The sequence below is a fragment of the Kitasatospora sp. NPDC097643 genome (assembly GCF_040302625.1).
GTDB lineage: Bacteria > Actinomycetota > Actinomycetes > Streptomycetales > Streptomycetaceae > Kitasatospora.
In genome coordinates this window covers 1-53,131 of sequence record NZ_JBEOSA010000068.1, presented here as the reverse complement: position 1 = coordinate 53,131, position 53,131 = coordinate 1, and the positions used below count along the sequence as shown (strand labels likewise).

Below are 53,131 nucleotides of genomic sequence, written 5' to 3'. Positions count from 1 at the left end.
AGGACCTTCCGGCCTTGAGCCACCGTCCGGTTCTCCCGGATCTTGAACATTGCACCCCTTGAACTGGGGTGTTGCAACGACCACTAGAACTCAAGGGGATCCCGTCCGGGGGCCTCACGAAAAACGGATCAGCACTCGATGACGTTGACGGCGAGGCCGCCGCGCGAGGTCTCCTTGTACTTGATCTTCATGTCGGCGCCGGTCTCCTTCATGGTCTTGATCGCCTTGTCGAGCGACACGTGGTGCCGCCCGTCGCCGCGCAGCGCCATCCGGGCGGCGGTGACGGCCTTGACCGAGGCCATGCCGTTGCGCTCGATGCAGGGGATCTGGACCAGGCCGCCGACCGGGTCGCAGGTGAGGCCGAGGTTGTGCTCGATGCCGATCTCGGCGGCGTTCTCGACCTGCTCGGGGCTGCCGCCGAGGACCTCGGCGAGGCCGCCGGCGGCCATCGAGCAGGCGGAGCCGACCTCGCCCTGGCAGCCGACCTCGGCGCCGGAGATGGACGCGTTCTCCTTGAAGAGCATGCCGATGGCGCCGGCCGCGAGCAGGAAGCGGACGATGCCGTCCTCGTCGGCGCCCGGGATGAAGTTCAGGTAGTAGTGCAGGACGGCCGGGATGATGCCCGCCGCGCCGTTGGTGGGCGCGGTGACCACCCGGCGGCCGGAGGCGTTCTCCTCGTTGACCGCCATCGCGTAGAGGGTCACCCACTCCATCGCGTTGGCCGGGCCGATGCCCTCGGCTCGCAGCGCCCGCGCGCCGGACGCGGCCCGCCGGCGGACCTTGAGGCCGCCCGGCAGGATGCCCTCGCGGGACATGCCGGCCCGCACGCACTCCTGCATCACGGCCCAGATCTCCAGCAGCCCGGCCCGGATCTCCTCCTCGGAGCGCCAGGCCTTCTCGTTCTCCAGCATCAGGCCGGAGATCGACAGCCCGGTCTCGCGGGTGAGCCGCAGCAGCTCCTCGCCGGTGCGGAAGGGGTACTTGAGCGCGGTGTCGTCGGGCTTGACCCGGTCCGCGCCGATCGCGTCCTCGTCGACGACGAAGCCGCCGCCGACCGAGTAGTACGTCTTCTCCAGCAGGGTCGAGCCGTCGGCCGCGTACGCCCAGAGGGTCATGCCGTTGGCGTGGTACGGCAGCGAGCGGCGGCGGTGCAGGACCAGGTGGCTGTCCGGGTCGAAGTCGATCTCGCGCTCGCCCAGCAGCCGCAGCCGCTTCTCGGCGGTGATCCGCTCGACGTCCCGGTCCGCCTGGTCGACGTCGACGGTGCGGGGGGAGTTGTTCTCCAGGCCCAGCAGCACGGCCTTCGGGGTGCCGTGGCCGTGGCCGGTGGCGCCCAGTGAGCCGTACAGCTCGGCGCGGACGCTCGTCACGTCGGCCAGCAGGTTCTCGGACCGCAGGCGGCGGGCGAACATCCGGGCCGCACGCATCGGGCCGACGGTGTGGGAGCTCGACGGGCCGATGCCGATGGAGAAGAGGTCGAAGACGCTGATGGCCACGGGGGACGTCCTTGTCTGGTCTCGTGGAGGAACGGGCGGGCGGGGGGCCGACACGGGTCGGGGCACCGCGCGCACTACCAAGTGTGCGCGGTGCCCCGGATTCCCAGGTGCCGCGGCGGGGTGAGGCCGGTCACTCCGCCCGGACGACCACCGAAGTGATCAGGCGATCACCGAAGTGATCACGCGACCACCGCGGTGATCAGAGGTTGGGGTAGAGCGGGTACTTCTCGGCCAGCGCGGTGACGCGGGCCTTCAGCGCGGTCGCGGTGGCCTCGTCGAAGGCCGGCTTGAGCGCCTCGGCGATGATGTCGGCGACCTCGCGGAAGTCCTCGGCCTGGAAGCCGCGGGTGGCGAGCGCCGGGGTGCCGATCCGCAGGCCCGAGGTGACCATCGGCGGGCGCGGGTCGTTCGGGATGGCGTTGCGGTTGACCGTGATGCCGACCTCGTGCAGCCGGTCCTCGGCCTGCTGGCCGTCGAGCTGGCTGTTGCGCAGGTCGACCAGGACCAGGTGCACGTCGGTGCCGCCGGACAGCACCGAGGCGCCGGCCTCGGCGACGTCGGCCTGGAGCAGGCGGTCGGCGAGGATCTTGGCGCCGTCCAGGGTGCGCTGCTGGCGCTCCTTGAACTCCTCCGAGGCGGCGACCTTGAAGGCGACCGCCTTGCCGGCGATCACGTGCTCCAGCGGACCGCCCTGCTGGCCGGGGAAGACCGCGGAGTTGATCTTCTTGGCCCACTCGGCCTTGGACAGGATGACACCGCCGCGCGGGCCGCCCAGGGTCTTGTGGGTGGTGGTGGTGACCACGTCCGCGTACGGCACCGGGTTGGGGTGCAGACCGGCGGCGACCAGACCGGCGAAGTGCGCCATGTCGACCATCAGCAGCGCGCCGACCTCGTCGGCGATGCGGCGGAACTCGGCGAAGTCCAGCTGGCGCGGGTAGGCGGACCAGCCGGCGATGATCAGCTTCGGCTGGTGCTCCTTGGCGAGGCGCTCGACCTCGGCCATGTCGACCTGGCCGGTCTTCTCGTCCACGTGGTACGCGGCCACGTTGTAGAGCTTGCCGGAGAAGTTGATCTTCATGCCGTGGGTCAGGTGACCACCGTGGGCCAGGCTCAGGCCCAGGATGGTGTCGCCCGGCTGGATCAGCGCGAACATCGCGGCGGCGTTGGCCTGCGCGCCGGAGTGCGGCTGGACGTTGGCGTGCTCGGCGCCGAACAGGGCCTTGATGCGGTCGATCGCGATCTGCTCGACGACGTCGACGTGCTCGCAGCCACCGTAGTAGCGGCGACCGGGGTAGCCCTCGGCGTACTTGTTGGTGAGCACCGAGCCCTGGGCCTCCATGACCGCCACCGGGGCGAAGTTCTCGGAGGCGATCATCTCCAGGGTGGTCTGCTGGCGGTGCAGCTCGGCGTCGACCGCGGCGGCGATCTCCGGGTCGAGGGAGTGCAGGGACTGGTTCAGAACCGTCATGGTGTGGTCTTCCCGGGAGGAGAGAGGAAAGAGGACCCGGCCGGGGGCGGCCACCGCGCTGCGGCCGCCCCGGCGCAGGGGATCAGCCCTGGGGGTTGGTGAGGGCGTCGTACTCGTCGGCGCTGAGCAGCTCGTCCGTGGACTCGACCCGGACCTTGAACAGCCAGCCGCCCTCGAAGGGGGCGCTGTTGACCAGGCTGTTGTCGTCCAGGACGTCCTGGTTGACCTCGACGACCTCGCCGGTGACCGGGGAGTACAGGTCGCTGACCGACTTGGTCGACTCCAGCTCGCCACAGGTCTCGCCGGCGGTCACCGCGTCGCCGACCTCGGGCAGCTGCACGTAGACGATGTCACCGAGGGCGTCGGCGGCGTGCTTGGTGATGCCGACCGTCGAGACACCGGCCTCGGCGGCGGTCAGCCACTCGTGCTCCTTGGTGTACTGCAGGTGCTGGGGGTTGCTCATGGCGTCATTCTCCAGGATGGGAAGCGGGTACGACGAAGCGGCCCGGGGCGGACACACCTCGGGAACGGGTGACGGGGGTCAGCGGGCGCGCTTGTAGAACGGCAGCGCCACGACCTGGACCGGCTCGTGCTTGCCGCGCACGTCCACCGCGACGGTGGTGCCCGGGGCGGCGTGCGCCGCGTCCACGTAGGCGATCGCGATCGGCTTGCCCAGGGTCGGGGACGGCGCACCCGAGGTGATCCGGCCGATCGGGGCACCGTCGGTGGAGACCACGGTGTACTCGGCGCGCGGGACGCGCTTGCCCTCGGACACCAGGCCGACCAGCACGCGCGGCGGGTTGGCCTCGGCCTCGGCAGCGGCCTTCTCCAGGGCCTTGCGGCCGACGAAGGCGCCGTCGTTGGTGGTCTTGTCGAAGCGGACGACCCGGCCCAGCCCGGCGTCGAACGGGGTCAGGTCGGTGGAGAGCTCGTGCCCGTACAGCGGCATGCCGGCCTCCAGGCGCAGCGTGTCGCGGCAGGACAGGCCGCACGGCACCAGGCCGTGGCCCTCGCCGGCCCCGGTCAGCGCCTGCCAGATCGCCTCGGCGTCGCCCGGGTTGCAGAAGATCTCGAAGCCGTCCTCGCCGGTGTAGCCGGTCCGGGCGAGCAGCACGTCGCGGCCGGCCACCTGGGCCGGGAGGATCGCGTAGTACTTGAGGCCGGGCAGGTCCGCCTCGGTGGTCTTGGCCAGGATCGCGGTGGACTCCGGGCCCTGGACGGCGATCAGCGCGTAGGTGTCGCGGTCGTCGGTGACGACGGCGTCGAAGCCCTTGGCGCGGGCGATCAGCTCGTCCAGCACCAGCTGGGCGTTGGAGGCGTTGGCGACGACCAGGAAGGCGTCCTCGCGCAGGCGGTAGACGATCAGGTCGTCCAGGATGCCGCCGTCCTCGGCGCAGATCATGGTGTAGCGGGCGCGCAGCACGCCCAGCGCGGAGACGAAGCCGACCAGCGCGTGGTCCAGCATCTCGCCGGCCTGCGGGCCGGTGACGGTGATCTCGCCCATGTGGGAGAGGTCGAACAGACCGGCCTGGGTGCGGACGGCGAGGTGCTCCTCGCGCTCGCTGCCGTAACGCAGCGGCATGTCCCAGCCGGCGAAGTCGGTCATGGTCGCGCCGAGGGCGCGGTGCAGCGCGTCGAGCGCGGTGAGGCGGAGGGACGACATGGCCTGGAACTCCTCGGTCTGGGCACTCAGGGGTGCACGCGCCGGACCGGGCCCGCTCGGGGGCCGACCCTGCGCGCGGGCATGCGGCGGCGTGGGTCTCCCCATCTGTCGTCGAACCTGAGAGCTTCACCGCACACGCGCCGGCAGCTGTTTCCAGCTAACAGGACAGCATGGCGGCTTGCACCGTGGGTGGGCGCGCGACAAGCCGTGCGCCGCTTTCCAGATGTGCCTAACCCGTGCGGTAGGGGTGCCTGAGAGATTCCGGGGAGGACTTGCTCCTTCGGCGCCGGCTGTGCCGCCTGAGGGGGCACTCCGGGCTCTCCCGCGCGGGTTCGAGCGGCCGGTATGGAGTTGGCGACTCCGCGGGGAACACCGCCGGAGACGCGCACATCATGGCACGTCCGGCGGCCGCGCGGGAGAGGGGCCCCCGGGGACGGCCCCTCGGGGCCACCCCGGCCCGCTAGGCTGCACGCGTCGACGAGGCGGCAGGACGGTCAGGCAGGTGGAGTTCCCGGTGGAGCAGCAGCAGGGGTGGGGCGGGCCGCAGGCGGCGCCGCCGGGCGGCGCGTGGCCGGCGAACGAGCTGGAGCAGGTGCTGACCGCCGCGCTGGGCGACCCGGGCGCGACCCCGCGGGTGATCGAGGTGCTGGCCCGCAGCCAGGTGTGGATCCCGCTGCCGTCCGGCGGCGACCCGCAGGGGCAGTCGCTGGACCTGCCGACCATCGAGCTGGCCGGCGACCCGTACGTGCCGGTGTTCTCCTCGCAGGAGGTGTTCCTCCAGCAGGCGCCGGGGATGGCCTTCGCCGTCGCGCCGGTCTGGGAGTTCGCCCGCGGACTGCCGCTGGGCGTGGGCATCGCGGTCAACCCGGAGGCGGCGGTGGGCATCCCGGTGCCGCCGCAGGGCGTGGCCGAGCTGCGCCGGGGGCCGCGCGCCGACCGCTGGGACGAGGACCCGGCGGCGCCGACCGGTGGCCGGGTGGCGCTGCGCGAGCCGGTGCCGGGCGAGGACCCGGAGCACTTCCTGGCCGCCTGCCGGGCGGAACTGTCCGCGCTGCCGGGGGTGTTGACCGCACGCCGGGCGCTCGCCAGCATCGAGGGCGAGCCGACCGTGATGTTCCTCGGCATCCAGCTGGACCCGGCCGCCCCGGCCGACCCGGGCGCGGTGAACGAGGCGCTCGGCCGGGCGCTGGGAACCGCGCCGCTGCCCGGCGGCGTCCACCTCGTACTGCTCGACCTCGCCGACGACCCGGTGGTCGAGTGGCTGCTCACCCGGGTACTGCCCTTCTACACCCGGACGTGAGCGGGGTTCACAGGCACGTCGCCGTGGCGGTGGCCGGTGCCGCGCCATAGGGTGCGTGCTGACGGCCGACGGGCCGGCGGGGTTTGAGGAAAGAGGCGCGGCGAGGTGGGCGCATGAGTGCGGGAGCGGTAGCGGGAGGTGCACCGGGGTCCTGGGGCCAGGCGTCCGCAGGGCGCCCCGGGGCGGATCCGGGCGTGCTGGAGCGCGCCCTGCGCGAGGTCGCGCCGGAGCGCTACGACGCGTACGAGCAACTGCTGCACGCGCTGGCCGAGGGTCAGGTCTGGATGCTGCTGTGGCACGGCACGCCGGGCAGCCCGGACGCCCAGTACGGGAACATGGAGATCGGCGGCCACGGCTACGCGCCGGCCGTCACCTCGCCCGAGCAGCTGGCGGCGTCCGGCTGGGCGCGGGCGCACGAGGTGATCTCCGGACGGGAGATCGCCGCCTCGCTGTACCGGACCCGTTGGGGCCTGTGGCTCAACCCGCACGCCCCCGGCGGCGGCGTCGGCGTGCCCTGGGCGGACCTGCGGCGGATCGCCGCCGGGCTGGACCGGCTGCCGGCCGGGCCGCTGAAGCTGAGCGAGCCGCAGCTGAACGCCCCGCAGTTCTTCGCGCTGCTGGAGCGCCAGGCCGGTGAGGTGCGCGCGGTCCGGGCGCTGCGCCGGGCCTGGGTGCAACCGGCCGTGGGCGAACCGTACCTGGCCATCGGCCTCGACCTGTACGAGAGTTCGCCGCCGGCCGTGGAGGCGGTCCGGGCGCTGATGCAGCGGGCGATCGCGGTGGCCCCGGAGGGGCTGGCGGTGTCCACGGTGGCGATGGCGGACGAGTACGACCCGGTGGCGCTGTGGATGCGGGCCAACACCCGCCCGTTCTTCGACCGGGAGGCCGGTCGCGGCGGGCCGCAGACCGGCCCCTACCCGCCGGTGCCGCCACCGGGCTACCCCTCGCAGGCCGGGTACGGCTACGGCACCCATCCGCCCTCCCAGGGCTGGCACGGGCAGCCCCAGCCGCCGCAGCGTCCGTGGCCCGGATACCCGGGGCGCTGAATTCCAAAACGCTCCTCCGGAAGCCGACCTGATTTCGCCTCAGGTCGGCTTCGGCATTTTCCGGACGAATTCCCGGACGACCCTGGCAGGCATGTTGACATGCCTGTTACAGCCATGTGAAGAGGTATATGCCGGAGGCGAGGAGGTGCAGACTCGCAGATCACAGTTGGGCATCTGTCGGTTGTCAGGGCTGGCGCAAGCCAGTTCGGATGGCAGAGAGTTCTGCGCAACGCACCGCGCGTACTAGGAACCCCACGAAGGTGAACGCGCACGCCGACCGCTCGATCCACGCGACGCCCATCCCGCGTGGTGGCAGTACCCGTGCACGTTCGTACTGCCGCGCACACCCGCTCCTAGCACCTCCGCACGTCCGCAGCCGTACCGCCGAACCGGTGACCGGCACCCGTGGGCCGGCCACCGTCGGCGAGGGGACCAACTGACCATGACCGCACCCATCACAACCGCCGGGAACGAGCCGGAGGCACCCGCCCCCGCGAGCCCGGCCAAGAAGATCGAGGGCCGCTCCCTCGGCCAGATCGCCTGGACCCGTTTCAAGCGGGACAAGGCCGCCGTCGCCGGCGGCATCGTGGTGATCCTGCTGATCCTGCTCGCCGTGCTGGCGAAGCCGATCGAGTCGGCGTTCGGGCTCGACCCCGACGGCCTCAACCAGGACCTGCTGGACGCCGACCTCGGCGGCCTGCCGTTCGGGGACTGGGGCGGCATGAGCTGGGACCACCCGCTCGGCGTCGACCCCCTCCAGGGCCGCGACCTGCTCTCCCGCGTCATCGAGGGCTCCTGGGTCTCCCTGCTGGTCGCCTTCGGCGCGACCGTGCTGTCCAACACCATCGGCACCGTCCTCGGCGTGATGGCGGGCTACTACGGCGGCTGGGTGGACACCCTGATCAGCCGGATCATGGACGTCTTCCTGGCGTTCCCGCTGCTGCTCTTCGCCATCGCGATCTCGACCTCGCTCCAGGGCGGCGCGTTCGGCCTGCACGGCCTCCCGCTGCACATCATGGTGCTGATCTTCGTGATCGGCTTCTTCAACTGGCCCTACATGGGCCGGATCGTGCGCGGACAGACGCTCTCGCTGCGCGAGCGGGAGTTCGTCCACGCGGCCCGCAGCCTCGGCGCCCGCGGCCCGTTCATCCTGTTCAAGGAACTGCTGCCGAACCTGGTCGGTCCGATCCTGGTCTACTCGACCCTGCTGATCCCGACCAACATCCTGTTCGAGGCGGGCCTGAGCTTCCTCGGCGTCGGCATCCAGCCCCCGCAGGCCTCCTGGGGCGGCATGCTCCAGGACGCGATCAAGTACTACCAGGTGGACCCCCAGTACATGGTGGTCCCCGGTCTGGCGATCTTCCTCACCGTGCTCGCCTTCAACCTGCTCGGCGACGGGCTGCGTGACGCCCTCGATCCCAAGAGCAACTGACCCCACGTCAGGACCTTTCACCCTCCACACCTCAAGGGGTTGATCTCACCCATGCGCAGGTCCCGTACCGTCGCCCTGACCGCGGCGGCCGCCGCCGCGGTCCTGGTCGTCACCGGCTGCTCCAGCTCGTCGAAGAGCGGCGACTCGTCCTCCTCGGCCACCAACGCGGCCGGCGGTGGCGCCAACGCGGCCACCAAGAACATCGTCAACGCCTCGGACAAGAAGGGCGGGACGGTCACCTTCGAGATGAAGGGCACCCCGGACTCGCTCGACCCGGGCAACACGTACTACGCGTACATCTACAACTTCTCGCGCCTGTACGCCCGTCCGCTGACGACCTTCAACCCGGCCGCCGGCGAGGAGGGCAACAAGCTCGTCCCGGACCTCGCCGAGTCCCTGGGCCAGCCCAGCGCGGACGGCCTGACCTGGACGTACAAGCTGCGCAAGGGCCTGAAGTACGACGACGGCACGCCGATCACGTCGAAGGACGTCAAGTACGCCGTCGAGCGCTCCAACTGGGCGCCGGACGTGAACTCCAACGGCCCGACCTACTTCCACGACCTGCTGGTCGACAACCCGACGCCGTACGAGGGCCCGTACAAGGACAAGTCCGGCGACCTGAAGTCGATCGAGACGCCGGACGACACCACGATCGTCTTCCACCTCCAGCACGCCTTCGCCGACTTCGACTACCTGGTCAGCGCCCCGCAGACCGCGCCGGTCCCGCAGGCCAAGGACACCGGTGCCGACTACGTGAAGCACGTCGTCTCCTCGGGCTCCTTCAAGTTCGAGTCCTACGAGGACGGCAAGCAGGCCGTCCTGGTGCCGAACACCAACTGGGACAAGAGCACCGACCCGATCCGGAAGCAGCTGCCGGACAAGATCGTGCTCAAGATGAACATCGACCAGGCCACCATCGACAAGGACCTGCTGGCCGGCAACGCCCAGGTCGACCTGGTGGGCGGCGGCGTCGACCCGCAGACCCAGGCGCAGATCCTGCGCGACGAGAAGCTCAAGGCCAAGACCGACAACGCCTACGGCGGCCGCCTGGTCTACCTGGCGATCAACACCAAGGTCGCGCCGTTCGACAACGTCGAGTGCCGCAAGGCCGTCCAGTACGCGATCGACAAGGTCTCGGTGCAGACCGCCGAGGGCGGCCCGATCCGCGGCGCCATCGCCAACACCATGCTCCCGCCGGACATCCCGGGTCACCAGGACTTCAACGCCTTCGAGACCAAGGACAACAAGGGCGACGAGGGCAAGGCCAAGGACGCCCTGAAGGCCTGCAACCAGCCCAACGGCTTCAGCACCGTCATCTCGGCCCGCACCGAGCGCGCCACCGAGGTCGCCGCGGCCACCTCGATCCAGGCCGCGCTGAAGAAGGTCGGCATCAACGCCGAGATCCAGCAGTACCCGCAGGGCAAGTACCTGACCGACAACGCCGGTTCGCCGCAGTTCACCGAGGACCACAAGATCGGTCTGATGATGATGCAGTGGGGCGCCGACTGGCCGACCGGCTACGGCTTCCTCCAGCAGATCGTCGACGGCCGTGCGATCAAGCCCTCGGGCAACAGCAACCTCGGCCAGCTGAACGACCCGGCGGTCAACAAGATGATCGACGACGCCGCGGTCAACCCCGACAAGGCGGCCCGCGAGAAGATCTACGGCGACATCGACAAGAAGGTCATGGAGAGCGCGGTCAACGTCCCGCTGACCTACTTCAAGGTCTTCCTGTACCGCCCGGACAACGCCACCAACATCGGCTCCACGCCGGCCTTCTCGGGTGAGTACGACTACCTGAACATCGGCACCACCAAGTAAGAGCCTGGCTCCGCAATCCCTGAAGGCAGGTGAAGGCAGCGGCGCCCGCCGCCGTCCGGAAGATCCCGGACGGCGGCGGGCCGCCGGAGCCGCCCAACTGTGTTTGCCTACATCATCCGCAGGATCTTCGCGGCCCTGGTGCTGCTAGTGGTCGTCAGCGCGGTCACCTTCGCGATCTTCTTCCTGCTCCCGCGCTTCGCCGGTGAGACGACCGACCAGCTGGCCGCGCAGTACATCGGGAAGAACCCCTCGCCCGAGGCGATCGCGGCGGTCAAGCAGAACCTCGGCCTCGACCAGCCGCTGTACACCCAGTACTGGAGCTTCCTGAAGGCGCTGGTCAGCGGCGCCGAGTACAAGTTCGGGCCGGAACCGGCCACCTGCCACGTACCGTGCTTCGGCTACTCCTTCAAGAACCACCTGGAGGTCTGGCCCGAGCTCTCCAGCCGCATCCCGGTGACCATCTCGCTCGCCATCGGCGCCGCGGTGCTCTGGCTGCTCTCCGGCGTCGCCACCGGCGTCGTCTCCGCCCTCAAGCCGCGGTCGATCTTCGACCGGCTCTCCATGGGCGTCGCCCTCGCGGGCGTCTCGCTGCCGGTCTTCTTCACCGGCGCGCTGCTGCTCACGCTGTTCAGCTACGAGTGGCCGATCCTCGACAACCTGCACTACGTCGAGTTCGCCGAGAACCCGCTGATGTGGGCCCGCAACCTGATCCTGCCGTGGGTCTCGCTCGCCTTCCTCTACTCCGCGCTCTACGCCCGGCTCACCCGCGCCGGAATGCTGGAGACCATGAGCGAGGACTACATCCGCACCGCCCGGGCCAAGGGCCTGGTCGAGCGCAAGGTCGTCGTCAAGCACGGGCTGCGCTCCGCGCTCACCCCCGTGGTCACCATCTTCGGCATGGACCTCGGCCTGCTGCTCGGCGGTGCGCTGATCACCGAGCAGGTCTTCTCGCTCCAGGGCGTCGGCTTCTTCGCGGTCTCCGCGATCAGCGACAACGACCTGCCGAAGATCCTCGGCGTCACGCTGCTCGCCGCCTTCTTCATCGTCGCCTGCAACCTCGTGGTCGACCTCCTGTACGCCCTCGTCGACCCCCGGGTGAGGCTCTCGTGACCGACCTCCAGAAGACCCCGGCGGCCGCCGCTCCCGCGCCGGCCCCCACCGGCGACCCGTTCCTCTCCGTGCGCGACCTGCGGATCCACTTCGACACCGACGACGGCCTGGTCCGCTCGGTGGACGGGGTCAGCTTCGACCTGCACAAGGGCCGCACCCTCGGCATCGTCGGCGAGTCCGGCTCCGGCAAGTCCGTCACCTCGCTGGGCATCATGGGCCTGCACCGCTCCAAGCGGGCCCGGATCAGCGGCGAGATCCTGCTGAACGGCGAGGACCTGATCGCGGCCGGCCCGGACCGGGTCCGCCAGCTGCGCGGTCGCGAACTGGCGATGATCTTCCAGGACCCGCTGACCGCGATGCACCCCTACTACACGGTCGGGGCGCAGATCGTCGAGGCGTACCGGGTTCACCACCCGCAGGCGACCAAGAGGCAGGCCCGCACCCGCGCCATCGAGATGCTCGACCGGGTCGGCATCCCGCAGCCGGACCGCCGGGTGGACGACTACCCGCACCAGTTCTCCGGCGGCATGCGCCAGCGCGCGATGATCGCCATGGCGCTGGTCAACGACCCCTCGCTGCTGATCGCCGACGAGCCCACCACCGCCCTGGACGTCACCGTCCAGGCGCAGATCCTGGACCTCATCCGCGACCTCCAGGACGAGTTCGGCTCGGCCGTCATCATCATCACCCACGACCTCGGGGTGGTCGCCGAACTCGCCGACGACATCCTGGTCATGTACGGCGGCAAGTGCGTCGAGCGCGGCCCCGCCGACACCCTCTTCGACGCGCCCGAACACCCCTACACCTGGGGCCTGCTGGGCTCGATGCCGCGCCTCGACCGGGAGCTCCAGGACCGGCTCGTCCCGGTCAAGGGCACCCCGCCCAGCCTGATCAACGTGCCGTCCGGCTGCGCCTTCCACCCGCGCTGCCCGTACGCCGGACTGACCGGCGGACGCTCCACCACCGAGCTCCCGGTGCTGGCCGAGGCCGCCCCCGGGCACCACGCGGCCTGCCACCTGGCGGCCGCCGAACGGCACCGCATCTTCGCCGAAGAGATCGCGCCCCGGCTGTGAGCCCGGCCTCGTACCACCTTTCTGGAGAGAACCGATGACGGACACTCAGGCGACCCAGGCGGCGGCGATCCCGTCTCCCGCGCCCGCCTCCGACCGCGAGCCGCTGCTCACGGTGACCGGTCTGACCCGGCACTTCCCGATCCGCAGCGGACTGCTGCGGCGCCAGACCGGCGCGGTGCGGGCCGTCGACGGCATCGACTTCACGGTCAACGCCGGTGAGACGCTGGGCGTCGTCGGCGAGTCCGGCTGCGGCAAGTCGACGATGGGCCGGCTGGTCACCCGGCTCGACGAACCGACCGGCGGGAAGATCGAGTTCGAGGGCACCGACATCACCCACCTGGGCGTCGGCAAGATGCGGCCGCTGCGCCGCGACATCCAGATGATCTTCCAGGACCCGTACTCCTCGCTCAACCCGCGGCACACCGTGGGCACCATCGTCGGCGCGCCGTTCCGGCTGCAGAAGGTGCAGACCGAGGGCGGGGTCAAGAAGGCCGTCCAGGAGCTGCTGGAGCTGTGCGGGCTCAGCCCCGAGCACTACAACCGCTACCCGCACGAGTTCTCCGGCGGCCAGCGCCAGCGCATCGGCATCGCCCGGGCGCTCGCCCTCAAGCCCAAGATGATCGTCGCGGACGAGCCGGTCTCCGCGCTGGACGTCTCCATCCAGGCGCAGGTGGTCAACCTGCTGGACGACCTCCAGAAGGAGCTCGGCCTGACCTACCTGATCATCGCGCACGACCTCTCGGTGGTCCGCCACGTCTCGGACCGGGTCGCCGTGATGTACCTGGGCAAGGTCGTCGAGATCGCCGACCGGGACTCCCTCTACGGCAGCCCGATGCACCCGTACACCAACGCGCTGATGTCCGCGGTGCCGGTGCCCGACCCGCGCCGGCGCCAGCGGGACGGCCGCGAGCGGATCCTGCTCAAGGGCGACGTCCCCTCGCCGATCAACCCGCCCAGCGGCTGCCGCTTCCGCACCCGCTGCTGGAAGGCGCAGGAGATCTGCGCCACCCAGGAGCCGCCGCTGGCGGCGCTCAAGACCGGGCACCAAGTGGCCTGCCACTTCCCGGAGAACGCTCCGGGTGCTGTGGTGGCGGACGCCGCCTCCTGACGCCGCTGGTTCGGAGGGGGAGGTCCGCGCAGGTCATAGTGGTGCGGTGACCTCGCAGATCTTCCCCTCCGACGTGCAGCAGTCGCTGGACCTCGTCGGCATCTTCGTCTTCGCCCTCTCCGGAGGGCTGCTCGCCGTCCGCAAGAACATGGACATCTTCGGCATCTGTGTGCTGGCCGAGGTCACGGCCCTCGGCGGCGGGGTGATGCGGGACCTCGTGATCGGCGCCACCCCGGTCGCCGCCTTCAGCAACCTCGGCTACTTCCTCACCCCGCTGGTGGCCGGGCTCGTCGTCTTCTTCCTGCACCCCGAGGTCGAGCGGATCAACCGGGCCGTGCAGACCCTGGACGCGCTCGGCCTCGGCCTGTTCTGCGTCACCGGCACCGCCAAGGCCCACGACTACGGGCTCGGCGCGGTCGCCGCCGTCGCGCTCGGCATGGTGACCGCCGCCGGCGGCGGCGTGGTCCGCGACGTGCTGGCCGGGGAGATCCCCTCGCTGCTCCGCTGGGACCGCGAGATCTACGCCGTCCCGGCCCTGGTCGGCGCCGCCCTGGTCGCGGTGCTGATCGGCGCCGACTCGCTCACCGGGGCCACCGGCACCGCCGCCGCGCTCACCGCCTTCGGCCTGCGGATGCTCGCCCTGAAGTACGGCTGGCGTGCCCCGCGGGCCTGGCACCGCAACGGTTCTCGCACCAGCGAGGACTAGGCGAACCGCCGTACGCGAGCGAGATCGCCTCCGCCGTGCAGAGCAGCTCCGGCACCATCCGGGCCAGCTCGGCCGGCGGCACCCGGCTCGCCGGGGCGCTCAGCGCACAGGCCGCGACCGTCCGCCCGCCACTGCCGGCCACCGGCGCGGCCACGCAGGTCACCGGCTCCCGGTGCTCGGACGACTCCGCCGCCCAACCCCGGCGCCGCACCGCCGCCAGCTCGGCCGGCAACTCCTCCTCCGGCGTGCCGTCCTCGGGCAGCCCGGCCAGCAGCACCCGGCCGATCGCCGTCCCGGCCGCCGGGGCCCGCCGCCCGATCCGGCTCGGCTGCCCGGCCCAGCGCCCGGCCAGCTCGTCCACGTACAGCACCTCGCCGTCGTGCAGTACGGCGAGTTGGACGGTGTAGCCGCAGCGCGCACTGAGCGCCGCCAGGTACGGCGCGGCCACCTGCCGGACGTCGATCTCCTCCAACGCGCGGTGCGCCAGCGACAGCAGCCGGCCGCCCAGGCGGTAGCGCAGATCGGGCTGGCGCTGGGCGAAGCCGTGCGCCTCCAGGGTGCGCAACAGCCGTAGTGCGGTGGACTTGTGGACGCCGATGCTGGTCGCGGCCTGTTCCAGGGTGACCGGCCCGTCGCCGAGCGACCCGAGCAGGGTCAGTGCACGGTCGACCGACTGCGACATGGCGCCCCCGAGATCCGATCGCTCCGACGAGAAGTGTTCGTCAGGCTAACCGCTGGCCGGCGCAGTGGTACAAACCACTCCCGGACACCGCCGTCCGGTCGCGCTGGCCGGAACGCTGCGCACGGCGGGACCGGTGCGGGGGAAAGCCCTCTACAATCGGATGGTTATGCCATACCTGGACCATGCGGCCACCACGCCGATGCTGCCCGAGGCGATCGCCGCGATGACGGCGCACCTGGGGGTGGTCGGCAACGCCTCGTCCCTGCACGCGGCCGGCCGCCGGGCCCGCCGGGTGGTCGAGGAGGCCCGCGAGTCGCTGGCCGAGTCGCTGGGCGCCCGCCCCAGCGAGATCGTGCTCACCGGCGGCGGCACCGAGTCCGACAACCTCGCCGTCAAGGGCCTGTACTGGGCCCGCCGGGACGCCGACCCGGCCCGAACCCGGGTGCTGTGCAGCCCGGTCGAGCACCACGCGGTGCTGGACGCGGTGCACTGGCTCTCCGAGCACGAGGGCGCCACCGTCGAGTACCTGCCGGTCGACGCGCTCGGCCGGGTGCACCCGGCGGCGCTGCGCGCGTCGATCGAGCGTGACCCGGCGTCGGTCGCGCTGGTCACCGTGATGTGGGCCAACAACGAGGTCGGCACCGTCCAGCCGGTGCGCGAACTCGCCGCCGTGGCCGCCGAGTACGGCATCCCGATGCACGCCGACGCGGTGCAGGCGCTCGGTCAGGTCCCGGTCTCCTTCGCCGAGTCGGGGCTCACCGCGCTCACCGTCACCGGGCACAAGATCGGCGGCCCCTTCGGCATCGGCGCCCTGCTGCTCTCGCGCGGCGCCGCCCCCGTCCCGCTGCTGCACGGCGGCGGCCAGGAGCGCGACGTCCGCTCCGGCACCCTGGACGCACCCGCCGCCGCGGGCTTCGCGGCCGCCGCCGCGCTGGCCGTCGAACGGCGGGCCGAGCACGCGGTCGCCCTCGGCGCGCTGCGCGACGAACTGATCGCCGAGGTGCTGGCCGCCGTCCCCGACGCGGTGCTCAACGGCGACCCGGCGGCCGAGGGGCGGCTGCCCGCCAACGCGCACTTCTCCTTCCCCGGCTGCGAGGGCGACGCCCTGCTGATGCTGCTCGACGCGGCGGGCATCGAGTGCTCCACCGGCTCGGCCTGCTCGGCCGGCGTGCCGCAGCCCAGCCACGTGCTGCTCGCGATGGGCGTCGACCCGCTGCTGGCGCGTGCGTCGCTGCGGTTCTCGCTCGGGCACACCTCGGTCCGCGAGGACGTGGCGGCGCTCGCCGGGGCCATCGGCCCGGCGGTGCAGCGGGCCCGGAACGCGGGCCTGGCGGCGCTGCGGCGGTGATATCGGCTTTCGGGGAACAGCCGGTGCACCCGTAGGCTTATGGGCATCATGACTGACTTCCCGGGTGCCCCGACCACTCCGTCCACCGGCCGGCTGCGCGTGCTCGCGGCGATGTCCGGCGGCGTCGACTCCGCCGTCGCCGCCGCGCGGGCCGTCGAAGCGGGGCACGAGGTGACCGGCGTCCACCTGGCGCTCTCCTCGAACCCGCAGTCCTTCCGCACCGGCGCGCGCGGCTGCTGCACCATCGAGGACTCCCGGGACGCGTGGCGAGCAGCCGATGTGATCGGTATCCCGTTCTACGTCTGGGACCTCGCCGAGCGCTTCCGCGAGGACGTCATCGACGACTTCGTCGCCGAGTACGCGGCCGGCCGCACGCCCAACCCGTGCCTGCGCTGCAACGAGAAGATCAAGTTCGCCGCGCTGCTGGACAAGGCGCTGGCGCTGGGCTTCGACGCCGTCTGCACCGGCCACTACGCCCGGATCGTCGACCTGCCGGACGGCTCGCGCGAGCTGCACCGCGCCGTCGACGCCGCCAAGGACCAGTCGTACGTGTTGGGCGTCCTCGACGCCGACCAGCTCGCCCACTCCCTCTTCCCGCTCGGCGACACCACCAAGGACGTCATCCGCGAGGAGGCCGAGCGCCGGGGCCTCGCGGTCGCCAAGAAGCCCGACAGCCACGACATCTGCTTCATCGCGGACGGCGACACCCAGGGCTTCCTCGCCAAGCACCTCGGCACGGCGACGGGCGACATCCTCGACGTCGACGGCACCAAGCTCGGCGAGCACGACGGCGCCTACGGCTTCACCATCGGCCAGCGCAAGGGCCTGCGGATCGGCCGCCCCGCCCCGGACGGCAAGCCGCGGTACGTGCTGGACATCTCCCCGGTGAACAACACCGTGACGGTCGGCCCGGTCGAGGGCCTGGACGTCACCGGCCTGACCGCCATCCGCCCCCGGTGGTGCGGCACCGAGCCCCTCGCCGACGGCCGCTACACCGCCCAGCTCCGCGCCCACGGCGAGGAGGTCCCGGTGTCCGCGTCCGTTGTCGACGGCGAGCTCCGGGTCCAGCTGGACACCCCGGCCCGCGGCATCGCCCCCGGCCAGGCGGTGGTGCTGTACGACGGCACCCGCGTCGTCGGCTCCGCCACCATCGCCACGACGGAGCGCCCGGCCGTCCCTGCGGTCGAGCGCTGACCGGATCGGTTCGAACAAGGGCGTAAAGCCGGTGAGCGGGGCTGGCCGGGCGTGATAAACCGGACAGCACTATGAACATCACTGTCTTCTGCTCCGCGTACTCGCTCGATGACCGCTACACCGGCCCCGCCGCCGAGTTCGCCCGGCTGCTGGGTGAGGGCGGGCACACCCTGGTGTGGGGTGGGTCCAATGCCGGGCTGATGGGGCTGCTGGCCGATGAGGTCAAGGCGGCCGGCGGGCAGCTGGTCGGCGTCATGGTCGAGCTGCTCAAGCACAAGGGGTACGCCGGGGCCGACGAGCTGGTCATGACGCGCGACCTCGCGGAGCGGAAGGCGGAGCTGGCCGCCCGGGCGGATGCGATCGTGGTGCTGGTCGGTGGGCTCGGGACGATGGACGAGGTCACCGAGGTGCTGGAGCTCAAGAAGCACGGCATCTTCGACAAGCCGGTGGTCGTCCTGGACACCGAGGGCTTCTACGGCGGCCTGCGCACCCAGCTGGAGCGGATGGACGCCGAGGGCTTCCTGCCCCGCCCGCTGGGGGACTTGATCACCTTCGCCGACACCCCGGCGCAGGTCTTCGAGCAGCTCAAGGCCTGAGAGGATCGGCGGCATGGCTGCACATCTGATCACCGGCGCGGGCTCCGGCATCGGCGCCGTTCTGGCGGAGAAGCTCGCGGAGCGCGGGGACGAACTCTGGCTGCTGGCCCGGGACGCCCGGCGCGCCGCCGAGCTGCGGGAGCGCTTCCCCGGGGCGAAGACCCTGGTCGGCGACCTGAAGGATCCCGCGAAGCTGTCCTGGGCCTTCGGTCACCAGGCGCTGCCGGTCGAGCTGGACTCCCTTCTGCACGTCGCGGGCGTCGTCGAGCTGGGCACCGTGGCCGACCTGCCGGTCAAGGCGTGGCAGGAGATGCTGAACGTCAACCTGGTCGCGCCGGCCGAGCTCACCAGGCTGCTCCTGCCCTCCCTCCGCCTGGCCAAGGGCCATGTGGTGTACGTCAACTCCGGCGCCGGCCTCACCGCCCACGCGGAGTGGTCGGGGTACGCGGCGAGCAAGCACGGGCTGAAGGCGCTGGCCGACTCCCTCCGCCAGGAGGAGCACGGCAACGGCGTCCGGGTCACCTCGGTCTACCCGGGCCGCACCGCCACGGCGATGCAGGTCAAGGTGCACCAGCAGGAGGGCAAGGAGTACGACGCCGACCGCTGGATCGCGCCGGAGTCGGTGGCGAAGGCGATCGTGGCCGCGCTCGACGCCTCCCGCGACGCGGAGATCACCGAGATCACCGTCCGCCCGGGGCACTGACCGCAGAAGCGGCAGGCGCCGCGCACTAGGCTCGGACGGGTGAGCACCCCACACCCCTTCCCCGACCTGCGCGGCGCCGCCACCGGCGTCGGCTCGCTGCCCGGCACCGACGCCCGGGAGGCCGCCAAGACCTCCACCGGGGCGCTGGAGCACCTGCCGTTCCTGCCCGAGCTGCCCGCCCGCGGCCCGGGCGCCGACATGATCGGCCGCTCCGCCGGCCTCCTGGTCGAGCTGTTCGCGCAGACCGAGCCGTCCGGCTGGCGGTTCACCGACCGGCCCGGCCGGGACACCCGCCGCGCGCACTCCTGGCTCGGCGAGGACCTGGACGCCCTGGAGGAGTTCACCCAGGGCTACCGGGGCGCGCTGAAGGTCCAGGCCGTCGGCCCGTGGACGCTGGCGGCGAACATCGAGCTCAAGTACGGCGAGAAGGCGCTCTCCGACCACGGCGCCTGCCGCGACATCGCCGGCTCGCTGACCGAGGGCCTGCGCCGCCACCTCGCCGAGGTCCGCAAGCGCGTCCCCGGCGCCGAGGTCGTGCTCCAGCTGGACGAGCCCTCGCTGCCCGCCGTGCTGGCCGGTTCGGTGAAGACCGCCAGCGGCTTCCAGCGGCTGCGCTCGGTGGACCGGCAGGTCGCCGAGGAGGTGCTGCGGGAGACCATCCGCGGCCTGGACGCCCCCGTGCTGGTGCACTGCTGCGCGCCCGACGTCCCGATCCCGCTGCTGCGCCGGGCCGGGGTGGCCGGCGTCTCGCTGGACTTCTCGCTGCTGACCGAGCGGCAGGACGACGACCTGGGCGAGGCGGTCGAGGCGGGCACGATGATCCTCGCCGGTGTCGTCCCCGCCACTGACCAGGGAGTGTCGGACCCGGCCGGTAGTGTCCAGGGTGTCAGGACCTTGTGGCGCAGGCTGGGGTTCGCCCCGGAGCTGCTGGGCCGCCGTGTGCTGGTGACGCCGACCTGCGGGCTGGCCGGGGCCTCCCCGGCGTACGCGCGCAAGGCGCTGTCGCTCGCCGCGCGGGCGGCGCAGAGCCTGGTGGACAACCCGGAATGAGAACGTAGGAGGGCTTGCGGTGGTGGCTGTCGAGGGCTGGGAGGACGTCCCGGCGGAGGTGCGCAGGCGGCACGCCGAGCTGGCGGCGGAGATCACCGACCACCGCGCCCGGTACTACGAGCAGGACGCGCCGGTCGTCTCGGACGCCGAGTTCGACACCCTGATGCGCGAGTTGGAGGCGCTGGAGGCCGAGCACCCGGCCCTGGTGACCCCGGACTCGCCGACCCAGAAGGTCGGCGGCGCGCCCACCGAGCTGTTCGCCGAGGTCGAGCACCGCGAGCGGCTGCTCAGCCTCGACAACGCCATGGACGACGAGGAGCTCGCCGCCTGGGCCGAGCGGGTCGCCACCGAGCTGGACGGCATCGACTACCACTACCTGTGCGAGCTCAAGGTGGACGGCCTGGCCGTCAACCTCACCTACGAGAACGGCCAGTTGGTGCAGGCGGCGACGCGCGGCGACGGCCGGGTCGGCGAGGACATCACGGCCAACGTCCGCACCATCAAGGAGATCCCGCACCAGCTCAAGGGCGACAACGTCCCCGAGCTGGTGGAGATCCGCGGCGAGGTCTACTTCCCGACCGAGGCCTTCGACGCGCTCAACGCCTCGTTCGCGGAGGAGAACGAGCGCCGCCGGCAGGAGAACGAGGAGCGCGCCAAGGAGGGCAAGCGGCCCCGGGCGATGATCCGGCTGTTCATGAACCCCCGCAACGCCGCCGCCGGTTCGCTGCGCCAGAAGGACCCGCACGTCACCGCCTCGCGCCCGCTGCACATGGTGGTGCACGGCATCGGCGCCCGGGTCGGCTTCGCCATCGACAACCAGTCGCACGCCTACCAGCTGCTGCACGACTGGGGCCTGCCGACCGCCCGGCACAACAAGGTGGTGAAGTCCCTCGACGAGGTGCGGGCGTTCATCAAGCACTTCGGCGAGCAGCGGCACTCGGTGGAGCACGAGATCGACGGCGTCGTCGTCAAGGTCGACGAGATCGCCCTCCAGGGCCGGCTCGGCGCCACCTCCAAGTCGCCGCGCTGGGCGATCGCCTGGAAGTACCCGCCGGAGGAGGTCACCGGGACGCTGGCCGAGATCAAGGTCGGCATCGGCCGCACCGGCCGGGCCACCCCGTACGCGGTGCTGGCCGAGCCGGTGAAGGTGGCCGGCTCGATGGTGCAGTACGCGACGCTGCACAACCAGCAGATCGTCAAGGCCAAGGACGTGCTGCTCGGCGACACCGTGGTGCTGCGCAAGGCCGGTGACGTCATCCCGGAGATCCTCGGCCCGGTCTACGACCTGCGGGACGGCACCGAGCAGGCGTTCGTGATGCCCTCGCACTGTCCGGAGTGCGGCAGTGAGCTGCGCCCGATGGCCGAGGGGGACATCGATCTGCGCTGTCCGAACGCGCAGTTCTGCCCGGCGCAGATCCGTGAGCGGATCGCCTTCCTGGGCGGGCGGTCGTGCCTGGACATCGAGGGGCTCGGCTACGTTGCCGCCACCGCGCTGACCCAGCCGCTGGAGCCGGTCGAGGCGCCGGTGCGGAACGAGGGCGACATCTTCGGGCTGACCGAGGAGCAGCTGCTGCCGATCAAGGTGCTGGTGCGCGACCAGAAGACGGGCATGCCCAAGCTGGACGACGTCACCGGGGAGGAGAAGGAGGTGTTCTTCTTCGCCACTACGGCCGGCGCGGCGAAGAAGACCACCGGGCTGTTGCTGGACAACCTCGGCAAGGCCAAGGACCGCCCGCTCTGGCGCTATCTCAACGGGCTGTCCATCCGTCACGTCGGCCCGGTGGCCGCCCAGGCGCTGGCACGCGAGTTCCGCGACCTGGACGCGATCTTCGCGGCCGACGAGGAGCGGTTGGCCGCCACCGAGGGTGTCGGGTCCGGTACGGCCCGTTCGATCATCGAGTGGTACCAGGTCGACTGGCACCGGGAGATCCTGGAGAAGTGGCGCGCCGCCGGCGTCCGCTTCACCGAGGAGTTCGCCGACGAGGAGGGGGCGGAGCGCCCGCTGGAGGGGCTGACCGTGGTGGTCACCGGCACGCTGGCCGGGCACACCCGGGACGGCGCCAAGGAGGCGCTGACCTCGCGCGGTGCGAAGGTGACCGGTTCGGTCTCGAAGAAGACCGATTTCGTCGTGGCCGGTGACAATCCGGGATCGAAGTACGACAAGGCCGTCCAGCTCGGTCTGCCGGTCCTGGACGACGCCGGCTTCGCCGTGCTGCTCGCCGACGGCCCGGCCGCGGCCCGCGCCCACCTGGGGATTCCCGAGGCGGAGGAGGCGGCGGCCGACGCCTGACCCGAGCGCCGGGCCGCCGAATCCGTCTTGTTATCGTCCTGATGCAACGTCACCGGGTGCCGCGCCGTTGAAGCGGGCATCGTGTCACTGTGTGGCACCCGGGCGCGGTGGCGCGTTTCCGGTTGTCCGAAAGTCTGCCCACCGGGGGGACCCCGGCATACCCTGGAGCGCAACAGAGTGTCAGCAGGGGTGGGGGCACCGGCTGAGCCGGTACTCCGCGGGGTCGCTCCATGCCCGGCAGCTGTCGGTACCGGCACGGTGCCTCACCGTAAGGCGGCCTGACGGGGCGGGCCCGACGGAGGACAGGGCTTATGGATCGTACGACCGGCGGTGCGCCCACACGCCCGCCGCAGGGGGTGGCGGGTGCGGTCCTGCTGCTCGGCGTGCTGCTGGCCGGTGCCGCGCCGCTCATCCCGCTGGCCGTCCTGGTCTACCGCTACGAACCCGAACTGCTGCCGCTGTTCGCGGTTCCACTGGCCGTCCTGGTCGCCGCCTGGCGGATCGCCCGGGACCGCGCCCGCGATCAGCTGACCGACCCGCTGACCGATCTGCCCAACCGTCAGGCCTTACTCCTGGCCGCCCAGGAGGCGATCGCCGGACGCGAGGAGGGCTACAGCGTCGGTCTCATCCTGCTCGATCTCGATCGTTTCCGAACGCTCAACGACACCCTCGGTCACACCGCCGGCGACCGGCTGCTGGTGCACATCGCCCGCCGGCTGCACCGCGCGCTGCGCTCCGGCGGCCCGGCCGGCAGCCCCACCCGGGAGTCCATCGACGACGTCTTCGCCGGCCTGCCCCGGCACTACCGGCGCGGCCGCCCGATGGTGGCCCGGATGGGCGGCGACGAGTTCGCCGTGCTGCTGCCCGGCATCAACTGCCCGGACAGCCTGGAGCGGGTCGCCAAGGCGCTGATCACCGAGCTCGCCGCCCCGATCCGGCTGGACGGGCTGCTGCTCGTCCTGGAGGCCACCGCGGGCGTATGCGTCTACCCGCAGCACGCCCAGGACGCCGAGTCGCTGCTGCGCCGCGCCGACGTGGCGATGGGGCACGCCCAGCGCGGTTGCAGCGGCGTCGCCCAGTACGACGAGACCCAGGACGCCGACACGCCGTACCGGATCGGCCTGCTGGGGGACCTGCGGCGGGCCCTGGAGACCGGCGAGGTGCAGCTGCACTACCAGCCGAAGGTGGCCTTCGACGGCCGGGTGGTCGGCCTGGAGGCGCTGCTGCGCTGGGAGCGGCCCGGTCAGGGCCGGGTCTCGCCGGACGAGTTCGTCGGCCTCGCCGAGTCCAGCGGTCTGATGCCGCGGCTCACCGACTACGTGCTGGAGGCGGCGGTCGGCCAGCTCGCGTACTGGCGCGACCAGGGCCTCCAGGTGCAGGTCGCGGTCAACGTCTCGCCGCGCGACGTGCTCAATCCCGGCTTCGCCCAGCGGGTCGCCGGACACCTGGTCCGCCACCAGGTGCCGGCCCACGCGCTCCAGCTGGAGATCACCGAGCGGCTGCTGCTGGACGACTCCCGCCGGGCCGCCGACACCCTGGCCGAACTGCGGGGCTACGGCGTCGGGATGTCGCTGGACGACTTCGGCACCGGGCACTCCTCGCTGGTGCGGCTGCGCAGCCTGCCGGTCGGCGAGCTGAAGATCGACCGCTCCTTCGTCTCCCGGATGGTCGCCGACGACCACGACGCGGCGGTGGTCCGCTGCTCGGTCGAGCTCGCCCACTCGCTGGGCCTGACCGTGGTCGCCGAGGGCGTGGAGGACGACGAGACCTGGGAGCGGCTGCACTGCATGGGGGTGGACGCCGTCCAGGGCTGGCTGGTGTCCGCGGCGCTGCCGCCCGAGCAGGCCACCGCCTGGCTGCGGGTGCACCGCACCGGCGCCCCGCCGGTGGAGCGGCTGGCCGCGCCGCCGGCCCAGCTGCCGCCGGCCCTCCAGGCGATGCAGGGGGGCCAGTCCGTCATCCCGTCGGTGGGCCAGCCGGTCATCCCGCCGGTGCTGCCGCCGACCCTGCCCCCCGTCCTGCCCCCGGTGCTGCCGCCGGCCCTCCCACCGGTGCTGCCGCCCGCCGCCCGGGCGGTGCAGGCGGGCCAGCCGGTGCCGGCCGCGCAGATGGAGATCCAGGCGCCGGGGACGCAGAGTTGGGCCCGGACCAGGCCGCAGTGACGGACGTGCCCGGGCCGCGGTGAAGGACGTGCCCGGGCGGCGGTGAAGGACGTGCCCGGGCCGCGGTGACGGGCGCGCGGGCTCACTCGTTGGCCGGTGGCCGGGCCGGGCCCCATAGGATGGGGTCCAAAGACCACGAGGACGGAGCGCCGAACCCGGCTGCTCCTGCCCGGGCCCGGCACCGCCTGAGCGCGGTGCCGGGTCTCACCAGAACTCACCCTGAGGATCGCTGCATGCCTGGCATCACGCGCGAGGAGGTCGCCCACCTCGCCCGGCTGTCGCGTCTTGAGCTGAAGCCCGAAGAGCTGGACCACTTCGCCGAGCAGCTCGACGTGATCATCGGCGCGGTCGCCCGCGTTTCCGAGGTCGCCGGACAGGACGTCCCGCCGACCTCCCACCCGCTGCCGCTGACCAACGTCATGCGCGCCGACGAGGTGCGGCCGTCGCTCACCCCGGACCAGGCGCTCTCCGGCGCCCCGGCCGCCGAGGAGCAGCGTTTCCGTGTGCCGCAGATCCTCGGGGAGGACTGACCGAGATGACCGAGCTGATCAAGTACACCGCCGCCGAGACGGCCGCCGCCATCTCGAAGGGCGAGGTCTCCGCCGTCGAGGTCGCGCAGGCGCACCTGGACCGCATCGAGGCCGTCGACAAGAAGGTCAACGCCTTCCTGCACGTCGACACCGAAGGCGCGCTGAAGGCCGCCCGGGCCGTCGACGAGAAGCGCGCCAAGGGCGAGGAGCTGGGCCCGCTGGCCGGCGTCCCGCTCGCGCTGAAGGACGTCTTCACCACCAAGGGCGTGCCGACCACCTGCGGCTCCAAGATCCTCGAAGGCTGGATCCCGCCGTACGACGCCACCCTGACGACCCGTCTCAAGGACGCCGGCGTCGTCATCCTCGGCAAGACCAACATGGACGAGTTCGCGATGGGCTCCTCCACCGAGAACTCCGCCTACGGCCCGACCGGCAACCCGTGGGACCTCACCCGCATCCCCGGCGGCTCCGGCGGCGGCTCGGCCGCCGCGCTGGCCGCCTACGAGGCCCCGCTGGCGATCGGCACCGACACCGGCGGTTCGATCCGCCAGCCGGGCGCCGTCACCGGCACCGTCGGCGTCAAGCCGACCTACGGCGCGGTCTCCCGCTACGGCCTGGTCGCCTTCTCCAGCAGCCTGGACCAGGGCGGCCCGTGCGCCCGTACCGTGCTGGACGCGGCGCTGCTGCACGAGGCCATCGCCGGGCACGACCCGCTGGACTCCACCTCGATCGACGCGCCGGTCCCGGCCGTGGTCGAGGCGGCGAAGATGCGCGACGTCCGCGGCATGCGGATCGGCGTGGTCAAGGAGTTCGCCGGCGAGGGCTACCAGGCCGGCGTGATGCAGCGCTTCAACGAGTCGGTGGAGCTGCTGCGCGAGCTGGGCGCCGAGGTCGTCGAGGTCTCCTGCCCGTCGTTCACCCTGGCGCTGCCGGCGTACTACCTGATCGCGCCCAGCGAGTGCTCCTCCAACCTGGCCCGCTTCGACGCGATGCGCTACGGCCTGCGGGTCGGCGACGACGGCTCCCGCTCGGCCGAGGAGGTCACCGCGCTGACCCGCGAGGCCGGCTTCGGCGACGAGGTCAAGCGCCGCATCATCCTGGGCACCTACGCCCTCTCCTCGGGCTACTACGACGCCTACTACGGCTCGGCCCAGAAGGTCCGCACGCTCATCTCGCGGGACTTCGACGCGGCCTTCGCCGGTGTGGATGTCCTGGTCTCGCCGACCACGCCGACCACCGCCTTCCCGATCGGCGAGCGCGCCGACGACCCGATGGCGATGTACCTGGCCGACCTGTGCACGATTCCGTCCAACCTGGCGGGCAACGCGGCCATGTCGCTGCCGGTCGGCCTCGCCCCGGAGGACAATCTCCCGGTCGGCCTGCAGATCATCGCACCCGCGATGGCGGACGACCGCCTGTACCGCGTGGGCGGCGCCGTCGAGGCCGCACTCAACGACAAGTGGGGGCACACCCTGCTGGAGGAGGCACCGGCACTGTGAGCAAGATCGAGAAGGCCAAGGGCTTCAGGCATTCGAAGCCCGGTCTCTGGCTGTCCATCGGCACCAGCGCCTTCGGCGCGATCTCCGTGGTCAAGGACGTCCGGAAGGCCCGCGAGGAGAGCGACACCCTCAAGCTGGTCAACGCCCTGGTCGGCGCCGCCGCGCTGATCACCGGCACCGCCCTGCTGGTGCGCGAGCTGCGTCAGCTGGGCTCCGACGACGTGCTGCTGGGCTGAGCTGAGCGCCCAGGGCGTGCCCTGGGGGTTTTGTCGGATCAGGCCGCGGCGTTGGGGTGCGTGCATCGCAAGGCGGAGGAGGGAGCCACTGCGGAGCATTGGCGACCGACGACAACGCGGCGAGGTGCGTGCCCCGGCGTCGCGGACCCGGCAAGGACCCGCAGGACACGCCCTAAGCCCGGCCGCCGCTTCGCGTGCGGCCGGGCCCGTACCTCCCAAGTCTTATGAGTGAAGGGACGCTGTGAGCGTCATGAACCTGGTCTCCTACGAGGACGCTCTCGCGTCGTACGACCCGGTGATGGGCCTTGAGGTCCACGTCGAGCTGGGCACCAAGACCAAGATGTTCTGCGGTTGCTCGACCGAGCTGGGTGCCGAGCCGAACAGCCAGACCTGCCCCACCTGCCTGGGCCTGCCGGGCTCGCTGCCGGTGGTCAACGCGACCGGCGTGGAGTCGGCCGTCAAGATCGGCCTGGCGCTGAACTGCGAGATCGCCGAGTGGTGCCGGTTCGCGCGGAAGAACTACTTCTACCCGGACATGCCCAAGAACTTCCAGACCTCGCAGTACGACGAGCCGATCGCCTTCAACGGCTACCTCGACGTGCAGCTGGAGGACGGCTCGACCTTCCGGGTGGAGATCGAGCGCGCCCACATGGAGGAGGACACCGGCAAGTCCAGCCACGTCGGTGGCGCCACGGGCCGCATCCACGGCGCCACCCACTCGCTGCTCGACTACAACCGGGCCGGCATCCCGCTGATCGAGATCGTCACCAAGCCGATCGTCGGCGCCGGTGAGCGCGCTCCCGAGGTCGCCAAGGCGTACGTCGCCGAGCTGCGCGAGGTCATCCGCTCGCTGGGTGTCTCCGAGGCCCGGATGGACAAGGGCCAGATGCGCTGCGACGTCAACCTGTCGCTGCGCCCGAACGGCACCGAGACCTTCGGCACCCGTTCGGAGACCAAGAACGTCAACTCGCTGCGCAGCGTGGAGCGGGCCGCCCGGTTCGAGATCCAGCGGCACGCGACCGTGCTGACCGACGGCGGCACCATCGTCCAGGAGACCCGCCACTTCCACGAGGACAACGGCAGCACCACCTCGGGCCGGATCAAGGACAACGCCGAGGACTACCGCTACTTCCCGGAGCCGGACCTGGTGCCGATCGCCCCCGCCCGCGCGTGGGTCGAGGAGCTGCGTGCCGCGCTGCCCGAGCTGCCGCGGGTGCGCCGGGCCCGCCTCCAGGCCGAGTGGGGCCTGTCCGACAAGGACATGCAGTCCGTCCTCAACGCCGGTGCGGTGGAGCCGATCCAGGAGACCATCGCCGCCGGTGCCCCGGCCGACCAGGCCCGCAAGTGGTGGATGGGCGAGCTGGCCCGCCGGGCCAACGAGACCGGCACCGAGCTGAGCGAGCAGCCGATCACCCCGGTGCAGGTCGCCCGGGTCGCCGCGCTGGTCGCCGAGGGCAAGCTGAACGACAAGCTGGCCCGTCAGGTCATCGAGGCCGTGCTGGCCGGCGAGGGCGAGCCGGACGAGGTCGTCGAGAAGCGCGGCCTGGCCGTCGTCTCGGACGACTCCGCGCTCGGTGCCGCCGTCGACCAGGCCATCGCCGAGAACGAGGCGGTCGCCGCCAAGATCCGCGACGGCAAGGTTGCGGCCGTCGGCGCGCTGGTCGGCGCGGTCATGAAGGCCACCCGCGGCCAGGCCGACGCGGCCCGCGTGAAGGACCTGATCCTGGAGCGCCTCGGCGTGACAGGACAGTAGGCGCAGCTTGGAGAAGCTGGGCGTCTCTGCCTGAGCTTCCTAAGGCGTCTAAGGCGTCTAAGGCCCTCTAAGTAAGGCCTAAGGCCCGGTCTCACCTCTGTATCGAGGTAAGACCGGGCCTTTGTCCTTTCCAAACCCCCGATCTAAGGCATCCGGGCCCCGGAAGATCGGGCAGGCTTCCGATGCCCGGCACCCCTCTGGGAGAGGAAGCTCTTACCTGTCAGCGAAACGCAGTGAAGTCCCAGAATCCCAAAGGGGAACCGAAGTGATCGAGTACGAGCTCATCCAGCAGCACGCCCACGAGCTTGAGGCCCGCGCCGAGCACGAGCGCCTGGTGCGCGAGGCGAAGAAGGCGAGCCGCCTGCGCCGCCGCCCCGTCGCCGCCCGCTTCCAGCGGCGCCCCGCGCGTCAGCGCGAATGCTGATGGACCGGCACCACCAGGGTGCCGAGGAGATTCCGGAGGGGGAGGCGCCACAGGGGAGCGCCTCCCCCTCCGGGCGTTCGCCGGGGGAGAATTCCCCTCGGCCAGGCCGGTCCGGCTATGGCATGCTCGCCTCCATGCAGCAGATATCGGTGAGTCCCGTCTTCGTCGGCCGTGGCAGCGAGATCACCGAACTGATCGGCGCGCTGCGCCGGGCGGGCTCCGGCAGCCCGCAGGCCGTCCTGATCGGCGGCGAGGCCGGCGTCGGCAAGACCCGGCTGCTGGAGGAGTTCCTCCAACGGGCCTGCGACGGGGGAGCGGTCACCACGCTCGGCAGCTGTCTGGAGGTCGGCGCCGAGGGTCTGCCGTTCGCGCCGCTCGCGGCCGCGCTGCGCCGGCTGCACCGTCAGCTGGGCACCGAGCTGGAGGCCGCGGCGGCCGGCAGCGAGGGCCATCTCGCCCGGCTGCTGCCCGAGTTCGGCGAGGCCGACGGCGAACCCAACGACGAGTACGGCCGGGCCCGGCTGTTCGAACACACCGCGCGACTGTTCGAACGGCTCGGCGCGGACCGTACCCTCGTGCTGGCCGTCGAGGACCTGCACTGGTCCGACCGCTCCACCCGCGAACTGCTCGCCTACCTGGTCCGCACCCTGCACCGCTCCCGGGTGCTGCTGGTCGCCACCTACCGCACCGACGACCTGCACCGCCGGCACCCGCTGCGCCCCTTCCTCGCCGAACTCGAACGGCTGCGCACCGTCCAGCGGTTGGAGCTGGAGCGGTTCCGCCGCCGGGAGGTCGCCGCGCAGCTGGCCGGCATCCTCGGCACCGCCGCGCCCGACCGGGAGCTGGTGGACCGGATCCACCGCCGCTCCGAGGGCAACCCGTTCTTCGTCGAGGAGCTGGCCACCGCCTTCCAGGACGGCTGCGGGGCCGGGCTCACCGACTCGCTGCGCGACATCCTGCTGGTCCGGGTCGAGAGCCTGGACGAGGAGTCCCAGCGGGTGGTGCGGATCGCCGCCGAGGGCGGCTCGTACGTCGAACACGCCCTGCTCTCCGCCGTCCTGGACGACGATGAGGAGCAGCTGATCGAGGCGCTGCGGGCGGCCGTCGGAGCCAACATCCTGCGCCCGGACAGCGACGGCGAGGGCTACCGCTTCCGGCACGCGCTGGTCCGCGAGGCGGTCTCGGACGACCTGCTGCCCGGCGAACGGCACCGGATCAACCGCAAGTTCGCGCTCGCCGTGGAAGCGCAGCCGCACCTGGTCTCCAGTGACGCCCTGCCGGCCCGGCTCGCCAACTACTGGTACCACGCGCACGATCCGGCCCGCGCCCTGCCGACCGCCCTGGACGCCGCCCGGGCGGCCCGCCGCCGCAACGCCTTCGCCGAGCAGCTCGGCATGCTGGAACGCGCCCTGGAGCTGTGGGACATGGTCTCCGAGGACGTGCTGGCGCACACCCTGCGCCCGTACGACTGGGCCGAGACCTACCCGCCGGGCTCCTGCGACCTCAGCGCCCAGGACGAGGACTGCGACCGGATCCAGCTGGTCGACGTGCTGGCCGAGGCGGTGGTCGCGGCCCGGCGCAGCGGCGACCGCGAGCGCGGTCTGAGCCTGGCCAAGCGGGGCGTGCGGCTGGTCGACGAGCAGGAGCACCCGATGCGTGCGGCCTGGTTCCGGATGAACCGGGCGCGGATGCTCGGCAGCCTCAACCGGACCGGCAGCAACGACGAGGCGGCGCACGCCCGCCGGCTGGTGGAGAACCGTCCGCCGTCCGCCGTCCAGGCCGAGGTGCTGGCACTGAGCGCCGGCATCGCGATGCTCAACGACCCGACCGAGGAGGACGTGGAGCTGGCCGAGCGGGCCGTCGCGATCGCCCGGCAGGTCGGCGCGCACTGGATCGAGCAGCACGCCCTGATGACCCTCGGCACCCTGCGCAACGACCTGGAGAACGACCCCGATCGGGCCGTCGCCGAGATGACCGCGGCGGTCGAGGCCGCCCGCGGGCTGGGCGTCCCGGACGTGCTGCTGCGCGGCGTCAACAACCTGGCCAGCCTGCTGCAGTCGCTCGGCCGGGCCGAGGAGGCGGCGGCGCTCGCCCGGGAGGGGCTGGAGGCCGCGCGCGGCAACGGGCTGCAGCGCAACGTCGGGACCATCCTGTCCGGCAACCTCGCCGAGGCGCTGCTGGACCTCGGGCGTCCCGACGAGGCGGCCGGACTGCTCGCGGACTCCGAGCGGCACGACCCGCCGGGCAGCCACGCCGAGTTCCTGGACCGGCTGCGCAGCGAGGTCGCGCTGCTGCGCGGGGACCTCGCCAGTGCGGCGGGCATGCTCGCCCAGGCCCGGGCCTCCAAGCGGGTCAGCCAGTTCCAGCACACCGTCCCGATCGCCCGGCTGGCACTGGTGATCGCGGCCCGCAGCGGGCGTCCGCTGGAGGCCAGGGCCGAGCTGCTCACGGTGATCGAGGGCCGCCTCCCGGTCGGGCACGAGGGCGTGCTGTACCCGCTGCTGGCGCTCGGCGCGGGGGTGGAGGCGGACGTGCGGGGCCTGCCGGAGGCCGCCGCGGGCCGGGCCGGGGTGCTGGCCGCGATCGCCGCGACGGCGGCCCGGCTCACCCCCAAGGCGCCCGTGCACCACGGCTGGGCGCGGCTGCTGGAGGGTGAGCTCGCCCGCGCCGAGGGCTCCGACACCCCGGAGCAGTGGGCCGCCGCGGTCGCCGCGCTGCGGCCGACCGGGCTGCCGTACCCGCTGGCGCTCGCCCTGCTGCGGGCCGGCGAGGCCGAGGTGCAGGCCGGGCGGCGCGAGGCCGGCGCCGAACTGCTGCGCGAGGCCGCGGAGCTGGCCGCGACCCGGGGGGACCGGGCGCTGTCGGCGGAGATCGCCGGGCTGGCCGAGCGGGCCGGGCTGTCGCTGGCCCCGGCCGAGCGGTCGGCGGCCGCCCCGGCGCCGGCCCCGGCGGTCGGGGACTCCTTCGGGCTCACCCCCCGTGAGCGGGACGTGCTCCGGTTGCTCACGAGGGGCTGGACCAACCGGCAGATCGCGGAGGAGTTGTACATCTCGCCGAAGACCGCGAGCGTGCACGTCTCCAACATCCTCGGCAAGCTCGGCGTCGGCGGCCGGGGCGAGGCGGCCGCGCTGGCCCACCGGCTACGGCTGTTTCCGGACGATCTGGCCCCCACCGCCCGCTGAGCCGGGTGTCCGTCACCGGCCCCTGGCCGCCGCCCCGGCGGCCGGTGGCGGACACCCGGGCGCCGCCGTGTGCTCCCGTGCGCGCCGCGTGAGCCCCCGCCCGCGCGCCGCCGCCAACCGGACCGATCCGCCGGAATCGGGTGCATTTCCCTACCCTCCCGCCATTACTCTAAGTTGAGTGTGCGTGTCATTGAGTGACGGAATTGGTGTAGGGTCCCGATCGGGAACATCGGTGCGGTGCGGCGACCGGAAGGCCGCCCACCCCCTGGGCCACCGTCCTGACGGGGCGCCAGGCCACCGCGTACGGCCGAGAAGAGGCGCGCGGCCGGTGGCCCGTGGCCGGGGCGCCAGCCCCCGGGCCGGAGGGGGAGAGGTCGAGTGAGCTCCACCGATACGGTGCTGCCCGGAGCCGGGCGGCCGGGAGTGCCGCCCACCGACACGTCCGCCGCCGAGGCGTCCGACGCCGGCGCGCCCCCGCCCGACCCGCGCGGCCCGCTGCGCCGGCTCCGGGAGAGCCGCGCCCTGCCCGGGCTCGTCCTCGGCGGCCTCTGCCTGGCCTACGCCCTGGGCGCCGCCGCCGGCTGGGGATCCCGCCAACTCTCCATCTTCATGGGTGACTTCGGCCTGGCCGCGGCAGCCCTCGCGGCCGCGCTGTCCTGCCTGGTGTACGGCTGCACGGTCGGCGGGCACGCCCGCCCGGCCTGGCTGCTGTTCGGCCTCTCCTCGCTCATGGTGGCCTTCGGCAACGGCACCTGGGGCTGGTACGAGCTGGTCGTCCGCACCCCGCTGCCGCGGGACTCGCTCGCCGAGTACGCCTTCCTGCTGTTCGCCCCGCTCGCCATCACCGGCGTCCTGGTGCTCGCCCAGCGCCCGCGCTCCGCCGCCGGCTGGCTCTGCCTGCTGCTCGACGGCTGGCTGATCGCCGGCTCGCTGTTCACCCTCAGCTGGAGCCTGGCGCTCGGCCGGATCGCGGCCGGCGAGGGCGGCTCCCCGCTGCGGCTGGCCCTCAACCTGGCCTACCCGGTGCTGGACATCCTGCTGGTCAGCCTGGTGGTCGGGCTGCGCTTCGGCGGCCGGGACGGCAACCGGGCGGCCGTGCACACCGCGATGATCGCGCTCGCCGTCACCGTGCTCTGCGACGCCCTGTTCACCTCCCCGGAGCTGCGCAGCAGCTACCACTCGGGCGAACTCCTGGACGCCGGCTGGTTCTCCGGCAGCCTGCTGCTGGCCTGGGCGCCCTGGTCGCCGCGCTGGCGCCGTCCGCTGCGCGAACACCCCTCGGCGGGCGGCCTGCCGCGCCGCCGGGTGGCCACCACCTTCAGCGCGCTCACCCCGTACGCGGCGGCCGCGGTCTGCACCGCCGGGATCCTCTACAACGCGCTCGGCGGGCGCCAGCTGGACCGGGTGGTGGCCGCGGCCGCCTGCACCGTCGGCCTGGCGCTGATCCTGCGGCAGGGCGTGATGCTGCTGGACAACCTGTCGCTGGCCCAGGAGCTCGCCCACAAGGAGGCGCACTTCCGCTCGCTGGTGCAGGGCTCCAGCGACGTCATCATGATCGCCGGCGCCAACGGGGTGCTCTCCTACGTCTCCCCGGCCGCGCTCGGCGTCTACGGGCGGGACCCGGAGGAGCTGGTCGGCGGCAACCTGCTGGACCTCGTCCACCCCGAGGACGTGGACCGGGTGCTCGCCGAGGTCCGCCGCTACCTGGCCCGGGTCCGGCTCACCGCCCACCGCTCCCCGGGCACCGCCGAGCCGTCCGCCCGGGTGGAGTGCCGGATCGGCTCCGGTGACGGCGAGTGGCTGCACGTCGAGTCGACGGTCAGCCGGCACCGCGACGGCCTGATCCTCAACAGCCGGGACGTCACCGAACGCGTGATGCTCCAGGCCCAGTTGCAGCACAACGCCTTCCACGACCCGCTCACCGACCTGCCCAACCGGGCGTTGTTCGCCCAGCGGCTGCGGGCCGCCCTCGGTGCGCGCGGCCAGCAGGGCGGGACCGGCGCCGGCATCGCGGTGCTCTTCCTCGACCTGGACGGCTTCAAGGCGGTCAACGACACCGCCGGGCACCAGGTCGGCGACGAACTGCTGGTCCAGGCCGCCCGCCGGCTCCAGGGCGCCGTGCGCTGCGGTGACACCGTCGCCCGGTTCGGCGGCGACGAGTTCGCCGCGCTGGTCTGCGGGCCGCTCGGCCGCCTCCAGGTCCAGGAGCTCGCCGAGCGGCTGCGCCTCGCGCTCTCCGAGCCGTACTGGATCGGCGGCACCGAACTCAGCGTCGCCGCCAGCATCGGCATCGCCTTCGGCACCCCGGAACGCGGCCCGGCCGCCGACCCCAGGGCGGCCACCGACGAGCTGATGCGCAACGCCGACCTGGCGATGTACCGGGCCAAGTCCGAGGGCAAGGGCCGGGTGGTGCTCTACACCCCCGCCATGCGGGCCGACCTGGAGCGCCGCACCGAACTGGAGGAACGGCTGCGGGTCGCCGTCCGGGAGGGCGGCTTCACCCTGCTCCACCAGCCCGTGGTGGACCTCGCCAGCGGGGTGGTCACCGGCGTCGAGGCGCAGGCCCGCTGGTGCTCGGCGCGCGGCCTGCTGCTCACCCCGGCCGAGTTCCTGCGCTCGGCCGAGCACGGCGACGCGGCCGCCCGGTTCTCCCGCTGGCTGGTCCAGGAGGCGGTGGCGGCCGCCGCCGACCGGCGCGGGCTGCCCGGCCGTAGCCGGACGGCGCCGCCCGTCCCGGTCGCGGTCCGGCTCTCCGCCGAGCGGCTCTGCTCGCCGGGCCTGTACGAGACGGTGGCGGCGGCCCTGCGCGACGCCCGGCTGCCGGCCGGCGAACTGGTCATCGAGGTGGCCCGGATGGGCGCCGACCCGATCGCGGAGGAACTGGGCCGCCGGCTGGCCGCGCTGCGCCGGCTCGGGGTCGCCACCGTGCTGGCCGGGTACGGCGCCGGCGGCGGCTCGCTGGGCGCCCTCGGCCGGCTGCCCCTGGACGGGCTCAAGCTCGACCGCACGCTGGTCCAGGACCTCGGGGAGTCCGCGCTCGCCCGCACCCTCGCCGGGCACGCCCTGCGGCTCGGCCGCGACCTCGGTCTGGCCACCGCCGCGGAGGGGGTGGACCTGCCCCGCCAGATCTCCGTGCTCCAGGAGCTGGGCTGCCGCCAGGGCCAGGGCTCGGCCTTCGCCCCGCCGCTGGACGAGACCCGGCTGCGCCGGGCGCTGACCCGCCGCGCGTACCCGCTGCCGAGGCCGCTCGGTTCGCTCTCGGCCCGCCGCGCGTACCTGGCCTCGGACACCCGGACGAGTGGCCGCGGGGAGGGCGCGGCAGGGCGGGTCGCACCGCACCACGGTGCCTCCGACCTGCCCGAACACCGCGCCGTGGCCGGTCCGGGAGCGGGTCCGCATGGCGAGACGGTGATCCCACCTGCTTGACACGCGACCCCGGACGGGAGGAAGGTCGTTGCCATGCGCACCCGAATTCTCGTACTTGGCGGGCGCGTCGGCTGAGTGGGCTCGCACGCCCCGCTCGTGACAGACCGACGCGCCACCCCTCGCATGCCCTTGGCACGAGGGGTTTTTTGTTGCACTGACGCTGTTCCACCCCGCAAGACCACTGGCCCCGAACCCCCTCGAAAAGGGACGATTGGGGCAGAGCCGGCGATCGGCCCGAAACCGGGACCCCACCCTCGCAGTACCGGGGCCCGCAAGCACCGGGCCGGCAAAACCCGAGAAGAGACAGGCAGATGACTGAGCACGCCGCATCCCCCCGCCGCGGGGACACCCCGGCCGCCCACGCTCCCGCTCCCCAGCACGTCGTCGAGACCATGACCGGCGCCCAGTCGCTCATCCGCTCGCTGGAGGCCGTAGGCGCGGACACCGTCTTCGGCATTCCGGGCGGGGCCATCCTTCCCGCGTACGACCCGCTGATGGACTCGACCAAGGTGCGCCACATCCTGGTCCGCCACGAGCAGGGCGCCGGCCACGCCGCCACCGGGTACGCCCAGGCCACCGGCCGGGTCGGGGTCTGCATGGCCACCTCCGGCCCCGGCGCCACCAACCTGGTCACCCCGATCGCCGACGCCTACATGGACTCCGTCCCGCTGGTCGCGATCACCGGCCAGGTCTCCTCCAAGGCGATCGGCACCGACGCCTTCCAGGAGGCGGACATCTGCGGCATCACGATGCCGATCACCAAGCACAACTACCTGGTCACCGACCCGGCCGAGATCCCCCGGGTGATCGCCGAGGCGTTCCACATCGCCGCCACCGGCCGCCCCGGCCCGGTCCTGGTCGACATCGCGAAGGACGCCCTCCAGGCGACCACCACCTTCCGCTGGCCGGTCGAGACCTCGCTGCCCGGCTACCGCCCGGTCACCAAGCCGCACGCCAAGCAGATCCGCGAGGCCGCGAAGATGCTGGTGAGCGCCAAGCGCCCGGTGCTGTACGTCGGCGGCGGCGTCATCAAGGCGCGGGCCACCGCCGAGCTGCGGATCCTCGCCGAGCTGACCGGCGCCCCGGTCGTCACCACCCTGATGGCGCTCGGCGCCTTCCCCGACAGCCACCCGCAGCACCTGGGCATGCCCGGCATGCACGGCTCCGTCCCGGCCGTCACCGCGCTGCAGAAGGCCGACCTGCTGTTCACCCTCGGCGCCCGCTTCGACGACCGCGTCACCGGCAAGCTGGACAGCTTCGCCCCGTACGCCAAGGTCGTCCACGCGGACATCGACCCGGCCGAGATCGGCAAGAACCGCCCGGCCGACGTGCCGATCGTCGGCGACGCCCGCGAGGTGCTGGCCGACCTGATCGTCGCCGTCCAGGCCGAGTTCGACGCCGGCCACAAGGGCGACTACGCCGAGTGGTGGGAGAAGCTCGACGAGTGGAAGAAGACCTACCCGCTGGGCTTCGAGCCGGCCCCGGCCGGCCAGCTGTCCCCGCAGCAGGTCATCGAGCGGATCGGCCGGCTGGTCGGCTCGGACGCGATCTACGCCGCCGGCGTCGGCCAGCACCAGATGTGGAGCTCGCAGTTCATCCGCTTCGAGCGGCCGGGCACCTGGCTCAACTCGGGCGGCGCGGGCACCATGGGCTACGCGGTCCCGGCCGCGATGGGCGCCAAGGCCGGCCTGCCCGAGGCCGCGGTCTGGGCGATCGACGGCGACGGCTGCTTCCAGATGACCAACCAGGAGCTGGTCACCTGCGCCCTGAACGACATTCCGATCAAGGTCGCGGTCATCAACAACGGCTCGCTGGGCATGGTCCGCCAGTGGCAGACGCTCTTCTACAACCAGCGCTACTCCAACACCGTGCTGCACGCCGGCCCCGAGCACGACGGCATCGAGCCGCCGGCCCAGGGCACCCGGATCCCCGACTTCGTGCTGCTGTCCGAGGCGATGGGCTGCGTCGGCCTGCGCTGTGAGCGCCCCGAGGACCTGGACGCGGTCATCAAGCAGGCGATGGAGATCAACGACCGCCCGGTCGTCATCGACTTCATCGTCCACCAGGACGCCATGGTCTGGCCGATGGTCGCGGCCGGCACCAGCAACGACGAGATCCAGTTCGCCAAGGGCGTCCGGCCCGACTTCGGCGACGACCTCGACTAAGCCCGCCCCGGCCCGATCCGATAGAGAGCACATGACCACCATGTCCAAGCACACCCTCTCGGTCCTGGTCGAGAACAAGCCCGGCGTGCTCGCCCGCATCGCCGCCCTGTTCTCCCGTCGGGGCTTCAACATCGACTCCCTCGCCGTCGGCCCGACCGAGCACCCGGACGTGTCCCGGATGACGATCGTGGTCAACGTCGAGGACCTCCCGCTGGAACAGGTCACCAAGCAGCTCAACAAGCTCGTGAACGTGATAAAGATCGTCGAACTCGACCAGGCCGCTGCGATCCAGCGGGAACTGGTCCTGGTGAAGGTCCGCGCCGACAACGAGACCCGGTCGCAGATCGTCGAGATCGTCCAGCTGTTCCGTGCCAAGACCGTCGACGTGTCGCCCGACGCGGTGACCATCGAGGCCACCGGCAGCTCGGACAAGCTGGAGGCCATGCTCCGGATGCTGGAGCCTTACGGCATCAAGGAGTTGGTCCAGTCCGGCCTGGTCGCCATCGGACGCGGCGCCCGTTCGATCACGGACCGCTCGCTGCGCGCCCTCGACCGCAGCGCCTGACGCGACCGTCTCAACCTCTGAAGCACTGCCCCACACCCCGCCGGGTCCGCAATACGGTAGGTACCGAGGTACCCGGCACCAACACGCAAGGAGATGTGCCCCCGTGGCCGAGCTGTTCTACGAAGACGACGCCGACCTGTCCATCATCCAGGGCCGCAAGGTCGCGGTCATCGGCTACGGCAGCCAGGGCCACGCCCACGCGCTGTCCCTGCGCGACTCCGGCGCCGACGTCCGGGTCGGCCTGAAGCCGGAGTCCAAGTCCCGTGCCAAGGCGGAGGAGGCCGGCCTGCGCGTCGTCACCCCGGCCGAGGCCGCGGCCGAGGCCGACGTCATCATGATCCTGGTGCCGGACCCGATCCAGGCCGACGTGTACGAGGCCGACATCGCCCCGCACCTGAAGTCCGGCGACGCCCTGTTCTTCGGCCACGGCCTGAACATCCGCTTCGGCTTCATCAAGCCCCCGGCGGACGTCGACGTCTGCATGGTCGCCCCGAAGGGCCCGGGCCACCTGGTCCGCCGCCAGTACGAGGAGGGCCGCGGCGTCCCCGCGATCGTCGCGGTCGAGCAGAACGCCACCGGCAAGGCCTTCGAGCTGGCGCTCTCCTACGCCAAGGGCCTGGGCGCCACCAAGGCCGGCGTCATCAAGACCACCTTCACCGAGGAGACCGAGACCGACCTGTTCGGTGAGCAGGCCGTCCTCTGCGGTGGCACCGCCGCCCTGGTGAAGGCCGGGTTCGAGACCCTGGTCGAGGCCGGCTACCAGCCGGAGATCGCCTACTTCGAGTGCCTGCACGAGCTGAAGCTCATCGTCGACCTGATGTACGAGGGCGGCCTGGAGAAGATGCGCTGGTCCGTCTCCGAGACCGCCGAGTGGGGCGACTACGTCACCGGCCCGCGCATCATCACCGACGCCACCAAGGCCGAGATGAAGAAGGTCCTCGCCGAGATCCAGGACGGCACCTTCGCCAACACCTGGATCGCCGAGTACAAGGCCGGTCTGCCCAAGTACAACGAGTACAAGAAGGCCGACGAGGACCACCTGCTGGAGACCACCGGCAAGAAGCTGCGCTCGCTGATGAGCTGGGTCAACGAGAAGGCCTGAGCCTTCCCGCCCCCGTACGTCCCCATTCCGTAGGGGCCTTGTACAAGTAGGCTGCTCCCGTCCGGGTGATTTCGCCGGACGGGAGCAGCCTCGTACTCCGCCCGTCGATACACTTCCGAGTGCGCGTCAGGCCCACAGCGTCGTGCGTCTACCTACGCGGCATGCCACCTTCCCCCGCCCTTACACGCCACCTTCGTGCCGGGGGAACCGGACAGTTAAGGACACACTGTCGTGAGCAAATCCGTCGTTCTGATTGCCGAAGAGCTCTCGCCCGCCACCGTCGACGCCCTCGGTCCCGACTTCGAGATCCGTCACTGCAACGGCGCCGACCGCACCGAGCTGCTCACCGCGATCGCCGACGTCGACGCGATCCTGATCCGCTCCGCCACCAAGGTCGACGCGGAGGCGCTGGCCGCCGCCCGCAAGCTCAAGGTGGTCGCCCGGGCCGGTGTCGGCCTGGACAACGTGGACGTCGCCGCCGCCACCAAGGCCGGCGTGATGGTCGTCAACGCGCCGACCTCCAACATCGTCACCGCCGCCGAGCTCGCCTGCGGCCTGCTGATCTCCGTCGCCCGCAACATCGCGCCGGCCAACACCGCGCTCAAGCAGGGCGAGTGGAAGCGCAACAAGTACACCGGCGTCGAGCTCAGCGAGAAGACCCTCGGTGTCGTCGGTCTCGGCCGCATCGGCGTCCTGGTCGCCCAGCGGATGTCCGCGTTCGGCATGAAGATCGTCGCGTACGACCCCTACATCCAGGCCGCCCGCGCCGCCCAGATGGGCGTCAAGCTGGTCACCCTGGAGGAGCTGCTGGAGGTCTCGGACTTCATCACCGTCCACCTCCCCAAGACCCCCGAGACGATCGGCCTGATCGGCGACGAGGCACTGCACAAGGTCAAGCCGAGCGTGCGCATCGTCAACGCCGCGCGCGGCGGCATCGTCGACGAGGAGGCGCTCGCCAGCGCCCTGCGCGACGGCCGGGTGGCCGGTGCCGGCCTCGACGTGTACGCCAAGGAGCCGTGCACCGACTCCCCGCTGTTCGCCTTCGACAACGTGGTCGCCACCCCGCACCTGGGCGCCTCCACCGACGAGGCGCAGGAGAAGGCCGGCATCGCCGTCGCCAAGTCGGTCCGCCTCGCGCTGGCCGGCGAGCTGGTACCGGACGCCGTCAACGTCCAGGGCGGCGTGATCGCCGAGGACGTGCGCCCGGGTCTGCCGCTGGCCGAGAAGCTGGGCCGGATCTTCACCGCGCTGGCCGGCGAGGTGGCCGTCCGCCTCGACGTCGAGGTCCGTGGCGAGATCACCCAGCACGACGTCAAGGTGCTCGAACTGTCCGCGCTGAAGGGCGTGTTCGAGGACGTGGTGGCGGAGACGGTGTCCTACGTCAACGCCCCGCTGTTCGCCCAGGAGCGCGGCGTCGAGGTCCGCCTGACCACCTCCAGCGAGAGCCCCGAGCACCGCAACGTGATCACCGTGCGCGGCACGCTCGCGAACGGCGAGGAGATCGCCATCTCCGGCACGCTGGCCGGCCCCAAGCAGACCCAGAAGATCGTCGGCGTGGACGCCTTCGACGTGGACGTGGCGCTCACCGACCACATGGCCTTCTTCAAGTACGAGGACCGCCCCGGTGTGGTCGGCGTCCTCGGCAAGCACCTCGGCGACGCCGGCATCAACATCGCCGGCATGCAGGTCGCCCGCGACGGCGGCGGCGCGCTGGCCTCGATCACCGTGGACAGCGAGATCCCGCAGGATGTCCTGACCGCGATCGCCGCCGAGATCGGCGCCCGCTTCGCCCGGTCGGTCGACCTGGGCTGAGCCTGACGGCCCCCGGGGCCCGGACCGCCGTTCACCGGCGGTCCGGGCCCCGTTGCGTTCCTCCGGGTGAGTCCCGTCTCAGATACTAGGAAATCCAAGTATTCGTGCAGACACGGCCGGGGTCGGGCCGTACCGTGGAGGAAGCCATACGGTGTGCCGCCCCTGTAGCCAGGGCGCGCGGCCCGTGTGTGCGTGCGCCCCCACGGGCAGGCGACCCCTGCCCCCGCGCGTACCCCCTCCACCATTTGTCGCGCCTCCGTGCGCGCCGCTTCCAAGGAGCCCGGTATGCCCCCGACTGCCGACCGCCACGCCACTCCCGCCCCCACCGCCGCCGCCGTCCGCGCCCCGCGCCGCCGTCGGGCCACTGAGCGGAACCCCTTCGCCGCCGCCGCCCTCCAGCGCTCGCTGGACCGCCGCGACAACGGTGGCGTGACCGGCCACCACTGAGGGGCTCGGGCGCTTCCCGAGGCGGTTGTGGCGAGGTGGCGCCGGGCCGGGCGTTCATCCGCCGATTAGGCCGCCCGGGCGGTCGCCGGATCACTCCGTAGAGTGCAACTGGCGTCCGTCCGAGGGAAGTTGCTCGCACTCACCGGCGCGATCATCCTAATTTGGGGCCCCCGGAAGGGTGATCGACGGCCGCGCGGGCGGGCGTCAGCGACACGGTGTGCGGATCAGTCCCCCTGCCGGGGGAGAGAACCCAGTGCGCCTGCCGTCCGTCGTCCGCCGAACCGCCGCCCCGATCGGCCTCACCCTCGCCCTGGTGGCCGGGACCGCGGCCTTCGCCGCCACCCCGGCGACCGGCAGTCCGCCGACCTCCGGACCGCCCGGGCCCGGCCGGACGGCGTCCGTCCTGCTCGAACTCACCACCGAGGCGGCCGGGCCCGCCTGGCGGCGCGCCGCCGACGGGGCCCGGCGGGCCCAGCGCTCCCCGGAGGACGTCCGCCGGGAGGCCGCCCGGGCCGGCGCCGGCCAGCGGGCCAGGGCCGGCGACGCCCTCGACCGGCTCGCCGAGGCCGTCCACCGGGTGGCGCCCGCCACCCGTGAGCTCTACCGCACCCGCACCCTGCTCACCGGCCTCGCCGTCGACGCGCCCGCCGACCGGCTGCCCGCCCTGCGCGCGCTGCCCGGCGTGCTGGCCGTGCACCCGATCGTCCGCAAGCAGCGGGACAACGCCTACTCCGTCCCCGTCACCGGAGCCCCGCAGGTCTGGGCCGGTACCTCCGGCTCCTCCGGCGACGTCGTCGACGGCAACACCGGGCAGGGCGTGCGGATCGGCATCATCGACAGCGGCATCGACTACACCCACGCCGACTTCGGCGGCCCCGGCACCGAGGCCGCCTTCCGCTCCGTCGAACGCGGCAAGCCCGCGCCGCCCGACCTGTTCCCCAACGCCAAGGTGATCGGCGGCAAGGACCTGGTCGGCGACGACTACAACCCCGACCCGTCCTCCCCGCACCACCAGCCCGTCCCGCACCCCAGCGACAACCCGCTCGACTGCGACCGCAACGGGCACGGTACCCACGTCGCCGGCACCGCGGCCGGCTACGGGGTCACCGCCGACGGCCACCCGTACACCGGCCCCTACCGGGCCGGGCTCGACCCGAAGGCCTTCAAGGTCGGCCCCGGTGCCGCCCCCGGCGCCCGGCTGTACGCGATCCGGGTCTTCGGCTGCGAGGGCTCCACCGACCGGCTCGCCCAGGCGCTCGACCTCGCCGCCGACCCCAACGGCGACGGCGACCTCGGCGACCGCCTCGACGTCGTCAACCTCTCGCTCGGCAGCCACTTCGGCGGCCCCGAGGACACCGACGCCCTCGCCGTCGACCGGCTCGCCGCGCTCGGCACCGTCGTGGTCGCCGCGGCCGGCAACGACGGAGACGTGTACGGCATCGGCGGCAGCCCCGGCACCGCCGCCCGGGCCGTCGCCGTCGCCGCCTCCGTCGACCCGCACAGCGACGCCGACGGCCTCACCGTGCTCGCCCCCGCCGCCCTGGCCGGGGTCGTCCCGGCACACTGGAGCGAGCGCTACCAGGGCTGGTCCACCACCGACGTCAGCGGCCAACTCGCCCTGCCCGCCGACCAGTCGGACGGCTGCACCGCCTTCAGCGAAGCCGACCGGCAGCGGCTCGCCGGAAAGATCGCGGTACTCGCCTGGCGCACCCGCGAGTCCGAACGCCCCTGCAACTCCGGGCCGCGCGCCGACCACGCCGCCGACGCCGGCGCCATCGGCGCGCTCTACACCGCCGACACCGACCACCTCGCCGAGATCGCCGGCAACGAGCGCATCCCGGCCGCCCTGCTCGCCCACACCGACGGCGAACGGCTCCGGCAGGCCGCGGCCGCCGGGCCCGTCCAGGTCCGGCTCGCCGCCGCGGGCAACAAGCTGCACGGCTCCGTCTCGCAGGACCAGCCGGGCCGGGTCGACACCCTCACCGACTTCACCTCGCGCGGCATCGGCGTCCCCGGCGTGGTCAAGCCCGACCTCGCCGCCCCCGGCGAGACCATCTGGTCCGCGCTGGTCGGCAGCGGCACCGGCGGCCAGCGCGAGGACGGCACCTCGATGGCCACCCCGCACGTCGCCGGGCTCGCCGCCCTGGTCCGCGCCGCCCACCCGGACTGGCCAGTCGAACAGCTCAAGGCCGCGCTGATGAACACCGCCGGCGACACCTGGCTCGGCGACGACCACAGCGGCCCGGTCTACGGTCCCGAACGCACCGGGGCCGGCCGCGCCCAGGTCGACCGGGCCGTCCACACCCCCGTGGTCGCCTACGCGGCCGGCGAGGGCGCACCCGAGGGCGCCGTCGGAGTCTCCTACGGCCCGGTCGAGGTCGGCGGGCCCACCGCGCTGGTCCGCGAGATCGAGCTGCGCAACCACGCCGACCGGCCGCTGACGTACCGCACCGGCTACGCGGCCGCCACCGAACTGCCCGGCGCCCGGTTCGAGGTGACGCCCGGCCAGGTCGACGTCCCGGCCGGCGGCACCGCCCGGGTGCGGGTGACGCTCGCCGTCCCCGGGGAGCTGGGCCGCGCGCCCGACCCCACCATCGACCCCGTGCAGAGCGGCCGGGCCCGCAGCTACCGCGCCGAACTCTCCGGCCGGGTCCTGCTCACCCCCGTCACCGACCCGGCCCTGCCGCAGCTGCGGGTGCCCGTCCTCGCCGCCCCGCGGCCCGCCCCCGACCTCACCGCGACCGCCGCCGCCCGGACCGGACGGGACGGCACCCTCCTCGCGCTCGGCGGCAGCTCCGCCCCCGGCGACCGGCCCGGACTCCTCAGCGCCTTCGCGCTCGGCGGCGAGGGCGCCCGCTGGGCCGACTGCCCGCCCGGCAGCGGCGTCGCCGCCGGGCCAGGCGCGGGCATCCGGCCCGAGAACGCCGCCGATCCGGCCGACTCCCCGCAGGACGTCTGCGTCGAACACCCCGGCGACCGGGCCGCCAACCTGCGGGCCGTCGGCGCGGCCGTCTCCGCCGACCAGCTGTACGTCGGCGCCCGGCTCTGGGCCCCCGCCGCCACCCCGGTCGGGCTCTACGGCGTGCGGGTCTCGCTCGACACCGACGGGGACGGCACCACCGACGTCCTGCTCAAGGCCGACCGGCTGCGCGGCAGCGACGTCCTGGTCTCCCGGGCGCTCGACGCCCGCACCGGCGCGGAACTCGACGTCCAGCCGCTCAACGCCCGCTGGGGGGACACCGACACCGCGCTGCTGGACAGCGACGCGCTGGTCCTCCCGGTGCGGCTGAGCGCCCTGCCGGGCATCCGGGAGGGGCACAGCACCGTCCACTACGGCGTCTGGACCAGCGCCGTCGCCCCCGGGCCGCCGGACCCGGCCGAGGCCTACTCCGCGATCGGGCTGCGCGGCACCCGCCCGGCACTGCCCGTGGACGTCCTGCACCCGGCCCTCGACGTCCGCGCCGGCCTCGGCGGGCCCACCGCGGTGGCCGCCCCCGTCCAGCCCGGCACCGTCCTCGACATCCACCGCAGGGCCGGCGACACCTCCCGCCTGCTCCTGCTCCACCACCTCAACCCGGCCGACCGCCGCACCCAGGTGGTCACCCTGCCCTGAGGCTCCGAGGGGAAAGGGGCGGTCCCGCCGACCTCGGCGGGACCGCCCCTTTCCAGGTCCGGGGGGATCAGCGGGGTGCCTGCTCGTCGGCCACGGCGGGCCGTGCCGGGGCCGGGGTGGCCGGCCGGTGCGGGCGGCGGCGGGAGAGGCGGGTGACGGCGGCGGCCAGGGCGAGGGCGGCGGCGGTGGCGGAGCCGACGATCAGACCCTCGGTGAGGCCCGGCGGGCGGAAGGAGCAGCTGACCCGGTCGCTGCCGGAGCCCAGCGGGACGCCGATCATGCCCAGGACCGGAGTCGGCGGCGCGGCGTGGCCGCGGCCGGCCGCGCAGGTCCAGCCCTCGGTGGCGGGGACGGAGAGCAGTGCGGTGCCGGTGGAGCCCGCCGGGAGGGTGGCGGTCAGGCTGTGCCCGCCGGTGGTCACCCGGGTGGCGCCGGTGGCGGTGGCGCGGGCGACGGCGGCCGCCAGCGCGCCCGGCCGCAGGCAGCCGATCGGGCGGGCCGGTACCTGGCTGACGGTGTCCGGGCGCAGCGTCACCCGGACCACCCCGTCCGCCGGGACGGGCCCCAGCAGGTGGATCGGGACGGCGGTGGTGGGCTGCTCGCCGTCGCTGCGGTAGGCGGTGCCGAGGCCGCTCACCGTCCCCCGGTACCAGACCCCGTGGAAGTAGGCCGTCCCGCCCGGGGTGCAGGCGGCGGTGAACACGGTGCCCTCGTCGCCGCCGGGCACCGACCAGCCGCTGGTGCCGTGCAGGGTGGGCACCGGACCGCCGGCCGGGACGGGCAGCGGGGCGTCGTACACCTGGCTGCCGAGCAGCGACTCCTGCCGGGACCAGACCGAGGAGGTGTCCGGCCGGCTGCCCGCCGGCAGGACGGTGACCAGCGGCGGCGCGGCGGCCCGGCCGGGGGTGAAGCCCGCCGGCGGCGGCCCGTCGGCCAGGTGGGCACGGACCGCGAACAGGGCCTGCCCGACCGGGTCGGTGACGCTGGCGGTCTGCCGCCCGCCGGCCGTCCAGCCGGCGCCGAGGTCGTGCAGCAGCAGGGCGGCGACGGTCGGCAGGTAGCCGCTGAAGTAGCCGCCGCCCTGGCCGCCGACCAGCAGCGGGTCGTTGACGGTGAAGGCGTGCGGGCCGGGGTCGCTGCGGCCGGCCGGCCAGTCGGCGCCCTGCCGGACCGCCGCGCGCCCGGCCCGGAGCGCGGCCGGCGAGGGCCCGCCGTCCGGGGCGGCGTCGAGCGCCGCGTGCCCCGACCAGACGGCGTTGCCGAGCACCGCGCCGCCCAGCACCCAGGTGGCGAGGGCGGCGGCCCGGCGGTCGGCGTGCCGGCGGTCCAGGGTCCACAGCGCGGTCAGCAGCACGGCGCCGCCGACGGTCAGCAGCACCCAGGTGGAGGTGCGGACCGAGTGCCGGCCCGCCGCCAGCCCGGCGATCACCGCGACCACGGCGGCGCCGCCCAGCAGGGTGAGCAGGTCCGGCCGGTGCGCCAGCGAGACCCAGGCGGCGAGCACCAGCAGGCCGCTGAGCACGAACGCCGCCCGGTACGGCCCGCCGGCCGGGATCGCCAGGCCGTGCCAGACCAGCACGGTCGGGGTCCAGACGAAGCTCAGCACCACCAGCACCAGCGTCCCGCACCAGACCGCCCGTTCCCGGACCCGCACCCGACGGTTGAACGGCAGCCCGCACACCAGCAGCAGCCCGAACAGGCCGATCGCGACGTCCGGCACCGGCCGCCCGCCGTGCGTGCTTGGCAGCAGCTGGGCGAGGTGCCCGCCGAGCCCGGACGGGCCGAGCGGCTGCACCGGGGACTCCGGCTGGGCGGTGCGGGCGGCGCGGACGGCGACGAACAGCACCGGCGAGGCGAGCAGCACCCCCGTGGTGGCCATGGTGACCGCCCGGCCGGTCACCCGGACCCGGTGGCGGAACGGCCTCGGGGTGGCGAACAGGCGGACGGTCAGGAGGAGCCCGGCCATCAGGGTGGCCAGCGCGGCGGTGTACAGGTTGCCCGCCCAGGCCAGCGCGACGCACAGGGTGCCGGCCAGCCAGCGGCGCTCGTGCAGGCACCAGTCGGCGGCGAGGCCGAGCAGGGGCAGCGAGACCAGGCCCCAGAGCAGCATCGGCGCGGCCCCGCCGACGTCCAGCACCCAGGCGCAGAGCCCGTACCCGACGGCGGCGAGCGCCCGCAGCCAGCGCGGGCCGGGGTGCACGCGGCCGAGCAGGTGGGTCATCAGGGCGGTGCCGAGGCCGATGCTGCCGAGGGCGACCAGCAGGACGGCGAGCCGCCCCTGGTCGCGGGGGAGCAGCACGGTCGGCCAGGAGAGCGGGTTCATCAGGTAGGCGAAGAAGTCGGCGAGGAAGGGGACGCCGTAGCCGCTGCTCCAGTTGAACAGCAGGTCCCCGGTGGCCCGCCCGTGCACCAGGTCCCACAGCCGGGCGTGGAACGGGACGGCGATCTCGCTCACCCCGGCCGGCCACGTCCCGTGCAGCGCGACCGCCAGCCCGTACCCGCCCATCGCCAGCGCCGCCGCACCCCCGCAGGCCAGCACCTCCCGCCGCCGCACGGCCATGCGCGCTCCACCCGTTCCCCGAGGACTGCCCGACCCCGCCACCATAAGCACGCCCCCGGCGCGAATTCCGGCGCACGCGCTCCGTCGAAGGGGTGGCGTCCGAGGAGGCTTTGCCGAGTAGCCCGAGAGGGCCGCCAGGATGCCCGTATGGGAGGAACCATGAGCATCGCGCCGTACCCCGACTGGATTCGGCCTCCTGCTGGTGGCTACACCGCAGAGGACCTTGACCGGCTGCCTGATCTCCCGCCGCACACCGAGCTGATCGACGGGAGCCTGATCTTCGTGAGTCCGCAGACGAAGTTCCACGTGAGGGCGAAGCGCTTGCTGGAGCGGGGACTGGAGAGGGCTGTTCCAGCGGGTTGGGAGGTGTGGCCGGAGATGACGGTCACGCTGGACCGTCGGAACCGGCCGGAGCCGGACATTCTTGTTGTCCACGAGGAGTCGGATACGGGTTACCTTCAGAGCACGTTCGCTGCTGAGCACGTGCTGCTTGCAGTCGAGGTCGTCGCGGAGGAATCCCGTGAGCGCGACAGGGAGATCAAGCCGCGCAAATACGCCGCCGCCGGTATTCGCCACTTCTGGCGCGTCGAGTGCGATGAGGGCCGCCCGGTCGTCTACACGTTCGAATTGGAGCCCGCATCCAGGAGGTACTTCCCGACCGGGATCTACCACGAGCAGCTGAAGGTCGAGCAGCCGTTCCCGATCGAGATCGACCTGACCTGACGCGTCCGAATAGTGGACGTGAGGTGTCAGGGTCTGGGACACCGGAGTAGGGTCCGAGCATGTCTCGCACCATTCGTCTCGCAGTGGTCCCGGGTGACGGCATCGGCCAGGAAGTGGTGGCCGAAGGTCTCAAGGTCCTGGGCGCCGTCCTCCCCGCCGACGTCAAGCTGGAGACCACCGAGTACGACCTCGGGGCCCGGCGCTACCACCGGACCGGTGAGACGCTGCCGGACAGCGTGCTGGCCGAGCTGAAGTCGCACGACGCGATCCTGCTGGGCGCGATCGGCGACCCGAGCGTGCCGTCGGGCGTGCTGGAGCGGGGTCTGCTGCTCAAGCTGCGGTTCGCCTTCGACCACCACATCAACCTGCGGCCGGGCCGGCTGTTCCCGGGGGTGAAGTCCCCGCTGGCCGGTGAGCCGGAGATCGACTTCGTGGTCGTCCGCGAGGGCACCGAGGGCCCGTACGTCGGCAACGGCGGGACGCTGCGCACCGGGACGCCGCAGGAGGTGGCGACCGAGGTCAGCCTGAACACCGCGTACGGCATCGAGCGCGTGGTGCGCGACGCCTACCGGCGGGCCCAGGCGCGGCCGCGCAAGAAGCTGACCCTGGTGCACAAGAACAACGTGCTGGTGCACGCCGGTCACCTGTGGACGCGGATCTTCGCGGAGGTCGGCCGGGAGTTCCCGGAGGTCACCACCGACTACCTGCACGTGGACGCGGCGACGATCTTCTTCGTCACCCAGCCGGAGCGCTTCGACGTCATCGTCACGGACAACCTGTTCGGCGACATCCTGACCGACCTGGCCGCCGCCGTGACCGGTGGCATCGGCCTGGCCGCGAGCGGCAACATCAACCCGGGCGGGGAGTTCCCGTCGATGTTCGAGCCGGTGCACGGTTCGGCGCCGGACATCGCGGGCCAGGGCAAGGCCGACCCGACGGCCACCGTGCTGTCGGTCGCGATGCTGCTGGAGCACCTGGGCTTCGCCGCCGAGGCCGCCAAGGTCGAGGCCGCCGTCGCCGCGGACCTGGCCGAGCGGACCGGCACCCGCAGCACCTCCCAGGTCGGCGACGCGCTCGCCGGCCGAGTATCCGGGTAGCGGGCCGGATCCGAACGAGCGGAGTTCCGGCTGACGAGGCCGGATCCGAACAAGGTTCCGGCCCGGCGGGCCGGACCGCATAACCGCAGCTTGCAGCTCTCCAAGGAGCTGGCAACTGTTCGGCACGGCCCTCTGGATGCGAGTATCGACAGTGGGCCGTGCCGTTGTGCGTCCGTTCAGGTGTTCTCCCGCCGGAACGTTCCACCGGCGGTGGCGGCCCCGACCTACCCCACGGTGAAGGAAACAGCCATGAGCACGCCCACCCAGGCGCCCATCACGTTCGACCTCAAGCCCTCCGCCCACCCGCTGTCGGCAGCGGAGCGTGAGGCCCGGCTGACCAACCCCGGGTTCGGTCGCGTCTTCACCGACCACATGGTCACCATCCGCTGGACCGAGGGCGTGGGGTGGCACGACGCGCAGCTGGCGCCGTACGCGCCGCTGGAGATCGACCCGGCGAACATGACGCTCCACTACGGCCAGGCGATCTTCGAGGGCCTCAAGGCCTACCGCCAGACCGACGGCTCCATCGCGACCTTCCGCCCCGAGGCGAACGCCGCCCGCTTCCAGGCCTCGGCCCGCCGGCTGGCGATGCCGGAGCTGCCGGTCGAGACCTTCGTCGAGGCGGTCGAGCTGCTGGTCCAGCAGGAGCAGGAGTGGGTGCCGAACGAGCCGGAGCAGAGCCTGTACCTGCGTCCGTTCATGTTCGCCACCGAGGTCGGCCTGGGCGTCCGCCCGGCCAACTCCTACCTCTTCATGATCATCGCCTCGCCGGCCGGCGCCTACTTCCCGGGCGGCGTCAAGCCGGTCTCGGTCTGGCTGTCCAAGGAGTACGTCCGGGCCGCGCCCGGCGGCACCGGCGCCGCCAAGTGCGCGGGCAACTACGCCGCCTCGCTGGTGGCCCAGGCCCAGGCCGCGGCCAAGGGCTGCGACCAGGTCGTCTGGCTCGACGCCGCCGAGCACCGGTGGGTCGAGGAGATGGGCGGCATGAACCTGTACTTCGTCTTCGGCGAGGGCAAGGACGCGAAGATCGTCACCCCGGAGCTGTCCGGCGCGCTGCTGCCCGGCATCACCCGTGACTCGCTGCTCCAGCTCGCCGCCGACCTCGGCTACGCGGTCGAGGAGCGGAAGATCTCCACCGACGAGTGGCAGCAGGCCAACGCCGACGGCACCCTGACCGAGGTCTTCGCCTGCGGCACCGCCGCCGTGATCACCCCGGTCGGCTCGGTGAAGTCGGCCGCCGCCGACTGGACCGTCGGCACCGGCGAGCCGGGCCCGATCACCATGGAGCTGCGCAAGGCCCTGCTGGCCATCCAGGGCGGCCAGGCCGCCGACACCCACGGCTGGCTGCACAAGATCGTCTGATCTGCGGACCGCCGGTCCCGGCCCCGGCCCGCGCCGTTTCGCATCGCGAGACGGGCGGGCCGGATCCCGGAGCCTGTGCCAGACTGCCAGCGTGTCCTCGCTTTCGCTGATTATTAGCAGCAGGCGCGCCGGTCCGCAGTGACCGCTCCCGCAGTACCCGATGCGGAGCGACCACCAGCGTCCAGACCCGCGCGCAGACCTCTCGCACCCGCGAGGGGTCTTTTTGTTTGGGCCACGGCCCCGACACAGCCCCCGGACCGGCCGGGAACCCCCACAAGGGGTCCAGGGACACCGGGGCCGCGCGCGGGATGCTGGACAGTGGAGCCGGGATGCAGATCCGGCAGAGCAGTACCAACCTCCCCGAAACGGAGAACCCAGGGTCATGACCGAGGTCAGCCGTACCGACGACAGCTTCCACGTGTTCGACACCACCCTGCGCGACGGCGCGCAGCGGGAGGGGATCAACCTGACGGTGGCCGACAAGCTGGCCATCGCCCGGCACCTGGACGAGTTCGGGGTGGGCTTCATCGAGGGCGGCTGGCCCGGGGCGAACCCGCGCGACACCGAGTTCTTCGCCCGGGCCGCCGCCGAACTCGACCTGGCGCACGCGCAGCTGGTCGCCTTCGGCGCCACCCGCCGGGCCGGCGGCCGGGCCGCGGACGACCCGCAGCTGGCCGCGCTGGTCTCCTCGGGGGCCCCGGTGATCACCCTCGTCGCCAAGTCGCACGACCGGCACGTCGAGCTGGCGCTGCGCACCACCCTGGACGAGAACCTGGAGATGGTCCGGGACAGCGTCGAGTTCCTCCGCTCCCAGGGGCGCCGGGTGTTCATCGACTGCGAGCACTTCTTCGACGGCTACCGGGCGAACCGCGAGTACGCCCTGGCGGTGGTCCGGACCGCCCACCAGGCGGGGGCGGACGTGGTGGTGCTCTGCGACACCAACGGCGGGATGCTGCCGGCCGGCGTCCGGGAGACTGTCGCCGACGTGCTGGCCGCGACCGGCGCCCGGCTGGGCATCCACGCCCAGGACGACACCGGCTGCGCGGTGGCCAACACCCTGGCCGCGGTGGACGCCGGCGCCACCCACGTGCAGTGCACCGCCAACGGCTACGGCGAGCGGGTCGGCAACGCCAACCTGTTCCCGGTGGTCGGCGCGCTGGAGCTCAAGTACGACCGGCGGGTGCTGCCGGAGGGCCGACTGGCCGAGATGACCCGGATCTCGCACGCGATCGCCGAGCTGGTCAACCTGGCCCCCTCCACCCACCAGCCCTACGTGGGCTACTCGGCCTTCGCGCACAAGGCCGGCCTGCACGCCTCCGCGATCAAGGTCGACCCGGACCTGTACCAGCACATCGACCCCGAGCGGGTCGGCAACACCATGCGGATGCTGGTCTCCGACATGGCCGGCCGCGCCTCCGTCGAGCTCAAGGGCAAGGAGCTCGGCTACGACCTCTCCACCGACCGGGACCTGGCCGGCCGGGTGGTCGCCCGGGTGAAGGAGCAGGAGAACCTCGGCTACACCTACGAGTCCGCCGACGCCTCCTTCGAGCTGCTGCTGCGCGACGAGGTGCGCGGGCGCCGGGACCGCTTCTACACGCTGGAGTCCTGGCGGACCATCAGCGAGCAGGGCCCGAACGGCTTCACGGGCAACGAGGCCACCGTCAAGGTGTGGGCCAAGGGCGTGCGCCGGATCGCCACCGGCGAGGGCAACGGCCCGGTGAACGCGCTGGACCAGGCGCTGCGCAGCGCGCTGGAGGGGACCTTCCCGCAGCTGGCCAAGCTGGAGCTGGTGGACTACAAGGTCCGCATCCTGGAGGGCCAGCACGGCACCGGCTCCAAGACCCGGGTGCTGATCGAGTCCACCGACGGCACGGCCAGCTGGTCCACGGTCGGGGTCGCCGACAACGTGGTCGCCGCCTCCTGGCTGGCACTGGAGGACGCGTACACCTACGGCCTGATCCGGGCCGGTCTGGAGCCCACCGAGTAGGCCGTACCGGCCGGGCAACGCGAACGAGGCCTATGGACCCGAAGGTCCATAGGCCTCACGCGTATCGGTCATCGCAGTCGGGCGAGGAGGGCGTGCTCGACGAGGGTGATCAGCGCGCTCTTGGCGCTGTCACGCCGGCGGGCGTCCAGGGTGATGACGGGGGTGTCGGCGCCGAGCTGGAGCGCTTCGCGGACCTCGTCGGGGGTGTGCGGCTGGTGCCCGTCGAAGCCGTTGAGGGCGACGACGAACGGCAGGCCGCTGTTCTCGAAGTAGTCGAGCGCGGGGAAGCAGTCGGCGAGGCGGCGGGTGTCGACGAGGACGATGGCGCCGATGGCGCCGCGGACGAGGTCGTCCCACATGAACCAGAAGCGGTCCTGTCCGGGGGTGCCGAACAGGTAGA

At 72.7% G+C, this 53,131-nt stretch carries 38 protein-coding genes, 1 pseudogene and 1 riboswitch; of the genes and pseudogenes, 32 read left to right on the top strand and 7 right to left on the bottom strand.

Going from position 1 to position 53,131, the window contains the following annotated elements:
- Positions 1-128 precede the first annotated feature (128 nt).
- From ABTY15_RS32290 to gcvT, 4 genes are all read right to left on the bottom strand, one after another.
- Positions 129-1,496, bottom strand: coding sequence for an L-serine ammonia-lyase (locus ABTY15_RS32290; protein WP_350603248.1), 1,368 nt, complete (start codon positions 1,494-1,496; stop codon positions 129-131).
- Positions 1,497-1,695: 199 nt separating this feature from the next.
- A complete protein-coding gene (gene glyA, locus ABTY15_RS32285) occupies positions 1,696-2,964 on the bottom strand; it encodes a serine hydroxymethyltransferase (protein WP_350603245.1) in 1,269 nt (422 codons plus the stop codon).
- An 82-nt stretch (positions 2,965-3,046) separates the two neighbouring features.
- Positions 3,047-3,427, bottom strand: coding sequence for a glycine cleavage system protein GcvH (gene gcvH / locus ABTY15_RS32280; RefSeq protein WP_350603240.1), 381 nt, complete (start codon positions 3,425-3,427; stop codon positions 3,047-3,049).
- A 78-nt stretch (positions 3,428-3,505) separates the two neighbouring features.
- A complete protein-coding gene (gene gcvT, locus ABTY15_RS32275; RefSeq protein WP_350603238.1) occupies positions 3,506-4,627 on the bottom strand; it encodes a glycine cleavage system aminomethyltransferase GcvT in 1,122 nt (373 codons plus the stop codon).
- Positions 4,628-4,856: 229 nt separating this feature from the next.
- Positions 4,857-4,962: riboswitch (glycine riboswitch) on the bottom strand.
- 167 nt (positions 4,963-5,129) lie between these two features.
- On the opposite strand from gcvT, the gene ABTY15_RS32270 reads away from it, so the two are divergent.
- From ABTY15_RS32270 to ABTY15_RS32235, 8 genes are all read left to right on the top strand, one after another.
- Positions 5,130-5,927: an enhanced serine sensitivity protein SseB C-terminal domain-containing protein gene (locus ABTY15_RS32270; RefSeq protein ID WP_350603236.1), complete on the top strand. Its 798-nt coding sequence runs from the start codon at positions 5,130-5,132 to the stop codon at positions 5,925-5,927.
- A gap of 194 nt (positions 5,928-6,121) precedes the next feature.
- Positions 6,122-6,973 (top strand): enhanced serine sensitivity protein SseB C-terminal domain-containing protein, encoded by an 852-nt coding sequence (locus tag ABTY15_RS32265; protein ID WP_350603234.1) that lies wholly within the window; start codon positions 6,122-6,124, stop codon positions 6,971-6,973.
- Between the two features lie 442 nt (positions 6,974-7,415).
- Positions 7,416-8,405 (top strand): ABC transporter permease, encoded by a 990-nt coding sequence (locus tag ABTY15_RS32260; protein ID WP_350603232.1) that lies wholly within the window; start codon positions 7,416-7,418, stop codon positions 8,403-8,405.
- Positions 8,406-8,456: 51 nt separating this feature from the next.
- A complete protein-coding gene (locus ABTY15_RS32255; protein ID WP_350603229.1) occupies positions 8,457-10,226 on the top strand; it encodes an ABC transporter substrate-binding protein in 1,770 nt (589 codons plus the stop codon).
- A gap of 99 nt (positions 10,227-10,325) precedes the next feature.
- Positions 10,326-11,336: an ABC transporter permease gene (locus tag ABTY15_RS32250; protein ID WP_350603227.1), complete on the top strand. Its 1,011-nt coding sequence runs from the start codon at positions 10,326-10,328 to the stop codon at positions 11,334-11,336.
- A complete protein-coding gene (locus ABTY15_RS32245; RefSeq protein ID WP_350603225.1) occupies positions 11,333-12,409 on the top strand; it encodes an ABC transporter ATP-binding protein in 1,077 nt (358 codons plus the stop codon). Before ABTY15_RS32250 ends, ABTY15_RS32245 begins: the two co-directional genes overlap by 4 nt.
- 34 nt (positions 12,410-12,443) lie before the next feature.
- Positions 12,444-13,517: an ABC transporter ATP-binding protein gene (locus ABTY15_RS32240; protein ID WP_350603221.1), complete on the top strand. Its 1,074-nt coding sequence runs from the start codon at positions 12,444-12,446 to the stop codon at positions 13,515-13,517.
- Between the two features lie 46 nt (positions 13,518-13,563).
- Positions 13,564-14,223, top strand: coding sequence for a trimeric intracellular cation channel family protein (locus ABTY15_RS32235; RefSeq protein WP_350603218.1), 660 nt, complete (start codon positions 13,564-13,566; stop codon positions 14,221-14,223).
- On the opposite strand, the gene ABTY15_RS32230 is transcribed toward ABTY15_RS32235, so the two are convergent.
- Positions 14,129-14,905: an IclR family transcriptional regulator gene (locus ABTY15_RS32230; protein ID WP_350603214.1), complete on the bottom strand. Its 777-nt coding sequence runs from the start codon at positions 14,903-14,905 to the stop codon at positions 14,129-14,131. The genes ABTY15_RS32235 and ABTY15_RS32230 overlap by 95 nt on opposite strands.
- A gap of 166 nt (positions 14,906-15,071) precedes the next feature.
- On the opposite strand from ABTY15_RS32230, the gene ABTY15_RS32225 reads away from it, so the two are divergent.
- From ABTY15_RS32225 to ABTY15_RS32130, 20 genes and pseudogenes are all read left to right on the top strand, one after another.
- Entirely contained in the window at positions 15,072-16,253 is a 1,182-nt protein-coding gene (locus ABTY15_RS32225; RefSeq protein WP_350603212.1) for a cysteine desulfurase family protein, read from the top strand.
- A gap of 48 nt (positions 16,254-16,301) precedes the next feature.
- On the top strand, positions 16,302-17,447 hold the full coding sequence (gene mnmA / locus ABTY15_RS32220; RefSeq protein WP_350603207.1) for a tRNA 2-thiouridine(34) synthase MnmA: 1,146 nt from the start codon (positions 16,302-16,304) through the stop codon (positions 17,445-17,447).
- Between the two features lie 71 nt (positions 17,448-17,518).
- Positions 17,519-18,043: an LOG family protein gene (locus tag ABTY15_RS32215; protein ID WP_350603204.1), complete on the top strand. Its 525-nt coding sequence runs from the start codon at positions 17,519-17,521 to the stop codon at positions 18,041-18,043.
- Positions 18,044-18,056: 13 nt separating this feature from the next.
- Entirely contained in the window at positions 18,057-18,746 is a 690-nt protein-coding gene (locus ABTY15_RS32210) for an SDR family oxidoreductase (protein ID WP_350603199.1), read from the top strand.
- 39 nt (positions 18,747-18,785) lie between these two features.
- Positions 18,786-19,796, top strand: a complete 1,011-nt coding sequence (locus ABTY15_RS32205; RefSeq protein WP_350603196.1) for a methionine synthase — start codon at positions 18,786-18,788, stop codon at positions 19,794-19,796.
- Between the two features lie 19 nt (positions 19,797-19,815).
- On the top strand, positions 19,816-22,086 hold the full coding sequence (gene ligA, locus ABTY15_RS32200; RefSeq protein ID WP_350603194.1) for an NAD-dependent DNA ligase LigA: 2,271 nt from the start codon (positions 19,816-19,818) through the stop codon (positions 22,084-22,086).
- A 374-nt stretch (positions 22,087-22,460) separates the two neighbouring features.
- A pseudogene (locus ABTY15_RS32195) lies at positions 22,461-24,014 on the top strand (putative bifunctional diguanylate cyclase/phosphodiesterase); the annotation flags it as partial.
- Between the two features lie 467 nt (positions 24,015-24,481).
- On the top strand, positions 24,482-24,778 hold the full coding sequence (gatC, locus tag ABTY15_RS32190; protein WP_280675855.1) for an Asp-tRNA(Asn)/Glu-tRNA(Gln) amidotransferase subunit GatC: 297 nt from the start codon (positions 24,482-24,484) through the stop codon (positions 24,776-24,778).
- Between the two features lie 5 nt (positions 24,779-24,783).
- On the top strand, positions 24,784-26,277 hold the full coding sequence (gatA, locus tag ABTY15_RS32185) for an Asp-tRNA(Asn)/Glu-tRNA(Gln) amidotransferase subunit GatA (protein WP_350603188.1): 1,494 nt from the start codon (positions 24,784-24,786) through the stop codon (positions 26,275-26,277).
- Positions 26,274-26,513, top strand: a complete 240-nt coding sequence (locus tag ABTY15_RS32180) for a hypothetical protein (RefSeq protein ID WP_350603185.1) — start codon at positions 26,274-26,276, stop codon at positions 26,511-26,513. The genes gatA and ABTY15_RS32180 overlap by 4 nt, the downstream gene beginning before the upstream one ends.
- A 241-nt stretch (positions 26,514-26,754) precedes the next feature.
- Positions 26,755-28,266 carry an Asp-tRNA(Asn)/Glu-tRNA(Gln) amidotransferase subunit GatB gene (gene gatB, locus ABTY15_RS32175; RefSeq protein ID WP_350603180.1) on the top strand — a complete coding sequence of 504 codons (1,512 nt, stop codon included), beginning with the start codon at positions 26,755-26,757 and terminating at the stop codon, positions 28,264-28,266.
- Between the two features lie 265 nt (positions 28,267-28,531).
- Positions 28,532-28,690: a hypothetical protein gene (locus tag ABTY15_RS32170; RefSeq protein WP_350603179.1), complete on the top strand. Its 159-nt coding sequence runs from the start codon at positions 28,532-28,534 to the stop codon at positions 28,688-28,690.
- Positions 28,691-28,824: 134 nt separating this feature from the next.
- Positions 28,825-31,872, top strand: a complete 3,048-nt coding sequence (locus ABTY15_RS32165; protein ID WP_350603176.1) for a helix-turn-helix transcriptional regulator — start codon at positions 28,825-28,827, stop codon at positions 31,870-31,872.
- A 495-nt stretch (positions 31,873-32,367) separates the two neighbouring features.
- A complete protein-coding gene (locus tag ABTY15_RS32160) occupies positions 32,368-35,298 on the top strand; it encodes a putative bifunctional diguanylate cyclase/phosphodiesterase (RefSeq protein WP_350603261.1) in 2,931 nt (976 codons plus the stop codon).
- Positions 35,299-35,609: 311 nt separating this feature from the next.
- Positions 35,610-37,463: an acetolactate synthase large subunit gene (locus tag ABTY15_RS32155; RefSeq protein ID WP_350603173.1), complete on the top strand. Its 1,854-nt coding sequence runs from the start codon at positions 35,610-35,612 to the stop codon at positions 37,461-37,463.
- Positions 37,464-37,503: 40 nt separating this feature from the next.
- A complete protein-coding gene (gene ilvN / locus ABTY15_RS32150) occupies positions 37,504-38,028 on the top strand; it encodes an acetolactate synthase small subunit (protein ID WP_218202005.1) in 525 nt (174 codons plus the stop codon).
- 103 nt (positions 38,029-38,131) lie between these two features.
- Positions 38,132-39,130 (top strand): ketol-acid reductoisomerase, encoded by a 999-nt coding sequence (ilvC, locus tag ABTY15_RS32145; protein ID WP_350603170.1) that lies wholly within the window; start codon positions 38,132-38,134, stop codon positions 39,128-39,130.
- Between the two features lie 231 nt (positions 39,131-39,361).
- Positions 39,362-40,942 (top strand): phosphoglycerate dehydrogenase, encoded by a 1,581-nt coding sequence (gene serA, locus ABTY15_RS32140; RefSeq protein WP_350603166.1) that lies wholly within the window; start codon positions 39,362-39,364, stop codon positions 40,940-40,942.
- A 285-nt stretch (positions 40,943-41,227) separates the two neighbouring features.
- The gene (locus ABTY15_RS32135) at positions 41,228-41,389 is read left to right on the top strand and encodes a hypothetical protein (protein ID WP_350603161.1); all 162 of its coding nucleotides are present in this window, start codon (positions 41,228-41,230) and stop codon (positions 41,387-41,389) included.
- Positions 41,390-41,642: 253 nt separating this feature from the next.
- The gene (locus ABTY15_RS32130) at positions 41,643-45,002 is read left to right on the top strand and encodes a S8 family serine peptidase (protein WP_350603159.1); all 3,360 of its coding nucleotides are present in this window, start codon (positions 41,643-41,645) and stop codon (positions 45,000-45,002) included.
- 67 nt (positions 45,003-45,069) lie between these two features.
- On the opposite strand, the gene ABTY15_RS32125 is transcribed toward ABTY15_RS32130, so the two are convergent.
- A complete protein-coding gene (locus ABTY15_RS32125) occupies positions 45,070-47,562 on the bottom strand; it encodes a YfhO family protein (RefSeq protein WP_350603157.1) in 2,493 nt (830 codons plus the stop codon).
- A 159-nt stretch (positions 47,563-47,721) separates the two neighbouring features.
- On the opposite strand from ABTY15_RS32125, the gene ABTY15_RS32120 reads away from it, so the two are divergent.
- The 4 genes from ABTY15_RS32120 (at position 47,722) to cimA (ending at position 52,731) form a co-directional block, all read left to right on the top strand.
- A complete protein-coding gene (locus ABTY15_RS32120) occupies positions 47,722-48,285 on the top strand; it encodes a Uma2 family endonuclease (protein ID WP_350603155.1) in 564 nt (187 codons plus the stop codon).
- A gap of 59 nt (positions 48,286-48,344) precedes the next feature.
- Positions 48,345-49,382 carry a 3-isopropylmalate dehydrogenase gene (locus tag ABTY15_RS32115; protein WP_350603151.1) on the top strand — a complete coding sequence of 346 codons (1,038 nt, stop codon included), beginning with the start codon at positions 48,345-48,347 and terminating at the stop codon, positions 49,380-49,382.
- Positions 49,383-49,631: 249 nt separating this feature from the next.
- Positions 49,632-50,744, top strand: a complete 1,113-nt coding sequence (locus ABTY15_RS32110) for a branched-chain amino acid aminotransferase (protein WP_350603150.1) — start codon at positions 49,632-49,634, stop codon at positions 50,742-50,744.
- A 382-nt stretch (positions 50,745-51,126) separates the two neighbouring features.
- Positions 51,127-52,731 carry a citramalate synthase gene (gene cimA, locus ABTY15_RS32105; RefSeq protein ID WP_350603143.1) on the top strand — a complete coding sequence of 535 codons (1,605 nt, stop codon included), beginning with the start codon at positions 51,127-51,129 and terminating at the stop codon, positions 52,729-52,731.
- Positions 52,732-52,799: 68 nt separating this feature from the next.
- Here the strand turns inward: cimA and ABTY15_RS32100 are convergent.
- Positions 52,800-53,131, bottom strand: a 332-nt coding sequence (locus tag ABTY15_RS32100) for a GTP-binding protein (protein ID WP_350603142.1), incomplete at its 5' end; no start/stop codon positions are given.

Coding starts and splice junctions, on each gene's coding strand:
- glyA (WP_350603245.1), bottom strand. CDS start 2,964: ATGACGGTTCTGAACCAGTCCCTGCACTCCCTCGACCCGGAGATCGCC.
- gcvH (WP_350603240.1), bottom strand. CDS start 3,427: ATGAGCAACCCCCAGCACCTGCAGTACACCAAGGAGCACGAGTGGCTG.
- gcvT (WP_350603238.1), bottom strand. CDS start 4,627: ATGTCGTCCCTCCGCCTCACCGCGCTCGACGCGCTGCACCGCGCCCTC.
- ABTY15_RS32260 (WP_350603232.1), top strand. CDS start 7,416: ATGACCGCACCCATCACAACCGCCGGGAACGAGCCGGAGGCACCCGCC.
- ABTY15_RS32255 (WP_350603229.1), top strand. CDS start 8,457: ATGCGCAGGTCCCGTACCGTCGCCCTGACCGCGGCGGCCGCCGCCGCG.
- ABTY15_RS32240 (WP_350603221.1), top strand. CDS start 12,444: ATGACGGACACTCAGGCGACCCAGGCGGCGGCGATCCCGTCTCCCGCG.
- ABTY15_RS32230 (WP_350603214.1), bottom strand. CDS start 14,905: ATGTCGCAGTCGGTCGACCGTGCACTGACCCTGCTCGGGTCGCTCGGC.
- ABTY15_RS32225 (WP_350603212.1), top strand. CDS start 15,072: ATGCCATACCTGGACCATGCGGCCACCACGCCGATGCTGCCCGAGGCG.
- mnmA (WP_350603207.1), top strand. CDS start 16,302: ATGACTGACTTCCCGGGTGCCCCGACCACTCCGTCCACCGGCCGGCTG.
- ABTY15_RS32215 (WP_350603204.1), top strand. CDS start 17,519: ATGAACATCACTGTCTTCTGCTCCGCGTACTCGCTCGATGACCGCTAC.
- ABTY15_RS32210 (WP_350603199.1), top strand. CDS start 18,057: ATGGCTGCACATCTGATCACCGGCGCGGGCTCCGGCATCGGCGCCGTT.
- gatC (WP_280675855.1), top strand. CDS start 24,482: ATGCCTGGCATCACGCGCGAGGAGGTCGCCCACCTCGCCCGGCTGTCG.
- gatA (WP_350603188.1), top strand. CDS start 24,784: ATGACCGAGCTGATCAAGTACACCGCCGCCGAGACGGCCGCCGCCATC.
- ABTY15_RS32165 (WP_350603176.1), top strand. CDS start 28,825: ATGCAGCAGATATCGGTGAGTCCCGTCTTCGTCGGCCGTGGCAGCGAG.
- ABTY15_RS32155 (WP_350603173.1), top strand. CDS start 35,610: ATGACTGAGCACGCCGCATCCCCCCGCCGCGGGGACACCCCGGCCGCC.
- ilvN (WP_218202005.1), top strand. CDS start 37,504: ATGTCCAAGCACACCCTCTCGGTCCTGGTCGAGAACAAGCCCGGCGTG.
- ABTY15_RS32135 (WP_350603161.1), top strand. CDS start 41,228: ATGCCCCCGACTGCCGACCGCCACGCCACTCCCGCCCCCACCGCCGCC.
- ABTY15_RS32125 (WP_350603157.1), bottom strand. CDS start 47,562: ATGGCCGTGCGGCGGCGGGAGGTGCTGGCCTGCGGGGGTGCGGCGGCG.
- ABTY15_RS32120 (WP_350603155.1), top strand. CDS start 47,722: ATGAGCATCGCGCCGTACCCCGACTGGATTCGGCCTCCTGCTGGTGGC.
- ABTY15_RS32115 (WP_350603151.1), top strand. CDS start 48,345: ATGTCTCGCACCATTCGTCTCGCAGTGGTCCCGGGTGACGGCATCGGC.
- ABTY15_RS32110 (WP_350603150.1), top strand. CDS start 49,632: ATGAGCACGCCCACCCAGGCGCCCATCACGTTCGACCTCAAGCCCTCC.
- cimA (WP_350603143.1), top strand. CDS start 51,127: ATGACCGAGGTCAGCCGTACCGACGACAGCTTCCACGTGTTCGACACC.